Annotated in this window: 55 protein-coding genes and 1 pseudogene; 26 read left to right on the forward strand and 30 right to left on the reverse strand. The window is 60.0% G+C overall.

Going from position 1 to position 54,755, the window contains the following annotated elements:
* Positions 1-102: 102 nt before the first annotated feature.
* The 5 genes from cysG to cysC all read left to right on the forward strand — a co-directional run bounded on the left by cysG (position 103) and on the right by cysC (position 6,455).
* Positions 103-1,515 (forward strand): siroheme synthase CysG, encoded by a 1,413-nt coding sequence (gene cysG, locus PG900_RS16365; protein WP_270831834.1) that lies wholly within the window; start codon positions 103-105, stop codon positions 1,513-1,515.
* 108 nt (positions 1,516-1,623) lie between these two features.
* Complete coding sequence (cysD, locus tag PG900_RS16370) at positions 1,624-2,532, forward strand: sulfate adenylyltransferase subunit CysD (RefSeq protein WP_039214485.1); 909 nt, start codon at positions 1,624-1,626, stop codon at positions 2,530-2,532.
* A gap of 24 nt (positions 2,533-2,556) precedes the next feature.
* On the forward strand, positions 2,557-3,984 hold the full coding sequence (gene cysN / locus PG900_RS16375) for a sulfate adenylyltransferase subunit CysN (protein ID WP_011707308.1): 1,428 nt from the start codon (positions 2,557-2,559) through the stop codon (positions 3,982-3,984).
* A 4-nt stretch (positions 3,985-3,988) separates the two neighbouring features.
* A complete protein-coding gene (locus PG900_RS16380; protein WP_270831835.1) occupies positions 3,989-5,713 on the forward strand; it encodes an SLC13 family permease in 1,725 nt (574 codons plus the stop codon).
* A 148-nt stretch (positions 5,714-5,861) separates the two neighbouring features.
* Positions 5,862-6,455: an adenylyl-sulfate kinase gene (gene cysC, locus PG900_RS16385; protein ID WP_270831837.1), complete on the forward strand. Its 594-nt coding sequence runs from the start codon at positions 5,862-5,864 to the stop codon at positions 6,453-6,455.
* A 239-nt stretch (positions 6,456-6,694) separates the two neighbouring features.
* Here cysC and PG900_RS16390 read toward each other — a convergent pair whose 3' ends face one another.
* The 15 genes from PG900_RS16390 to PG900_RS16460 all read right to left on the reverse strand — a co-directional run bounded on the left by PG900_RS16390 (position 6,695) and on the right by PG900_RS16460 (position 20,458).
* Positions 6,695-7,834, reverse strand: coding sequence for a phospholipase D family protein (locus PG900_RS16390; protein ID WP_270831838.1), 1,140 nt, complete (start codon positions 7,832-7,834; stop codon positions 6,695-6,697).
* Between the two features lie 131 nt (positions 7,835-7,965).
* Entirely contained in the window at positions 7,966-9,069 is a 1,104-nt protein-coding gene (locus PG900_RS16395; protein WP_270831839.1) for a hypothetical protein, read from the reverse strand.
* An 803-nt stretch (positions 9,070-9,872) separates the two neighbouring features.
* Positions 9,873-10,490: a nucleotidyltransferase domain-containing protein gene (locus PG900_RS16400; protein ID WP_270831840.1), complete on the reverse strand. Its 618-nt coding sequence runs from the start codon at positions 10,488-10,490 to the stop codon at positions 9,873-9,875.
* Between the two features lie 25 nt (positions 10,491-10,515).
* Complete coding sequence (locus PG900_RS16405) at positions 10,516-10,941, reverse strand: nuclear transport factor 2 family protein (protein ID WP_270831841.1); 426 nt, start codon at positions 10,939-10,941, stop codon at positions 10,516-10,518.
* 147 nt (positions 10,942-11,088) lie between these two features.
* Positions 11,089-12,102 (reverse strand): alpha/beta hydrolase family protein, encoded by a 1,014-nt coding sequence (locus tag PG900_RS16410; protein WP_270831842.1) that lies wholly within the window; start codon positions 12,100-12,102, stop codon positions 11,089-11,091.
* A gap of 54 nt (positions 12,103-12,156) precedes the next feature.
* Complete coding sequence (locus PG900_RS16415; RefSeq protein WP_270798022.1) at positions 12,157-12,504, reverse strand: hypothetical protein; 348 nt, start codon at positions 12,502-12,504, stop codon at positions 12,157-12,159.
* 134 nt (positions 12,505-12,638) lie between these two features.
* On the reverse strand, positions 12,639-13,286 hold the full coding sequence (locus PG900_RS16420; RefSeq protein WP_270798023.1) for a glutathione S-transferase family protein: 648 nt from the start codon (positions 13,284-13,286) through the stop codon (positions 12,639-12,641).
* A gap of 997 nt (positions 13,287-14,283) precedes the next feature.
* Complete coding sequence (locus tag PG900_RS16425; protein ID WP_270831844.1) at positions 14,284-15,150, reverse strand: TIGR03899 family protein; 867 nt, start codon at positions 15,148-15,150, stop codon at positions 14,284-14,286.
* A 139-nt stretch (positions 15,151-15,289) separates the two neighbouring features.
* A complete protein-coding gene (locus PG900_RS16430) occupies positions 15,290-15,769 on the reverse strand; it encodes a DUF3299 domain-containing protein (protein WP_270831846.1) in 480 nt (159 codons plus the stop codon).
* 30 nt (positions 15,770-15,799) lie between these two features.
* Positions 15,800-17,047: an ABC transporter permease gene (locus PG900_RS16435; RefSeq protein WP_011707300.1), complete on the reverse strand. Its 1,248-nt coding sequence runs from the start codon at positions 17,045-17,047 to the stop codon at positions 15,800-15,802.
* 76 nt (positions 17,048-17,123) lie between these two features.
* Positions 17,124-17,813, reverse strand: a complete 690-nt coding sequence (locus PG900_RS16440; protein WP_270831847.1) for an ABC transporter ATP-binding protein — start codon at positions 17,811-17,813, stop codon at positions 17,124-17,126.
* 4 nt (positions 17,814-17,817) lie between these two features.
* Entirely contained in the window at positions 17,818-18,414 is a 597-nt protein-coding gene (locus tag PG900_RS16445) for a DUF2796 domain-containing protein (RefSeq protein WP_270831849.1), read from the reverse strand.
* A gap of 35 nt (positions 18,415-18,449) precedes the next feature.
* The gene (locus PG900_RS16450; RefSeq protein ID WP_270831850.1) at positions 18,450-18,740 is read right to left on the reverse strand and encodes a hypothetical protein; all 291 of its coding nucleotides are present in this window, start codon (positions 18,738-18,740) and stop codon (positions 18,450-18,452) included.
* Between the two features lie 44 nt (positions 18,741-18,784).
* Entirely contained in the window at positions 18,785-19,327 is a 543-nt protein-coding gene (locus PG900_RS16455) for a YtfJ family protein (protein WP_139750118.1), read from the reverse strand.
* Between the two features lie 252 nt (positions 19,328-19,579).
* A complete protein-coding gene (locus PG900_RS16460) occupies positions 19,580-20,458 on the reverse strand; it encodes a hypothetical protein (RefSeq protein WP_270831851.1) in 879 nt (292 codons plus the stop codon).
* Positions 20,459-20,582: 124 nt separating this feature from the next.
* Here PG900_RS16460 and PG900_RS16465 point away from each other — a divergent pair, with 124 nt between their 5' ends.
* On the forward strand, positions 20,583-20,945 hold the full coding sequence (locus PG900_RS16465) for a hypothetical protein (RefSeq protein WP_161785149.1): 363 nt from the start codon (positions 20,583-20,585) through the stop codon (positions 20,943-20,945).
* 25 nt (positions 20,946-20,970) lie between these two features.
* On the opposite strand, the gene ppa is transcribed toward PG900_RS16465, so the two are convergent.
* Positions 20,971-21,501 (reverse strand): inorganic diphosphatase, encoded by a 531-nt coding sequence (ppa, locus tag PG900_RS16470; RefSeq protein WP_011707292.1) that lies wholly within the window; start codon positions 21,499-21,501, stop codon positions 20,971-20,973.
* 178 nt (positions 21,502-21,679) lie between these two features.
* Between ppa and mpl the strand changes: the two genes are divergently transcribed.
* Both mpl and PG900_RS16480 read left to right on the forward strand, forming a co-directional pair.
* The gene (gene mpl / locus PG900_RS16475; protein WP_270831852.1) at positions 21,680-23,050 is read left to right on the forward strand and encodes a UDP-N-acetylmuramate:L-alanyl-gamma-D-glutamyl-meso-diaminopimelate ligase; all 1,371 of its coding nucleotides are present in this window, start codon (positions 21,680-21,682) and stop codon (positions 23,048-23,050) included.
* Positions 23,047-23,658, forward strand: coding sequence for a flavin prenyltransferase UbiX (locus PG900_RS16480; protein ID WP_270831854.1), 612 nt, complete (start codon positions 23,047-23,049; stop codon positions 23,656-23,658). Before mpl ends, PG900_RS16480 begins: the two co-directional genes overlap by 4 nt.
* Before the next feature lie 74 nt (positions 23,659-23,732).
* Here the strand turns inward: PG900_RS16480 and PG900_RS16485 are convergent, their stop codons facing one another.
* Positions 23,733-24,347 carry a TetR/AcrR family transcriptional regulator gene (locus PG900_RS16485; protein WP_011707289.1) on the reverse strand — a complete coding sequence of 205 codons (615 nt, stop codon included), beginning with the start codon at positions 24,345-24,347 and terminating at the stop codon, positions 23,733-23,735.
* Positions 24,348-24,547: 200 nt separating this feature from the next.
* Between PG900_RS16485 and hpt the strand changes: the two genes are divergently transcribed.
* From hpt to PG900_RS16525, 8 genes are all read left to right on the forward strand, one after another.
* Positions 24,548-25,078 carry a hypoxanthine phosphoribosyltransferase gene (gene hpt / locus PG900_RS16490; protein WP_024945753.1) on the forward strand — a complete coding sequence of 177 codons (531 nt, stop codon included), beginning with the start codon at positions 24,548-24,550 and terminating at the stop codon, positions 25,076-25,078.
* A 111-nt stretch (positions 25,079-25,189) separates the two neighbouring features.
* Positions 25,190-26,107, forward strand: a complete 918-nt coding sequence (locus tag PG900_RS16495) for an ABC transporter ATP-binding protein (RefSeq protein ID WP_270831855.1) — start codon at positions 25,190-25,192, stop codon at positions 26,105-26,107.
* A complete protein-coding gene (locus PG900_RS16500; RefSeq protein WP_005304632.1) occupies positions 26,104-26,877 on the forward strand; it encodes an ABC transporter permease in 774 nt (257 codons plus the stop codon). Before PG900_RS16495 ends, PG900_RS16500 begins: the two co-directional genes overlap by 4 nt.
* 232 nt (positions 26,878-27,109) lie before the next feature.
* Positions 27,110-28,261, forward strand: coding sequence for a double-cubane-cluster-containing anaerobic reductase (locus PG900_RS16505; protein ID WP_242797614.1), 1,152 nt, complete (start codon positions 27,110-27,112; stop codon positions 28,259-28,261).
* A 9-nt stretch (positions 28,262-28,270) separates the two neighbouring features.
* On the forward strand, positions 28,271-29,053 hold the full coding sequence (locus PG900_RS16510; RefSeq protein ID WP_242797616.1) for an acyl-CoA dehydratase activase: 783 nt from the start codon (positions 28,271-28,273) through the stop codon (positions 29,051-29,053).
* Positions 29,050-29,310 (forward strand): DUF3343 domain-containing protein, encoded by a 261-nt coding sequence (locus PG900_RS16515; RefSeq protein ID WP_016351890.1) that lies wholly within the window; start codon positions 29,050-29,052, stop codon positions 29,308-29,310. The genes PG900_RS16510 and PG900_RS16515 overlap by 4 nt, the downstream gene beginning before the upstream one ends.
* A gap of 44 nt (positions 29,311-29,354) precedes the next feature.
* On the forward strand, positions 29,355-29,795 hold the full coding sequence (locus PG900_RS16520; protein WP_242797618.1) for a MauE/DoxX family redox-associated membrane protein: 441 nt from the start codon (positions 29,355-29,357) through the stop codon (positions 29,793-29,795).
* Position 29,796: 1 nt separating this feature from the next.
* Positions 29,797-30,324: a rhodanese-like domain-containing protein gene (locus PG900_RS16525; protein ID WP_242797620.1), complete on the forward strand. Its 528-nt coding sequence runs from the start codon at positions 29,797-29,799 to the stop codon at positions 30,322-30,324.
* A 64-nt stretch (positions 30,325-30,388) separates the two neighbouring features.
* Here PG900_RS16525 and panC read toward each other — a convergent pair whose 3' ends face one another.
* The 8 genes from panC to thpR all read right to left on the reverse strand — a co-directional run bounded on the left by panC (position 30,389) and on the right by thpR (position 37,382).
* On the reverse strand, positions 30,389-31,246 hold the full coding sequence (panC, locus tag PG900_RS16530) for a pantoate--beta-alanine ligase (protein ID WP_242797622.1): 858 nt from the start codon (positions 31,244-31,246) through the stop codon (positions 30,389-30,391).
* Between the two features lie 187 nt (positions 31,247-31,433).
* A complete protein-coding gene (gene panB, locus PG900_RS16535) occupies positions 31,434-32,228 on the reverse strand; it encodes a 3-methyl-2-oxobutanoate hydroxymethyltransferase (protein WP_011707281.1) in 795 nt (264 codons plus the stop codon).
* On the reverse strand, positions 32,225-32,734 hold the full coding sequence (folK, locus tag PG900_RS16540; RefSeq protein ID WP_135320930.1) for a 2-amino-4-hydroxy-6-hydroxymethyldihydropteridine diphosphokinase: 510 nt from the start codon (positions 32,732-32,734) through the stop codon (positions 32,225-32,227). The genes panB and folK overlap by 4 nt, the downstream gene beginning before the upstream one ends.
* Before the next feature lie 11 nt (positions 32,735-32,745).
* Positions 32,746-34,245, reverse strand: coding sequence for a polynucleotide adenylyltransferase PcnB (gene pcnB / locus PG900_RS16545; RefSeq protein WP_242797623.1), 1,500 nt, complete (start codon positions 34,243-34,245; stop codon positions 32,746-32,748).
* Positions 34,246-34,477: 232 nt separating this feature from the next.
* Positions 34,478-35,386 (reverse strand): tRNA glutamyl-Q(34) synthetase GluQRS, encoded by a 909-nt coding sequence (gene gluQRS, locus PG900_RS16550; RefSeq protein ID WP_242797624.1) that lies wholly within the window; start codon positions 35,384-35,386, stop codon positions 34,478-34,480.
* A 113-nt stretch (positions 35,387-35,499) separates the two neighbouring features.
* The gene (gene dksA, locus PG900_RS16555; RefSeq protein WP_005304459.1) at positions 35,500-35,949 is read right to left on the reverse strand and encodes an RNA polymerase-binding protein DksA; all 450 of its coding nucleotides are present in this window, start codon (positions 35,947-35,949) and stop codon (positions 35,500-35,502) included.
* A 119-nt stretch (positions 35,950-36,068) separates the two neighbouring features.
* Entirely contained in the window at positions 36,069-36,812 is a 744-nt protein-coding gene (gene sfsA, locus PG900_RS16560; protein ID WP_042065558.1) for a DNA/RNA nuclease SfsA, read from the reverse strand.
* A 42-nt stretch (positions 36,813-36,854) separates the two neighbouring features.
* Entirely contained in the window at positions 36,855-37,382 is a 528-nt protein-coding gene (gene thpR / locus PG900_RS16565; RefSeq protein WP_270831863.1) for an RNA 2',3'-cyclic phosphodiesterase, read from the reverse strand.
* Between the two features lie 156 nt (positions 37,383-37,538).
* Between thpR and hrpB the strand changes: the two genes are divergently transcribed.
* The 3 genes from hrpB to gloA2 all read left to right on the forward strand — a co-directional run bounded on the left by hrpB (position 37,539) and on the right by gloA2 (position 42,825).
* Positions 37,539-39,986, forward strand: a complete 2,448-nt coding sequence (gene hrpB / locus PG900_RS16570; RefSeq protein WP_270831860.1) for an ATP-dependent helicase HrpB — start codon at positions 37,539-37,541, stop codon at positions 39,984-39,986.
* A gap of 73 nt (positions 39,987-40,059) precedes the next feature.
* Positions 40,060-42,381: a penicillin-binding protein 1B gene (gene mrcB, locus PG900_RS16575; protein ID WP_016351880.1), complete on the forward strand. Its 2,322-nt coding sequence runs from the start codon at positions 40,060-40,062 to the stop codon at positions 42,379-42,381.
* Between the two features lie 42 nt (positions 42,382-42,423).
* Complete coding sequence (gloA2, locus tag PG900_RS16580; protein ID WP_270798038.1) at positions 42,424-42,825, forward strand: SMU1112c/YaeR family gloxylase I-like metalloprotein; 402 nt, start codon at positions 42,424-42,426, stop codon at positions 42,823-42,825.
* A 100-nt stretch (positions 42,826-42,925) separates the two neighbouring features.
* Here the strand turns inward: gloA2 and PG900_RS16585 are convergent, their stop codons facing one another.
* Positions 42,926-43,246 (reverse strand): SMR family transporter, encoded by a 321-nt coding sequence (locus tag PG900_RS16585; protein WP_011707272.1) that lies wholly within the window; start codon positions 43,244-43,246, stop codon positions 42,926-42,928.
* A gap of 140 nt (positions 43,247-43,386) precedes the next feature.
* Positions 43,387-43,749: pseudogene (locus tag PG900_RS16590) on the reverse strand (SMR family transporter); the annotation flags it as partial.
* Between the two features lie 156 nt (positions 43,750-43,905).
* Here PG900_RS16590 and PG900_RS16595 point away from each other — a divergent pair.
* Together PG900_RS16595 and PG900_RS16600 are read left to right on the forward strand one after the other, a co-directional pair.
* Positions 43,906-44,787, forward strand: a complete 882-nt coding sequence (locus tag PG900_RS16595) for a LysR family transcriptional regulator (RefSeq protein WP_270798040.1) — start codon at positions 43,906-43,908, stop codon at positions 44,785-44,787.
* Between the two features lie 114 nt (positions 44,788-44,901).
* Positions 44,902-46,482, forward strand: a complete 1,581-nt coding sequence (locus PG900_RS16600; protein WP_270831861.1) for a response regulator — start codon at positions 44,902-44,904, stop codon at positions 46,480-46,482.
* 75 nt (positions 46,483-46,557) lie between these two features.
* Here the strand turns inward: PG900_RS16600 and PG900_RS16605 are convergent, their stop codons facing one another.
* Positions 46,558-47,085, reverse strand: a complete 528-nt coding sequence (locus PG900_RS16605) for a DUF2937 family protein (protein ID WP_270798041.1) — start codon at positions 47,083-47,085, stop codon at positions 46,558-46,560.
* A 175-nt stretch (positions 47,086-47,260) separates the two neighbouring features.
* Between PG900_RS16605 and PG900_RS16610 the strand changes: the two genes are divergently transcribed.
* A complete protein-coding gene (locus PG900_RS16610) occupies positions 47,261-47,983 on the forward strand; it encodes a phosphatase PAP2 family protein (protein ID WP_270798042.1) in 723 nt (240 codons plus the stop codon).
* Positions 47,984-48,239: 256 nt separating this feature from the next.
* Positions 48,240-49,142: a sulfite exporter TauE/SafE family protein gene (locus PG900_RS16615; protein ID WP_045789069.1), complete on the forward strand. Its 903-nt coding sequence runs from the start codon at positions 48,240-48,242 to the stop codon at positions 49,140-49,142.
* A gap of 60 nt (positions 49,143-49,202) precedes the next feature.
* On the opposite strand, the gene PG900_RS16620 is transcribed toward PG900_RS16615, so the two are convergent.
* Together PG900_RS16620 and hemL are read right to left on the reverse strand one after the other, a co-directional pair.
* Entirely contained in the window at positions 49,203-50,018 is an 816-nt protein-coding gene (locus PG900_RS16620; RefSeq protein ID WP_252376538.1) for a hypothetical protein, read from the reverse strand.
* A gap of 220 nt (positions 50,019-50,238) precedes the next feature.
* A complete protein-coding gene (gene hemL, locus PG900_RS16625; RefSeq protein ID WP_270798043.1) occupies positions 50,239-51,525 on the reverse strand; it encodes a glutamate-1-semialdehyde 2,1-aminomutase in 1,287 nt (428 codons plus the stop codon).
* Positions 51,526-51,747: 222 nt separating this feature from the next.
* On the opposite strand from hemL, the gene clcA reads away from it, so the two are divergent.
* The 3 genes from clcA (at position 51,748) to erpA (ending at position 54,365) form a co-directional block, all read left to right on the forward strand.
* Positions 51,748-53,142, forward strand: coding sequence for a H(+)/Cl(-) exchange transporter ClcA (gene clcA / locus PG900_RS16630; protein ID WP_017411006.1), 1,395 nt, complete (start codon positions 51,748-51,750; stop codon positions 53,140-53,142).
* Positions 53,143-53,228: 86 nt separating this feature from the next.
* Positions 53,229-53,924, forward strand: a complete 696-nt coding sequence (locus PG900_RS16635) for a DUF6776 family protein (protein WP_039214522.1) — start codon at positions 53,229-53,231, stop codon at positions 53,922-53,924.
* Positions 53,925-54,014: 90 nt separating this feature from the next.
* Positions 54,015-54,365 carry an iron-sulfur cluster insertion protein ErpA gene (gene erpA, locus PG900_RS16640; RefSeq protein ID WP_005304404.1) on the forward strand — a complete coding sequence of 117 codons (351 nt, stop codon included), beginning with the start codon at positions 54,015-54,017 and terminating at the stop codon, positions 54,363-54,365.
* Positions 54,366-54,755: the final 390 nt, after the last annotated feature.

Raw genomic sequence — 54,755 nt, forward strand, 5'->3', positions numbered from 1 at the left:
AATTACTAAAACGCATTAAAAAGCATTTTTTATTATTTTGAGGGATAAGCAGCCCTGCCTATAGTCGCCCCATATTAGTCGTGTTCCGAGGGATGGGCCGAAATGGATTATTTGCCGATGTTTGCCAAATTGGACGGTCGCCCGGTGCTGCTGGTGGGAGGGGGCGAAGTGGCCCTGCGCAAGGCGCGCCTGCTGCTGGCGGCCGGTGCCAGGCTGACCCTGGTCTCCCCCGAGCTGGAACCCGAATTCACTGAATTTTCCGGTCGCTTCACCCATCTGGCGGAGCGCTTCACCCCGGCCCACCTGGCCGGCCAGATCCTGGTGGTGGCCGCTACCGACGATCTCGAGGTCAATGCCCTGGTCTATCAGAGCGCCAACCAGCTCGGTCTGTTCGTCAACGTGGTGGACGACCCCAAGCGCTCCAGCTTCATCTTCCCTTCCATCATCGATCGCAGCCCCATCATGGTGGCCGTCTCCAGCGGCGGCAAGGCGCCGGTGCTGGTGCGTCTGCTGCGCGAGCGGCTGGAGAGCCTGCTGCCCCGCCATCTCGGCGCTCTGGCCGAGCTCTCCGGCCGGGTGCGCGACCAGGCCAAGCGGGTGCTCTCCTCGATTTCCGATCGTCGCCGCTTCTGGGAGCGCGCCTTTGCCTCCAACACCCTGGCCGGCCTGATTGAGAAAGAGGATTGGCAGGGGGCCGAGCAGTGGCTGAACGATGGCCTCGACCAGGCGAAAAGCGAAGTGGGGGAAGTGGTGCTGGTGGGGGCGGGCCCCGGCGATCCGGGCCTGTTGACCCTCAAGGCGCTGCAACAAATTCAACAGGCCGAAGTGGTGCTCTATGACCAGCTGGTCTCGCCCGAGATCCTGGATCTGGTGCGTCGCGATGCCACTCTGGTGTCGGTCGGCAAGAAGGCCGGCGCCCACAGCGTGCCGCAGGAGGAGACCAATCGCCTGCTGGTGGACTACGCCAAGGCGGGCAACCGGGTGGTGCGGCTCAAGGGGGGCGACCCCTTCATGTTCGGCCGGGGCGGCGAGGAGCTGGAAGTGCTGGCCGACGAAGGCATCCCCTTCTCGGTGGTGCCCGGCATCACGGCCGCTGCCGGTGCCACTGCCTATGCCGGCATTCCGCTTACTCACCGCAACCATGCCCAGAGCGCCGTCTTTATCACTGGCCACTGTCAGATCGATGGCAAGGAGCCCGACTGGCAGCAGCTCGCCGCTACCAGCCAGACCCTGGTCATCTACATGGGGCTGATGCGCTCCGAGCATATCCAGCAGCAGCTGGTGAGCCATGGCCGCAGCAGCGCTACTCCCATCGCCATCATCGAGCGCGGCACCACCGCCCGTCAGCGGGTGCTGACCGGCACCTTGGCGGATCTGGCCGAACTGGCCCAGCAGGCAGTGAGCCCGTCGCTCATCGTCATCGGCGAAGTGGTGGCCCTGCGCGAGCGGCTCGCCTGGTTTGGCGAGGGGCAGCAGCAGGGGGCCTGCGACCTCAAGCTGGTGAGTCTGGCCTGAGTGCCGGCGGCGACATCCATCGATTTGACGGTGCGGCCATGGCGGCACCGACCTGAACCAACACCGCGCCCTGACCAGGCGCGTTAGCAATGAACCGAGGACCCAGACATGGACCGTGAAAGACTGACCCACTTGCAGCAGCTGGAAGCCGAGAGCATCCACATCATCCGCGAGGTGGCTGCCGAATTTGAAAACCCGGTGATGATGTACTCCATCGGCAAGGACTCCTCCGTCATGCTGCACCTGGCTCGCAAGGCCTTCTATCCGGGCAAGATCCCGTTCCCCTTGCTGCACGTCGACACCGACTGGAAGTTCAAGGAGATGATCAAGTTTCGCGATGAGACCGCCAAGAAGTACGGGCTGGATCTCATCGTCCACAAGAACCCGGACGGCCTCGCCATGGGCATCAACCCCTTCGTGCACGGCAGCGGCAAGCACACCGACATCATGAAGACCGAGGGGCTCAAGCAGGCGCTCAACAAATACGGCTTCGACGCCGCCTTCGGGGGCGCGCGCCGGGACGAAGAGAAATCCCGTGCCAAGGAGCGGGTCTACTCCTTCCGCGACAAGTCCCATCGCTGGGATCCGAAGAACCAGCGCCCCGAGCTGTGGCGCGTCTACAACAGCCAGGTCAACAAGGGGGAGAGCATCCGGGTGTTCCCGCTCTCCAACTGGACCGAGCTCGACATCTGGCAATACATCTACCTCGAGAACATCGACATAGTGCCGCTCTACTTTGCTGCCCATCGCCCTGTGGTGGAGCGCAACGGCATCAAGATCATGGTGGATGACGAGCGCATGCCCATCGGCCCGGAAGACGAAGTGAAGCAGGAGCTGGTGCGCTTCCGCACCCTCGGCTGCTACCCGCTGACCGGTGCCATCGAATCCGCTGCCACCACCCTGCCGGAGATCATCGAAGAGATGCTGCTCACCACCTCGAGCGAGCGGCAAGGGCGGCTCATCGACCACGATCAGGCCGGCTCCATGGAGCAGAAGAAGCGTCAGGGCTATTTCTAAAAAAATGTTCTAAGGAATCGCAACATGAACAACCACATTCAGACCGCCATCAGCGAACAGGGCATTGAAGCCTACCTGCACGCCCAGCAACACAAGAGCCTGCTGCGCTTTCTCACCTGCGGCAGCGTGGACGACGGCAAGAGCACCCTCATCGGCCGCCTGCTGCACGACTCCCAGCAGATCTATGAAGATCAGCTCAAAGCGCTGGAGTCCGACAGCCAGAAACTCGGCACCACCGGCGAGAAGCTGGATCTGGCGCTGTTGGTCGATGGCCTGCAGGCGGAGCGCGAGCAGGGCATCACCATCGACGTGGCCTACCGCTATTTCTCCACCGCCAAGCGCAAATTTATCATCTCGGATACCCCGGGCCACGAGCAGTACACCCGCAACATGGCCACCGGCGCCTCCACCTGCGATCTGGCCATTATCCTGATCGACGCCCGCAAGGGGGTGCTGGATCAGACCCGCCGCCACAGCTTTATCGCGAGCCTCCTTGGTATCAAGCAGTTCGTGGTGGCGGTCAACAAGATGGATCTGGTGGAGTTCAGCCAGGAGGTGTTCGAGCGCATCAGTGCCGAATATCGCGAGTTTGCCAAGAAGCTCAGCGTCGACACCATCCACATCGTGCCGGTCTCGGCACTGGACGGTGACAACGTGGTCAACCCAAGCGACAAGCTGGCCTGGTACCAGGGCGAGACCCTGCTCTCATTGCTGGAGTCTGCCGAAGTGGAGCGCGAGCTGGAGCGTCACCCGGTGCGCCTGCCGGTGCAGTACGTGAACCGCCCCAACCTCGATTTTCGCGGCTTCGCGGGCACCCTGGCCTCCGGCATCCTGCGGGTCGGCGACAAGCTGGCGGTGCTGCCGTCCGGCAAAGAGAGCACGGTGACCCGCATCGTCACCTTCGACGGCGATCTCGACTACGCCCTGCCGGGTCAGGCCATCACGGTCACCTTCGCCGATGAAATCGACATCAGCCGTGGCGACCTGCTGGTGGATGCCGCCAGAAAGCCGCTGGTGACCCAGAACCTGCTGGCCCACATCGTCTGGATGGGGGAAGAGTCTCTGCAACCGGGCCGGGTCTACGACGTCAAGCTGGCCACCAAGAAGAGCCGAGGTCAGGTGGAGGCCATCCGTCACCGCATCGAGATCAACAAGCTCGATGAGCTGGATGCGAGCGAACTCAAGCTCAACGAAATAGGCCTGTGCGAGCTGAGCCTGACCGACCCGGTGGCGTTCGACCCGTATCAGGAGATCCGCGATACCGGCAGCTTCATCCTGATCGACCGGCTGACCAACGTTACCGTCGGCGCCGGCATGATAGTGGAGGGTTTGGCCGCTAAAGTGGCAACTGGGCACTACAGCGAGTTCGAAGTGGAGCTCAACGCCCTGGTGCGCAAGCACTTCCCCCACTGGCAGGCGCTGACCATCAGCAACGACGCAAGCAAGGAATAAGCCCATGACCTGGCAACAATCCCTGGTGCTGGGTCTGCTGGCTGCCCTCGTCGCCCTGCTGATCCAGGGCAAACTCCGGCCGGCGCTGCTCTTCTCGGGCGCCGTGCTCATCACCTACCTGAGCGGCCTGGCGGACATCAACGCCGTGGTGGCGGGCTACACCAACAGCGCCCTGCTGACTCTGGTGCTGTTGCTGCTGGTTTCCTTGGCGGTGGAGAAGACCCGGGTCATGAGCTGGTTCGCCAACCTGGTGGGCACCGGCTCGTTCAACAAGGTGCTGGTGAAGGTGTGGTTCTCCACCGCCTTCCTGTCGGCCTTCGTCAACAACACCGCCGTGGTGGCCTCCATGCTGGGTGCGGTCAAACGCAATCCCAACCATGCGCCGTCCCGGCTGCTACTGCCCATGTGCTTCGCGGCGACCTTTGGCGGCGTGCTGACCCTGATCGGCACCTCCACCAACCTCATCGTCAACAGCTTCCTTATCAAGATGGGGGTCAAGCCGCTCGGCATGTTCGACTTCTTTATGGTGGGGGTGGGGACTCTGCTGACCGGCCTGGTCGCCGTGCTGCTGTTTGCCCGCCACCTGCCGGAGCAGGACACCGAGATGAGCCGCGAATCCGGCTACTTTCTCGAGGCCAAGGTGGGCCCCGGCTCCCCCATGGCCGGGCGCAGCGTCAAAGAGAACGGCCTGCGCAGTTTGAAAAGCCTCTATCTCGCCGAGATCATCCGTGGCAACCAGGTGATCTGCCCGGTGCAGCCGGAACACGAGTTACACGAGGGGGACATGCTGCTGTTTTGCGGCGATGTGGAGAGCGTCGGCGTGCTGCAGGAGCTCAAGGGGCTGGATCTCTACGGCCAGCACCGGCTCAACGGCCAGCACCTGGTGGAGGTGATCGTCAGCCACAGCTCGCGGCTGGTGGGTCAGACCATCAAGGATGCGGAGTTTCGCACCCACTTCGATGCGGTGGTGCTGGCGGTGCGCCGGGGCGAGACCCAGCTCACCGGCGGCCTCGGCCAGATTGAACTGCACGCAGGGGACACCTTGCTGCTGGCGCCCGGCCCCAAGTTTGCGGGCAACAAGTCCCTCTCCCGCGAGTTCGTGGTGGTGAGCGGGCTGGAGGCCTCTACCCGGCTCGATGCCACGCGCAGCGCCGCCGTGGTGGGCGGTTTTCTCGGGGTGCTGGCGCTGTCGGTGTTTGATCTGGTGCCGCTGTTCAAGGGGCTGCTGGTGATGCTGGTGGTGCTGCTCTTTTCCCGCATCCTGACCTTGGACGAGATCCGCCGCCGTTTTCCGCTGGATATCTGGCTGGTGGTGGGCGGGGCGCTCGCCATCGCCGATCAGCTGGAAAAAAGCGGGCTGGCCCGGGTCATCGCCGACTGGCTGATGGGGGAGTTCAACGGCGCCAGCCCCTTGATCGCCTTTATCGGCATCTACCTGTTTACCCTGGTGCTGACCGAGCTGATGAGCAACAACGCCGCCGCGGCGCTGGCCTTCCCCATGGGTTATCAGCTGGCGCTCAGCATGGATGTCTCCACCATGCCGTTCATTCTGGCGGTGCTGTTCGGGGCCAGCTCCAGCTTTATCCTGCCCTACGGCTACCAGACCAACCTGATGGTCTATGCGGCGGGCAACTACAAGATGCCGGATTACCTTAAATTAGCCCTGCCGGTCTCCCTGGCCTACAGCCTCGGGGTGATCGTCATGGTGCCCCTGCTGTTTCCGTTTTAAGGCGGCGCAACTGGGGGCCTGGTGCCTTGCCGGGAATATAAATACACGACGACCATGGCCCCCGTCAGTGGCGAGTGGCCAGAGGCTGAGCTCCCGTGAGCCAGACCGTTTCAGCATTGAGGCGCGAGCGCCAAGCAAGGAGTTTTGGATGAGCAATATCGTGTGGCATGCCCATGCCGTCGACAAACAGAGCCGGGCCGAGCAGAAGGGGCAGAAGCCGCTGGTGATCTGGTTCACCGGCCTGTCGGGGGCGGGCAAGTCCACCCTGGCGGGGGCACTGGAGCAGGCGCTGGCGGCCTCGGGCAAGCACACCTATCTGCTGGATGGGGACAATGTGCGCCACGGCCTCTGCGGCGATTTGGGCTTTGATGATGCCGCCCGTCAGGAGAATATCCGCCGGGTCGGCGAGGTGGCAAAACTCATGGTGGATGCGGGCCTGATCGTCCTCACCGCCTTTATCTCGCCGTTCCGTGCCGAGCGGGAGCTGGTGCGCAATCTCGTGGGTGAAGGGGAGTTTGTCGAGGTGTTTGTCGATGCGCCGCTCGCCGTCTGTGAAGAGCGCGACCCCAAGGGGCTCTACAAAAAGGCTAGGGCGGGGGAGCTCACGAATTTTACCGGTATCGATTCGGCCTATGAGGCGCCGGAGCAGCCGGAGATACATCTGCTGAACGCCGGCAAGCCGGTGGCGGTCTTGGTGGATGAGTTGCTGACTGCGTTAAGGCAGCGGGGGTTAATCGATTGAGGTTGCTTGTCTAGACTGAATAAACAAGGAGGCGTTTGCCACTCCTTGTTTATTCAGTCTAGAGGTTTCTCTTAGTGCCTGCGGTTAAATATGATGTTCAAGAGGCGAGGTTTCATCTGACTGACGCCGCATTAAGGTGCGAACAACATGATAACCGAACCTGAACCATACCATCGTAAACACGAAACCCAACGATGGAATGAAAAACGCCAAACGTTGGGAATTATTTTTATATTTATTTACCAGTAACCTAATATTTCCAAAGCTTTATCTGCTTTTTCATTTCTAATTGGGTATTTTTCTGGGTAACACCAACCATTAAACTCTCGTATTGCAGAAGTGCCAAAGTGTTTCAGACTATATGGTGTGTTTGATAAGTCTTCAGTTCTCTTATCCAGCTCAACATTTTCATCTACAAGGTGTCGCATGGATTTTATTATTTTATCTCTTGGATTTTCATTAAGGAATTTAATATCATGTGCAAATCGTTGCGACCGACTGTGTGTGGAATGAAGAGTTTTAAATATTGTTAGAATGTCTGAGTCACTCAAGTTTTTCTTCACTAATAAGAGATCTCGAAATCTCATAGCGCGTCGAAAAATTGCTTTGGTTGGTTCACCATTACCTGAATCCCAATCAACAAAGCGCTTAAACAACCCAATCAAATACTTTTCATGAGATGTTTTCCTCATGTTTTTGGATATTGTCTCGTGTTCATTTTCGTTGACTTTAACGATGAAGTGCCAAAAATGATCAATTACAAGGTATTTTGGGATGTCTGGGAAGTATTCAGATAATTCATCTGATACAAGAACGGAAATCATATCAATGGCTAACCACAACTTATTATAGTCATTATCTGTTGAAATTTTTGGTGGTTTAACTGAATTAAATTCAGGCTCTTTAAATGACTGATAAATAGACTTATATTCATCTAGGATACTAGCTGTCAAAGGATAACTTTGATTAATAATTCTATCCATATGAATATAACATTTTTCAGCATCTGTGTTTTTAATAATAACATTGGTTTCGATATTGTCATAAAGACCACCAAATGTGAGATTGGAAGACCCAATAGAACATTTGAATTCAGTCCCCCTTTTAAACGCATAGATTTTTGAATGTAGTTCTTTGCCTAAGAAACGAACATCTACATTTTTAAGTGCGCTAACTCTTAAAAGTGCATCATAGGAAGTCGGTGGTCTAAGCGAAACAACTAAAGTTACAATTTTACTGTTGTTGTTCATAATTCTGATAAGTGAGTCATCAGTAAAAAATGCAGTTACAATTTTAGCTTCTTCACACCACTCACTGTAGTCAGTGATTGTTCTTGAGAATTGCGCATCCCCAAAAATTGAATTTGTAATTATTTCCATGATACCTCTATAAATGTAACCTTCTGCTAAGGGGTACAATGCATTGAAACTAGGCTAAAACTCAACAACGTAACCACCGGTTAATAGGGCTAGAAACGCGACGCGTTGAATAGTCCCTGTTGAGATATTTGTTAAGCGTTTTTTTGTGAAAAGTGCTCAACAATCTTCATACCTACAACTGTATTTTTATGGTCAAAGAAACCCAAATATTTCCTCAGGTCTGATGTACCACTGCGACTAAGAATTAACTTATTAACCATGGATCGAATACCAAATTGGTTTGCGAGTGTGTTAAGTGGTTGACCTTTTATCGCTACCTTTAGTACACCAATGCCAGCCGTGAATGTAGGGGCATTGGAGTCTACGGAACCTATTGTTGAGTCAACATATAAAGAGATAGATTTAAGTATTTTTGAAAATTTAATCATGTCTTTGTAACTACCATCACTTAAGGCTTGTTGATAGCAATTTAACCAATCTCTTAGCTCTTGGTACTCACTTCTTAATTGAAGTGCAACCTTAATAATATCATTCGCAGAATTTGACTCTTGTATAACTCTGATAGGTAAAGGAAGCATGTTTACATTTAATGCATATAGCTCACTACCTGAACTATGTAATGACGCTATAGAAGCTCTTTTCTCTGAAACTAGGTGATTTAACTTTAACACGGAGTCTTCGTTTGACATCATTATTCCAGCATCAGTAAAAAAGCGTTTTCTAACCGGATGTGGTGTATATCCTTTTTCATAGACAAAACCTCTAGCTAACATACCAGCACCACCCCATAGAGTTTGAGATAAATACCCATGAGGAGTATGTCTATGTTGACGAAAACCTATTCTATTCTCTTCATGATCTCTCTTTAAATCTGATGTTAGAATCAAACGATTAATAAATTCGTCCCGTGACCCTTGAAGTTTCTTGTAATCAACTAAAAAAGGATATGGACGTATGACTCCTTGAGAAACCGCATCTTGAAATGGATTGTTTTTATGGTTCCATGCATGAATAAATTTCTCTTCAACTAAAATTTGATCACGCAAAATTATATCGGTTAGAAAGTCAAACAGTGCCTCAGTATTAATGATGGCACTCAAGCTATCTTCGTAAGAATAGTGGTCCTTGTCTTTATTTATTACTATGTAATGTGATTTATTTTCGTCAATACCACCGGTTAGTAACTCACCAATATTTTGTAATGACCAGTTATCTGAAATTATACTGTGACTCATTTATAGTCCTCTAAATATCTACTGACGCTGAGGGGAATTTAAATACTGAATTCACTGACTTGCCCGATGCCACGCTTTGTTGTGCCTTTTCCTTTTCCACAATTTATGTTGCTGACTTTTTAATTATATTTATCTCGTATGTTGGGCTAAAAATCGTAGTTGGTGCTGAAAGCAGTGAAGCCTAACGTTTACCGCGAAAGTATCTGCACATTTGTTTTACCGTTAGACCCAACCCATGTATATCTCGCTCAGGTTGGCGTAATAATGATCGTTTGTTGGGCTTCACTACGCTCTGCGCCAATCTGCAAAAACCACGCTACCGCCCCTGAATTTCAGCCTCCAGTCTGCTGCTTGTTACCTGCGTTTTGGCACTGGTTTGGCTCATGGCTGACCCCTGCGAGAGGTTGCCAAGCGGCTATGTTACCGAACGGGGCTGGGGTGAGAAGTACAAGCGGGCGGTTTTCTGAGCAAGGTCAACAAATTAATCATTAACGGACGGCGATATGGCCGTTCAACAGCGGCGGCCATCAGAGCAGAGGGAAATCGGACGGTGAAAGCGGGAGTGTCGCCATCTTGTTGCTGGGCATTAAAAAACCTATGGGCCTGCTGGCCCATAAGTTTTTTCTGCAGAGGTTGCTTGTGTGTGGTGGTTATCTGGCTTGGCGCACCGGTACGGCGTTTGCAAGCGGTACTTTGTGGTGAGGCAGAGGGTGATTTCTTAATCTGGCTCACCAGCCGGCGGTAATCGAGTTTAAAAACTCATAGTGAAAATCTTACGCGCTATGTATTGCTCTCGGACATTGCTATATACGAGCAACCTGCTTGGCCAAGGCTACCAACAGATCAATATTTAACGGTTCTTTATACATTTTTTCGAATAGATTGAAAGTGGGCTGGTCATGCTGCTGTAAATAATGGAAACTTTTCTTCGATCCTAGATACCATAAGTCGCGAATGTCAAAATATATCTCTAGAAGGTCATGTTGAAGCCAGGTACGACGATAATGGCTATCTATGTCTTTATCATGCACACGCTCCAACATTTTCATCACCCACTGTTGAAGGTGTGACTTATCCATTTCCGATGTTGCCGGTTTGCCATCTGCGAGCTTCTGTTTAACGCGATCCAGGTAGCTGCTTCCTAAACCTTGCGTATCATAAATGACTTTTCCGTCCCCGAAGCGAAGGGCCTCTTCGGGAATTGAGCTTAGATAATCGGTTGAGTAAATCCATACATCAAGATAAATGTCGTGAAATAACCTTGCATCCCTTTGTTCGTTCGGGTTATCGCAAAAACAGGCTATGTCGATATCACTGGTTTCGGTTGCCTCATTGCGGGCATAAGAACCATAAAGAATGACTGTATGAGGTGCGTATTTTCCTTTGAGATCTTCCATAGCCAAATCTAGAATCTTTTCCATTTCTACTCTAGGCATATAACACCTGTCAATTTGTCCCTGACAACACAGCAATCCTTGCCGCATCTCTACTCGGAAAGTCAGGGTCGACATACACGTACATGCGGCTTATCTGCTTGCCTGCAAATTCGAATACACTACAAAAACGACCCATGGAGATATTATTGTCCGGCCAAGAGGTACCATCACTCATTACTCCCCCTTCTTGTCCCTCAACAATCACGGTGTTGCCAGCAGTCGTTATCTTAAAGCCATCTATGTCGTGCCAGATGCTGGTGAGCGAGCTACCAATTCTATTGCCAAACTCAACCAACGCATCCTTTCCTTTAGCCTGACCAAATTTGGGGAAGAAAAAATCAACATTATCCGAGAAAAGATCAAGATAACTGGGGTCACCTGCATCTACTTTCTTGAAATACTCAATCGCTATCTCGACTAGACTTTCCTGTTCCATCACCATTCCTATGTCTATATTGGGCTTCAGAATAACTGTGATTGGAAGGAGGGAGCTCACTGGTGAGTGATGCCACTTTATGAATCCACTCCATCCTGGTCGTCGTTATAAAAAGCGTTAAAACAATGCATCGCCTGCAAGTCTAAATCAGTGGGGATTGAACTTCTTCGGGTCGCCTAGCTTGGACTGTAACCATAAATTCATATCGCTGACGACCTCTTTGCGCTGACTTTGTCCGTCACTGTTTTTCAATCCATGATCGAGATCTTCGTAACGCCGATACTCGATATTGCTTTTTCCGAGATCTTTAAGGTGCTGCATCATTTCATCTGTTTTCTGTGGTGATACCGAGGTATCTATTCCACCCTGAATGATCAGCAAAGGAGACTTTACTTTTTTAAGGGTATCAAGCTGATCGATGGAGAGCATCTTCTGCCACCAATGATAGCCATGCCTGCTTACGTCAAGTTCAAATGGTTTGCTGTTAAGAACATGCTCGGCAAATCCTTTAAAACCGTCGATCTCTTTTCTCGCCGCTTCGATATTTTTATGCTCTGCAGCGATGCTGTATGAGACGTCATCGATAAACCAGCGGCCACCACCATTAAAGGAAATAGTTGCATCGATATAGTCAACTTCTGTTGTCACCAGGTTGGCGATAACGGCCCCTTCACTGCCACCCAGGAGGATAATTTTCTTGTATTGCCCATCCTTTTGAACGATATCGAGCACAAGTTTGATATCTGCTACCCGCTGCGCAGGGCTGTCCTTTTCAAGGTACTGAGTAGGGCAATCCTTGCGTGCCGGGTCGGTACTGTATTTCAATTTGCGATTGATGCCGTATTTTTCGATTAGCAACAGGTCAGCTTCTGGCCAAACATTTTTATAGTCGGAAAGTATCGAGTCTATGTTAAGCACGCTGTTGCAATCAGAGCCTTGCAGAATCAAAAGCAAGGTGTCTGTATCATGGGGATATTGGACCAAATAATAGGAGATAGGCGAGCCATCCCCCCTGCTGGCAGTGCGAGTGGTGATATCTTCAGCATTACTAGTGAATGTCAACAAGAGCAAAATAAAAGACACTACCCGGATTTGCATTGTATCCCCTAAGGGTGATGAGAAAAGATAGGCTTCCCAATGGCTGCTGAAGCCTTTATTCATTGGTAAATCACCCCAGCCTGGCTGGGGTCGACAACGGCACCTTGTTATAAGCCATCAACCACCAAACTCTCGGCTGATAATTTTTGTGGGGATAACATTTTCTGGTAAGTCACTAGACGCCTTTTGAACAAAATCACCAGCCAAACCAAATGCTTTATCAACGGGTTCTACTTTTACTCCACTTTCGACAGCTAAATCCAAAATCTTCTTGCCAATATCATTGCAAACATCGACCCAGTTTTTTGGCAATTCCCCTATGGTGAGCTTGGGTTGACAGGTTAGTTGAAAAGTTTCTTTACCTTCTTGTACTTGAATCGAAACATCAACACATTCACTTTTATATGGATTGGCTAAGACACTTGAACTAAGTAAAAATATGGCTCCAACATATGATTTTATCATGACACGTCCTTGTGATTTTTAATGCGCACCAAGGGGCCGGTAACGCACGACAGCTAAACGCAGTAGCAACAACGATAGCCGCTGTGGTCATGGTTGGAATCGTCACGCGTTGACAGTTCCTCTTGAGGCGTTGGTTATGAGTGTGACTCAAAGGGAGTCAGGTTTACTTCTTCAAGCTCACAAACTGCTTTTACCGTTGGATTGTCGCTGAGACGCTGTAAGTACAGCGCTAAGTGATTAAAGGTCATTGGTGACCGTTTGATTGGCAGGGACCATCCTGCAAGCATAAATAGAAAGTAATCACATGCTGAAAATTTATCACCCAACAAATACTCATTGTTTTCTAGCTGGTCATTGATGATAGATAAAGCTTCCGCTATACGCTCATCCTGTGCAGCTATCACGCAAGGTATTGAAACTTCATCAGTTGTATGTTTATGCGGATAGTAGCGAACCATCAATTCGGCTTGGAGTGTATTATTTAGGAATGACAGCCATTGAAAAAACAATGGCCTTTTCGGATCGCCAATAAGAGGGATTAATTCGTATTCAGGATGCAATTCACAAATGTGGATACAAATTGCAGGGCTTTCGAAAATGGCCTGTCCGTCAACGACCAATGTTGGAATACGACCTGCTGGATTTAACTTCAAATAATTAGCTAATTTCTGAGCATTAGACTTTTTATCGACTAACAACAACTCATAATCTGCTTGCACATGATGAAGTAAAAAATGGGGAGCTAAACTCGCATTGTTCGGATAATAGTAAAGTTTTAACAAAATTGGTTCCTGTCCGTGAAATATAAATGCTCATAATGGTGGTGAGATGTAAGACGGTACTAACACGTTATAACCGCCTTACATATAATACTACCCGGCCTTAATGCCAAGAATGAAAATGATGTTTTGAATAAATAGCTTAACCTTACATCTTTGAGGCTTAATGCCTTCACTTTACGTCCTCTTTTAGCACCTCAATTACCACCGAATAAAGAAACAGTAAGAGAGTCGGCCGTGGAAATCATAGGCAAGGCTACCGCCCCTGAATTTCAGCCTCCAGTCTGCTGCTCCTTTCCCTGTGGTGTGGCTCTGGTCTGGTACATGGCTGACTCCGACAAGAGGGGATCTGCTGGCCATGTTACCGAACGGAGCCTTTTAGGGAAGGGGGAGTGGGTGATTTCTCGGGCAAGATCAATAAATTGAGCGGCCATGGGGCGGTGGTCGGGCGATGTAAGGACCTCCGCGACCTTGTTTGCTCAGTGCTCGCTGCACATTTGGGCGGGGGAATGAACTGCGGGGCTGTCACGCTGTTGAGCGAGGCGCAGCACAGATACTAGGGCGAGGGCATCAAGGCTGGGTCTGTGATGGTATGGGCGTTTCCATTCGGTCAACTCTGCATGCCCCACCCGAGATAAATGAGCCCGCTGTCGGTGACGACGGCGGGCCCATCTTTTTTGTTGTTAGCGCACGTTCTGCAAGTCCAGCTGGCAGGCACCGTCCGGTGACTGGATCCGGCGGGCGAGCGGGGGAGCTTGGTTGACCATTGCCGCTCATTGCCTGCCTGCAAATAGACGATAGCAAGGGGCGGGCCAGATCCTCGGTGAGCTTGTCACACGCTTCTTGTCACGGCATTGACCTGGGGCAGCCTGTGGCATGAGGTGTCAGAGCTGACGGTATTTGCATTTCAGGAACTGTTTTGGCAACGGCAGGCCACTATTTCGCAAGATGCTGTGGCGGTGTGCGAAACGACGGAGCCCGGGGGACGGGCTCCAGGGGATCAGGGGGCTGGGTCGGCCGGGGCAGGCTCAGGCCCGGCGGACGGGGTCAGCATCATGGTCTCTATCTGCAGTCCCTGCACCAGCACGGTTTTCAGGTCCTGCAGGTACTCCTCCAGCGGCGGCTCCTGCAGCAACTGGGCGAGCTCGTTGCCGACCGGGGTCAGCCGGTAGTAGAGCAGGGTGATGTTGGCCTGCTTGCGCTGCAGCCGCCAGCGCTGATCGCCGAACTCCAGCTCTACCCCGTCGGCGGGCAGCGGGCCGGACTCCAGCTCGCCCCGGTGCAGCAGGCCGAGTTCGAACAGCTGCAGCAGGGCGTTGTAGGGGATGCGGTACTTGCCAAGGCCGAGCCGGGTCACCCGGGCCCGGCTGAGCAGGCTGGCCCCCTTGTGCAGCCCCAGCAGCAGCCGCTGCTCGTCGCTGCCCACGTAGTGGCAGGAGAGGGAGCAGATGCGCTGGAACAGCTGGGCCTCGCGCTGGGTCATCTCCTTGAGGGTGGAGAGCGCGCGGATGGAGAAGCGGCCCGGGGTGGCGATCTCGATGGCGAAGATGCGGCCCCACAGCTGCTGCATCGGCACCATGCTGATGTCTTCCGCCAGTTGCAGGAAGCGGGTCAGCCAGTCGCTGTCCATCTCGCCGCCGGCGGCCGTCTCCTCGCAGTGGCGGGAGGCCATCACCATGATGGCTTCCAGGTTGCGCTGGCGGGCGGCCTGATCCGCCAGTTTGCGAAAGGTGGCGCGCTGCTCGAAGGTGCTGTCGCTGTTGCGGGTGAGCATGCCGTCGATACCGCGGCTGCGGGCCAGGCGCAGGGTCTGCTCCTGGCTGCTCAGGATGGAACTCTCTTTCTTGGGCGGGGGCAGGTCAGCCATGCTGGCTCCGTGATCGCAAGGTCTAGCCTTGAATGTTACTCCAACCGGGATGGCGGGCAATCCCTCAGGCAGGGGCTGGTCGGGATCCGGTCGTCGCGGATAACAAAACGGCCTCCCGCGGGAGGCCGTGTGTGCCTGGTTACTGCTCTTCGTAGACGCTCACCTCGACCGCCTCCATGGAGTAGGAGGCGGTGGCCATCTCGTGGCTGGAGCTGACCGTGCGCATCTTGCCCTTCACCCAGATGGCATCCCACAGGTCGTCCACCGGCGCCCCCTTGGGGTAGCTCACGTAGACCACCTGGTTGGTGGGCGGAGGCGGCACATGGATGCAGGCGCCGAAGTAGGGCACCAGCAGGAAGGCGGTGATCTTCTTGGCATCCCCCTCCAGCGGCACCACGAAGCCCGGGATGCGCACCTCTTGGTTGTCCAGCTTCTGGTTGACCCCGCCCACCGGCTGCGGCACCGAGGCAAGGTTGCCGTCGTGGCTCACCTGGGGGGGCGGCAGCAGTTTTTCACCGGCGGGAATGAGCACATCCCAGTCGATGGTCTTGTACTCCACGGCCATGGCCGGCAGCGCCAGCAGGGCGACCAGCAGCGCCACAATTTTCCACTTCATCATCTGTCCTTCTCGTTTTTTATGGGCGTCAGGTTAGACGCGAATGCTCATGCCATCGCTCAGGCTGTAGCGATAGGCGCGGGCCGCGGGCAACAGGCCGATCACCATGCCGGCCAGCCAGACCAGCCCCAGCAGCAGCCACTCGTGGGCGCTCGGCAGCCCCAGGCTCAATTGCAGGCCATAGTGGCTGAGCAGCCAGGGGGTAGCAAGCCCCTGCCCCAGGTAGAGCACCGCCACCCCGAGCGCGATGCCGGCAGTGGTGAGGGCCATCGCCTCCAGCGCCAGCAGCAGGAACAGGTGAGCGGGGCCGGCGCCGAGGGATCGCAAGATGGCGAGTTCCCGGCGCCGCTCGTTGAGGCCGGCCAGCAGGGTGGTCAGCATGCCGATGAGGCCCGCCACCACCACAAAACCGGCGATCACCGACAGCGCCGTTTCCGCCACGCTCATCAGGCTCCACAACTCCTGCAGGGCGGCCCCCGGCAGGATCGCCATCAGCGGCTCGCCCCGGTAGGTGTTGACGCTGCGCTGCAGCTGGAACGCCAATATCCGGTTGCTGAGCCCCACCATGAAGGCGGTGATGGTCTTGGGGGTGAGATCCTGGGCCAGCGCCTGCTCGGCGGTCACGTTCTTGCTGTGACGGCCGGTGTCCCAGCCCAGGTGGATCGCCTCGATGCCGGCCAGCGGCACGTGGATGGTGCGATCGATGGGGGTACCGGTCGGTGCCAGGATCCCCACCACCTTGAACGGCAGGTTGTCGTGCTGGCTGAATGAAGTGTTGCCGGCGCCGTGGGCGATGACGATGGACTGCCCCAGGTGATAACCGAGCTTCTCGGCCACCTGGGCGCCGAGCACCGCCTCGAATGGCGTGTCGAATGCTCGCCCTTCACGCAGCTCCAGCGCCTGCTGCTGGCCGTACTTCAGGTGGGTGAAGTAGTCGCCATTGGTGCCGAGCACGCGAAACCCCTTGTGGGAGTCGCCAAGGGAAAGCGGGATGGTCCAGGCGATGCCGCGCTGGTTCTTGATGGCCTGATAGGCATCCCAGCCCACGTTGTTGGTGGGATTGCCGATGCGAAACACCGAGTAGAGCAGCAGATTCACCTGGCCGGAGCGGGCGCCGACGATGAGATCCGTGCCCGACACCGTATTGGCGAAGCTTTCGCGCGCCTGGTTGCGCACTCGCTCCACCCCGAGCAGCAGGGTGACGCTGATGGCGACGGCCAGCAGGGTGAGCCCGGCGGTGAGGCGGCGGGCCCAGAGACTTTGCAGGGCGAGTTTTAGCACGTGACCCTCCGGTTTTGTGGTCGTACCGCGTGGGTGCGAATGGCATTCATCAGGGAGATGCAGTGTTGAACGGTGCTCAGCATGATGCCCTCCTGTTCAGTTGTTGCAGGTTCTCCACCCGCGGGAAGAGCGGTTCGAGGTAGGGGTCGTGGCTGACGAAGACCAGGGTCGAGCCCTGCTTGTCGCACTCCTCGAACAACAGCTTGATGAAGGCGGCCCGGTTGTCGGTATCGAGGGCCGAGGTGGGCTCGTCGGCGATCACCAGCGGCGGTGAGCCAATCAGCGCGCGGGCGGCGGCCACCCGTTGCTGCTGGCCGATGCTGAGGGCATGGACGGGCCTGTGCAGCGCCTCCTCGGGCAGTTGCAATTCCCGCAGCAGGCGGCGTGCCTCGGCGGCCGGGCTGCCCTGCAGCCGGGCCCGCTTCTCGGGGGAGAAGGTGAGGGCACTGGTGACATTGTCCTGCACGGATAAAAACGGCAGCAGATTGAACTGCTGGAAGATGTAACCCAGATTGGCCGCCCGGAAGTGGTCGCGGGCACGGCCAGAGAGCCGGGCCAGCGGCTGGCCCAGCACCTCCAGGGTGCCGTGGTTGGCGGTCTGGATCCCGGCCAGCAGGCCGAGCAGGGTCGACTTGCCGGAGCCCGACGGTCCCTTGATGAACACCCGTTCCTCCTCGCTGATGGTGAGGGCGGGCAGATCGAGTACAACCTCGTGACCCGGCCAGGCAAAGGCCAGATCGCGGATCTCAACCACGGCGTTTTTCATGGCGTTACCAGCTCAGTTTGTTGGCGGAGGGGGTCAGCTCGGCTGCAGTCTGGCCGCTGGGCAGGATGCCCTGCACGCTCAGCTTCTCCAGGCTCGGATAGACGCTGAACAGGGTGGCCTCCAGCCCGGTCAGCTTGGCCGGGGTAGCGCAGGTGTAGGTGTACATGGCGCCCATGTCGGCGTGACCGGCGTCGTCGTGATGGTGTTCGTCGTGCTTGCCGTCAGACTTCTGGTGGTCATGGTCATGGTCATGGTCATGGTCATGATCGTGGTCGTGATCTTCCTTGGCGGCCTGCAGCTCCTGCTGGGTCAGCTTGCAGCCAGCGGCCGAGTCGAAGCGAAACAGGGCGTCGGGTTGCTTGAGTTGAGCCATGGCCTTGGCGTATTGCGCCTTTTCCTCGTCGCTCTTGGCGGCGTGCTCGAAGCCCACCAGATCGGCGGCGGGGGCCTGCAGCTCGATCATCAGCTGGTTGCCATCGAGCACCAGGTTGAGGTGACCGTGGCCGTGCTCGTGGGCGCCGTGGCCGTGACTGTCGTGTTCATCGTGGTTTGCCTGCACGCCAAATGCGGCGGCCGCCAGTAACAGGGTGACTGCTTTCATCGTTAATCCTTTGAAAAATTTATTGAAAAATGGATTTAGTTAGATAGGCGATGAAGCGATGGCGGCGCACGAATGCGGCACTGGCCTGACGGGGTGGCATGAGGTTTGGGCAAGGTGGCATCAACGAGCTTGCCGATGACCACTTGTGAAGACGGGATGACCAGGGTTGGGGTGAGTGCCAGCTTGCCATCCAGATGCAGGGCGCAGAGGACGCAGGCGTGGTTGTGGCCGGGCAGGTCGGCTTCCAGCGGATGTTGTGCCAGCACCGGTTGCAACCACAACCAGCCCAGCAGCAGCAACCAGATTTTCAGCTTGGTACGACCCATAGACCCCTATCAAAGGGGCGCCATCAGCGCCCCTTCTCTCTGACTTAGAGATGGGACTTGATGAGCCCCATCACGGTAGCGATATTGTTGGCATCGAGCTGGCCATCTTTGGCAAACAGCACCTTGCCCTCTTTGTCCAGCAGGATGATGGCCGAGCTTTCCGGCGCCAGATCCCAGGCGTTGCGGGCCATGCCCTTGGCATCCAGCACCATGGCGGACCAGGGGAATTCCTTCTTGCTGTCCTCGGCACTGCTCTTCACAAAACCGGAGGTGCCCCAGATGGCGTCATTGCTGTTGATGATGGTGACGGTCTGGTACTTGTCGTGGGGCAGCTTGGCCGCCTTGATCGCTTCGATCATGGGGGCGTTGAGCTCCTTGGCGCTGGAACGACCGGCGATGTGCTGGATCAGAAAGACCTTGCCGGCCAGCACCTTGCTTTGCCAGGGCTGATAGCTGATCTCTTTTTCTTTCAGAACCAGTTCACCCTTGTCGCTGATGTTGACCAGTGGTACCTGGGTCGACTCCTTGATGTTGTGAGCCAGGGCCAAGGTTGGCAGCAGCGCCAGAGTAAGTACGAGATGTTTCATCCTGATGACACTCCTTTTGTTATGTTATAACAATTTTTGCATTGAGGGAATGGGGCAGTACTCATCCTAAACTGATCGGATCTGTTTAAGAAGTGTTAAATAAACGTGTGATTGGCCCGCTTGCCTGCCCGCCAGCGCGAGATCTGGCTGGCAAAGGCGGCTAGAATGGCACGCAGTCGATAAAAATCAATTGCTTATCAACTGGTTTGAGGAGTCTGACTGCGGCCTGCAGCCAGACTGGAGGGGGAGGGCTCAGTAGAGCGGTTCGCTTACCAGCGGGATCTTGGCCATGGTCATCTGTTGGGCCAGCAGGGGCGAGCCGGTCAGCAGCACGTGGCGCTGATTGCCGATCACCACGGTATCCCCTTTCAGGCCGCTGTCGGCGGTAATGGCAAGCCAGGCCGGCGAGACGCTGCCGATGCTGATGTTCGGGTAGATGATGCTGAGCATGTACTGGGGGGCCAGCTCAGCCAGCAGGCTGGCCATCAGCAGCGCCTTCTCGTCGCTGTCAGCCTTGTTGTTCTGCAAGGCTTGCAGCGGCGGTGCGAAGTGGTCCATCTGCTCGGGTGGGGTAGGAATGCCGCTCAGCCACTCCTGCAGCAGGCCGACGCTGGTGGCCAGATCCTTGGCCAGGAACTGTTTTGCCAAGGGCCTCAGGTCGCCCTTGAACTGGTAGAACAGCTGCGAATAGTTGGGACGCACGCAGGGCAGCTTGCGATTGGCGGGATGCACGCAGGGCACCACCCGCATCTGATAGAAGGCATCGTCCTGATATTGCTGGTAGGCCTGCCAGAACAGGGTCGACTCCATGCTGTCGTCGTGCAGGGTGAAGGCCTGCTCCAGATTGCGAAACTTGGTGGCGGTCTCGGGGCTGGTCTGATTGATCAGGTTGATGCTGTTGTAGAGCCGCGGGCTGATGTAGGAGTAGAGGGTCTCCAGCGGATAGTTGAGGGAGGCATCGAGCAGGCTCATCTCGTGGCGGCTGGCGGAGATGACCCGCTCATCCGTGTTCAGTAGCAGATGCTTCTGCTGGCCGTCGGCCGATTGCCACTGCCAGCTCAGGGTGACCTCGTTGGCCCCGGCCATGGACGCGAACACTAGACTCAACAACAGACCTTGTGCCAGTTTCATGATGTGCATCCTGCTCGGGGTGATAATAAACAACTAGGTGAGCTGGCCGATTTTGGATGAGTCTGGCATTTGTGATTTTGATAACAGATTGATCGGGCTTTTAATTTAATTCTGGAAATAAGTCATGCAGGAAACCGTCATGAAGCGAATCACACCGTTGTTGCTGCTGTTGGCCACCTTGCCGGCTGCGGCGGGGCCGGTCATCGTCAATCAGGGGATGTCCAGCGCGGATACTTTTGCCCTGCGGGACAAGCTGGCGCGGGAACATGAGTGGCAGGAGTGGTTGCGTTTTCAGCAGGCCATCAAGTGGCTGGAGGTGCTGCCGGTGAACTGCGAGCTGATGAGCGAGCAGGATGGCAGCTATCGGTGCGGAGGAGATTACTATCGGTCCTATCGACAGGATGGGCGCGACATCTATATCCAGGGGGATCCTGCCGATGTGACGCCGGGTCAGCGCCCGCAACAGCCCATAAAAAAGGCGCCCTGAGGCGCCTTTTTCACGAGAGATACGCTTACTTGGCAGCGTAACGCTCGGCAGAGCTGATGATCTCGGCTTCGGCAGCGGCCTTGTCGCCCCAGCCTTCAACCTTGACCCACTTGCCTGCTTCCAGCTCTTTGTAGCGCTCGAAGAAGTGCTGGATCTGGGCGCGCAGCAGCTCGGGCAGATCGTTCACATCCTTGATGTGATCGTACTGTTTGGTCAGCTTGGAGTGCGGAACGGCCACGATCTTGGCATCTTCACCAGATTCGTCGGTCATCTTCAGCACGCCAACCGGGCGGCAGCGAATGACGGAGCCGGCCAGCAGCGGGTAGGGAGTCGGCACCAGCACGTCGACCGGATCACCATCCAGAGACAGGGTGGCGTTCACGTAACCGTAGTTGCACGGGTAGAACATCGGGGTAGACATGAAGCGATCGACGAAGATGGCACCGCTGTCCTTGTCGACTTCGTATTTGATCGGGTCGGCATTCTGCGGGATTTCGATGATGACGTAGATGTCGTCGGGCAGGCTCTTGCCAGCCGGGACCAGGTTCAGGCTCATGACGTTTCCTTTGAGTGTTGGAGTCAAGTTTGCAGGCCGATATTATAGCGATGTCGCGTCAAATGACCATATTTCAGGGCCACTGCGACAGAGTTGGTGGATACCGCACAGCTTGGGTCTGCCAAATTGCCGTCACCTTGCTAGAATGCGCACTCCCTTTACTGGAAAAGGCAGCGGTATGCACATTCACATCCTCGGGATCTGCGGCACCTTCATGGGTGGTCTGGCGGTGTTGGCAAAACAGCTTGGTTACCGGGTGACCGGTTCGGATGCCAACGTCTATCCCCCCATGAGTACTCAGCTCGAGCAACAGGGCATCGAACTGACCGAAGGCTATGACCCTTCCCAGCTCGATCCGGCGCCGGATCTGGTGGTGGTCGGCAATGCCATGAGCCGCGGCAACCCCTGTGTGGAGTATGTGCTGGACCGCAATCTGCCCTACATCTCCGGCCCCCAGTGGCTGCTGGAGCACGTGCTGCAGGATCGCTGGGTGCTGGCCGTTGCCGGTACCCACGGCAAGACCACCACCGCCAGCATGCTGGCCTGGGTCCTCGAATACGCCAAGCTGGAGCCCGGCTTTCTCATCGGCGGCGTGCCCGGCAACTTCCCGGTCTCCGCCCGTCTCGGCGCCGCCCCCTTCTTCGTCATCGAGGCGGACGAGTATGACTGCGCCTTCTTCGACAAGCGCTCCAAGTTCGTCCACTACCACCCGCGAACCCTGGTGATGAACAACCTGGAGTTCGACCACGCGGATATCTTCCCGGATCTGGCCGCCATCCAGCGCCAGTTCCACCACCTGATGCGCACCGTGCCGAGCAACGGCCGGGTGCTCTTCCCCAAGGGTGACGAGAATCTCGCCGCCGTGCGCAAGATGGGCTGCTGGAGCGAAGTGGAGCTGGTGGGTCAGGACGACGCCCAGTGGAAGGCGGTCAAGCTGGCCGACGACGGCTCCGCCTTCGAGGTGTGGCTGGACGGCGCGAAGCAGGGCGAAGTGCACTGGGAGTGCATCGGCGAGCACAACGTCAACAACGGCCTGATGGCCATTGCCGCCGCCCGCCATGCCGGCGTGATGGTGGAGCACGGCATTGCGGCCCTCTGCCAGTTCAAGTCCCCCAAGCGGCGGATGGAGCTGAAAGGGGAAGTGGCCGGCATCAGCGTCTATGACGACTTCGCCCACCACCCCACCGCCATCGAGACCACCCTCGGCGGCCTGCGCGCCAAGGTGGGCAAGGCCCGTATCCTGGCGGTGCTGGAACCCCGCTCCAACACCATGAAGCTGGGAGTGCACAAGGAAGAGCTGGCCGGCTGCTTCGACGGCGCCGACGAGGTGTTCTTCTTCCAGCCGCCCAACATCGGCTGGGATCTTGGCGAGGTGACCACCCACATGACCCGACCGGCCAAGGTGTTCAACGATCTGGAGACTCTGATCAACCGGCTGGTGGCCGAGTGCCGCGATGGCGACCATATTCTGATCATGAGCAACGGTGGCTTCGGCGGCATTCATGACAAGCTGATCGCCCGCCTCAAGGACTATCACGGCCAGCTATGAACAAAGCGATCACCCTGGCGCTGACCGGCGCCTCCGGCGCCCCTTATGCCCTGCGCCTGCTGGAATGCCTGGTGCAGGCGGATTATCGGGTCTACCTGCTCGCCTCCTCGGCGGCTCGTGTGGTGCTCAAGACCGAGCAGCAGCAGGAGTGGCCCAGTTCGCCCAAAGAGCTCTCTGCCTATCTCTGCCGTCAATATGGCGCCCGCGAGGGGCAGATAGTGGCCTGTGGCAAGGAGGAGTGGTTCTCGCCGGTCGCCTCCGGTTCGGCAGCGCCCAGGCAGATGGTGGTCTGTCCCTGCTCCATGGGCACCGTCTCGGCCATTGCCAACGGCACTTCCGACAATCTGCTGGAGCGGGCGGCGGACGTGGTGATCAAGGAGCGCGGCCAGCTCATTCTGGTACCTCGCGAGAGCCCCTTCTCGGCGATCCACCTGGAGAACATGCTGAAACTGGCACGGCTCGGGGTGACCATCATGCCGGCGGCGCCGGGCTTCTATCATGAGCCAAAGAGCATCGCGGATCTGGTGGACTTCATGGTGGCGAGGATCCTCGACCATCTGGGGATCGAGCACGATCTGACCCGCCGCTGGGGCTACGCCAAAGGGTGAGATGGGAGATTGCGGACAAACAAAAGCGGCGCCGACCTGAACAGTTCGGCGCCGCTTTATTTTGACGGAGCGGGTTAGGCTGCCTGGATCGGGGCCGTCACGTACTTGAACAGAAAATCGGTCACTTCTTCCCGGTCAGGGCGTTGTGGCTGATTGATCATCTGCATCATGACGTAACCAAAACCGGTCAGGGAGCGGGCCAAGTCCTGGGCGGACAGCACGCTCTGGATCTCGCCGGCATCCATGGCGCGTTGCAGGTGGGGTGCAATGCGCTCCAGTGCCTTGTCCAGCAGCTTGGCGTAACGGGGCCAGACCTCTTCCCGCACCGATGAGCTCCACTCCAGCCAGATGCTGGCGTGGTCAGGCTGATCGTAGGCGGCGTCGACAAACAGCTTCACGTGGCGGCGAATACTGTCGCTGACCGGGCCCTGGCCGGTGTAGGCCTGTTCCAGCATCTGATGCACGAAACGTTCGATCTCGGCCAACACTTCATCCACCAGCTCTTCACGGGTGTTGAAATAGTTGAACACGGTAGCAACCGAGACCTTGGCCTGTTCTGCGATTTCGGCGTGACCCGCACGGCCAATGCCGCGACGGGAGAACACCTCGATGGCACATTCCATCAATTGATTGCGTCGGGCCTCCGGCGAAAGCCGGGTTCGACGTCTTATTTCTGCGCGTGGTTCCATAGTTTTTTCATCTAATAGTTATTGATTATGGTGTTTATAGTATTGTCACCGATAATGCCCGAGGGCCTGCTAACTCTATCAATTAAAATAAGCCGATAAAAGCATCACGTATGCCTGACGCCCTTCGGCTTGAATGGTAGAATCATCGGTTTTGACGTTAATGAACGGCCAAATTCGCTTTGGCCATTATGGAGTAAGTGATGAAACACACTGTCGAGGTGATGATCTCCGAGGCTGAAGTTGCCGCCCGGATCGCCAAATTGGGTGAAGAGATCACCGCCCGTTATCAGGGCTCTGACGAAGTGGTCATGATCGGCCTGCTGCGTGGTTCCTGCATCTTCCTGGCCGACCTGTGCCGCCAGTCCCAGCTGCCCATCACCCTGGATTTTATGACCGCCTCCAGCTATGGCTCCGGCATGCACAGCACCCGTGACGTGCGCATCCTCAAAGATCTGGATGACGACATCAAAGGGAAGGACGTGGTGATCGTCGAAGACATCATCGATACCGGCTACACCCTCAACAAGGTGCGCGAGATCCTCTCTCTGCGCGAGCCTAAATCCCTGGCCATCTGCACCCTGCTGGACAAGCCGTCCCGCCGCGAAGTGCAGGTGCCGGTAGACTGGATCGGTTTCTCCATTCCCGATGAATTCGTGGTGGGCTGTGGCATCGACTATGCCCAGAAGTACCGCAATCTGAAGTTCATCGGCAAGGTAGTACCGCAAGAGTAAGCAAGGTTCAGGAATATCACGGGCGAGGTGGCAGAGCGCCATTTTCTGTCTGCAGGCGGCCTTGGCCGCCTTTTCTGTCTCGAGATGGGATGCGCCATCACAGGGGTTGCAATGAACGCACTGGAAATCAGCGGCCTGAAAAAGACCTATCAGGGGGGCGTCGAAGCCCTTAAAGGCATCGATCTTACCGTCAAGCAGGGGGATTTCTTCGCGCTGCTCGGTCCCAACGGGGCGGGCAAGTCCACCACCATCGGCATCATCAGCTCGCTGGTGAACAAGAGCGCTGGCAAGGTGAAGGTGTTCGGCCATGACATCGACACTCACCTGGAAGAGGCCAAGGCCCAGCTCGGGCTGGTGCCGCAGGAGTTCAACTTCAGCCAGTTCGAGAAGGTGATCCAGATAGTCACCCATCAGGCCGGCTTCTATGGCGTGCCGCGGGCCGAGGCCAAGATCCGCGCCGAGAAGTACCTGCGCCAGCTCGACCTGTGGGACAAGCGCGACATGCCGGCCCGCACTCTCTCCGGTGGCATGAAGCGCCGGCTGATGATCGCCCGCGCCCTGATGCACGAGCCCAGGCTGTTGATCCTCGACGAACCGACCGCCGGGGTGGACATCGAGATCCGTCGTTCCATGTGGAGTTTCCTCAAGGATCTCAACGAGCAGGGCGTCACCATCATCCTCACCACCCACTATCTGGAAGAGGCCGAGATGCTGTGCCGCAACATCGGCATCATCGACAAGGGCCGCCTGATCGAGAACACCAGCATGAAGAATCTGCTGGGCAAGCTGGGCCGCGAGACCTTCATGCTGGATCTGGCGCCGGGCTCCGCCCTGCCGAACGTGCCCGAGTTCAACGGCCGCATGCAGGACGAGCGCACCCTGGAGGTGGATCTGGACAAGAGCCAGTCCCTCAACAGCCTGTTCGAGCAGCTGTCGAGCCAGCAGGTGCAGGTATTGAGCATGCGCAACAAGGCCAACCGGCTGGAAGAGCTGTTCGTCACCCTGGTCGAGGAGGGGAGAAAAGCATGAACCTGACCACTTACTACATCGCCTTCAAGAGCATTCTGGCCAAGGAGATCAGCCGTTTCACCCGGATCTGGATCCAGACCCTGGTGCCGCCCGCCATCACCATGAGCCTCTACTTCGTCATCTTCGGCAACCTCATCGGCGGCCGCATCGGTGACATGGGGGGCTTCAGCTACATGGAGTTCATCGTGCCCGGCCTCATCATGATGTCGGTGATCACCAACTCCTACTCCAACGTCGCCTCCTCCTTCTTCAGCGCCAAGTTCCAGCGCAACGTGGAGGAGCTGCTGGTGGCGCCGGTGCCCAACTACGTCATCATCGCCGGCTACGTCGGCGGTGGCGTGGCGCGCGGCCTCTGTGTCGGCCTCATCGTCACCCTGGTGTCGCTGTTCTTCGTGCCGCTGCAGATCCACCACCTGTTCAGTGTCTGCTTCACCGTGCTGCTGACCGCCATCCTCTTCTCGCTGGGCGGCCTCATCAACGCGGTGTTTGCCAAGACCTTCGACGACATCAGCATCATCCCCACCTTCGTGCTGACGCCGCTCACCTATCTCGGCGGGGTGTTCTACTCCATCAGCCTGCTGCCACCCTTCTGGCAGGGGGTCTCCCAGGTGAACCCGATCATCTACATGGTGAACGCGTTCCGTTACGGCTTCCTCGGGATCTCCGACGTGCCGCTCGGCACCGCCTACCTCATCATCATCGGCTTCATCGTGGCTCTCTACGGTCTGGCCTGGTGGCTCATCTCCCGCGGCACCGGGCTGCGCCACTGATGCAATGCAACGGGCACCCCAGGGTGCCCGTTTCTTTGTCGCCGCTTTTACTTCTCCTGCGCTGGCCCATCTCGTACAGGGCCAATAACCATCCTCTTATCAAGGTTTATCCGGCACCTTGTGATCCACCGCAATTTTCAGATTACCCCCAAAGGTATAATTCCCGCGGTTGGAAGGTCTGCACAATGGAGGCCCTCCGTCTCTTCTTTTTCTCACCAGGGCAGGATCGCCTATGTCACTGATCACCGAGTTGCCAGCCATTTTCGACAGTTTTTCAGATGCCCGCCGTCAGGGCTTTCTGGCCGTGATGGCACTCAAGGAGCGACAGATCCCCCTGGTCGGCACCTACTGCACCTTCATGCCGCAGGAGGTGGCGATGGCCGCCGGTGCCGTGGTGGTATCGCTCTGCTCCACCAGCGACGAGACCATCGAGGAGGCCGAGAAAGATCTGCCCCGCAACCTCTGCCCGCTGATCAAAAGCAGCTACGGTTTCGGCAAGACCGACAAGTGCCCCTACTTCTACTTCTCCGATCTGGTGGTGGGGGAAACCACCTGCGACGGTAAGAAGAAGATGTACGAGTACATGGCCGAGTTCAAACCGGTGCACGTGATGCAACTGCCCAACCGCGCCGATGACGAGGCCTCCCGCACCCTGTGGCGCAGCGAAATCGTCCGCTTCAAGGCGTTGCTGGAGCAGCAGTTCGGCCAGCCCATCAGCGAGCAGGCGCTGCGCGACGCCATCGTGCTGAAAAACCGCGAGCGCCGCGCGCTGGCCGACTTCTACCGGCTGGGCCAGCTCAACCCGCCGGCGCTGAGCGGCACCGACATCCTCAAGGTGGTCTATGGCGCCACCTTCCGCTTCGACAAGGAGCAGCTCATCAGCGAGCTGCAGGAGATGACCCGCCGCATCAAGGCCGAGTACGCCGACGGCAAGCGGCTCGATGCCCGCCCGCGCATCCTCATCACCGGCTGCCCCATCGGCGGCGCCGCTGACAAGGTGGTGCGCCTTATCGAGGAGCACGGCGGCTGGGTGGTGGGTTACGAGAACTGCACCGGCGCCAAGGCGACCGAGCAGTGCGTCAGCGAGGAGGGCGACCTGTTCGATGCCCTGACCGACAAGTATCTGGCCATTGGCTGCTCCTGCATCTCCCCCAACCACCAGCGCATGAATCTGCTGAGCCAGATGGTGGAGGAGTATCAGGCGGACGGGGTGATCGACGTGATCCTGCAGGCCTGTCACACCTATGCGGTGGAGTCGCTCGCCATCAAGCGCCACGTGCGCGATCGCCACGGCATCCCCTACATGGCGGTGGAGACCGACTACTCCAGCGCCGACAAGGGACAACTGGCCACCCGGCTGGCTGCCTTTATCGAAATGCTGTGAGGAGGCGCAGTGTCACTCTCCATCGGGATTGACTCGGGCTCCACCGCGACCAAGGGGATCCTGTTCGACCACAGGGATGGCGGGTGTATCGTCCGCCGTTTTCTGGTGCCGACCCCCTTTCGTCCACTGGCCGCCATCGAGCAAGGCTGGGAGACGCTTTCGGCCGCGCTGCCAGAGCGCCCCCATCTGACCCTGACCGGTTATGGCCGCGATCTGGCGTCGTTCGCCGATCGGCGGGTCACCGAGATCTCCTGCCATGGGCTGGGGGCTCGCCTGCTCTGCCCGTCGGTACACACCGTCATCGACATCGGCGGCCAGGACAGCAAGGTGATCCAGCTCGATGGTGAGGGCAACCTCACCGACTTTCTGATGAACGACAAGTGCGCCGCCGGCACCGGCCGCTTTCTCGAGGTGATCACCCGCACCCTGGGGGCGCGGGTCGAGCAGCTTGACGAGCTGCTGCAAGGAGCCGATCCCCACGACATCAGCAGCATGTGCACCGTGTTTGCCGAGTCGGAGGCGATCAGCCTGCGCTCGGCGGGCATTCCCGCCGAGTCGATCCTGGCCGGCATCGTCCGCTCTATGGCCCGGCGCAGTGCCAACTTCATCGGCCGCCTCGGTGCCAGACCGACCGTGCTCTTTACCGGTGGCGTCAGCCACTGCGCCACCTTCCGCCACTATCTGGCGCAAGGATTGGGCTGCGACGTGGCCACCCACCCGGACGCCCAGTTTGCCGGTGCGCTGGGGGCGGCCCTGTTCGGTGCGCGTGCCCGCTCGGGAGGCAAATCATGAATGCAGAGTTCCTCTACCTGTTCCACTCCACCCTCGGCACGCTCAGGCTGCGCAAGCGGCTGGAGCAGCAGCCCCACGCCTTTCGGGTCTGTGACGTACCGCGCCGGCTCAGTGCCGGCTGCGGCCTCGCCATCCGCCTGCACTGCCCGCCCGAGGAGTGGCAGCAGTGGTGCCAGCGCGGCGAAACTGCTGCCGTTTTTCGTTGTGACGAAGACGGTGAGTATTGCGAACTGGCCCGCTATCCGGCCGCCGACTAGGGCATGATGACGCTTGGTCGGGGAGTTGGCAGTGGGGGGCATGGATGATAAATAGCTATCCCATGGCCGTGTATCTGCGGGTGCTGGCCAGGTTGGCGCTGGGGGGATTCTTCGTCGCCTCCGCCGGGTTCAAGCTGGTGGCGCCGGAGCTGTTCGCCGAGCAGATCGGCGCCTTCGGCCTGCTCTGGTCGCCGTTCATTCCCCTTGCCGTCTGGGGGCTTATCGGGCTGGAGCTCTGCGCCGGACTCGCGGTGATCAGCAACCGGCGCTGGGGACTCTGGCTGGTGATCGGGCTGCTTGCCCTGTTTATTCCGGTGTTGGGCTATGGCATCGCCATCGGGCTCGACATCTCTTGCGGCTGTCTTGGCAGGGCTGATCTCAGCTCGCTGCCACAAGCCCTCGTGCGGGATCTGCTGCTGTTGACGCTTGCGGGCGCCTTGCTGCGCCACTCCCGCCCCGTTTTTACCGTTCCAAAGGAGCAGTGACATGATGAGATTGCAATCCCGCACCCTTCTGGCCTCGCTGATTGCGGCCAGCTTTGCCCTCGGTGGCTGTGGCGACAACCAGTTCGAGCAGGAGACCAAGCTGGAGCAGGCGGCGGTACAGCTCTCCCAGGAGACCCAGCAGGGTGGCTATCAGCTGCTGACCGTGGCGGAGCTGAAAACCCGGATGGATAAAGGCGAGGCGCTGGTGATCATCGACACCATGCCGTTCGAGGACTCCTACAAGAAGGAGCACATCCAGGGGGCCAAGAATTTTGCCTTCGTGAAGGAGGCCAAGTCCGGCGATGACTGGAGCCAGATCGTCGAGGGGAGCGGCACGCCCGAGCAGCTGCTGGCCCTGCTGGGGGACGACAAGACCCGTCCGGTGGTGTTCTACTGCGGCTTCGTCAAGTGCGGCCGCAGCCACAACGGGGCCGCCTGGGCAGTCACTCAGGGCTATCAGCAGGTCTATCGGGTGCCGGGCGGCATCTTCGCCTGGAAAGGGGCGGGTTACCCGGTCACCGCCGAGTAGGCAGGAAACGCTCAGAAACAACAAAGCCCGCACATGCGGGCTTTGTTGTCAGTGGCGCTGCGGCTCAGGGGCGGGCCAATGTCACCACCCGGTTGTCGATGAGGCGGGCCTTGCCGAGATACGCCGCCATCAGGATCACCAGCTGCTCGCTCTCGTCGGTAGCCGCTTCCAGGGTGGCGGCATCGACGATGTCGATGGCGTCGGTCCGAAAACCGGCCTTGTCGAGGCGCTGGCTGGCCTGGGCCACCAGGGAGGGCAGGTGGTGGTCACCCGCTTCAATCTGCTCGGCGATCCAGTTCATGGTGCGCGCCAGCTCAGGGGCCAGGGCCCGCTCGGCCGCGGTCAGGTAGCCGTTGCGCGAGGAGAGCGCCAGCCCGTCCTCGGCCCGCACGGTGGGTACGCCGACGATCTGGATGGGCATCGCCATGTCGGCCACCATCTTGCGAATGAGCGCCAACTGTTGGAAATCCTTCTGGCCGAAGCAGGCCACATCCGGCTGCACCAGATTGAACAGCTTGGTCACCACTGTGCTGACGCCGCGGAAGTGCCCCGGACGCAGCGCCCCTTCCAGCAGACCGGAGAGGCCCGGCACCTCGACGAAGGTGTGGCTGGCGAGCCCCTGCGGATACATGATCTCCGGCGTCGGCGTGAACACCATGTCCACCCCGGCCGTTTCCAGCGCGGCGCAGTCCTGCTCCAGGGTGCGTGGGTAGTTGGCGAGATCCTCGGCCTTGTCGAACTGCATCGGGTTGACGAAGATGCTGGCCACCACCTTATCGGCGTGGTGGTGCGCCTCTTTCACCAGGGTCAGATGGCCCTGATGCAGGTTGCCCATGGTGGGCACGAATGCGATTGTGAGCCCTTCACGGCGCCATTGGCCGATCTGTTCACGCAGAGCGGCGGGATTGTTAACGACCAACATCAGCAGTTCACCTTCGAAAAGATCAAAGAGAGGCGGGCGGTATGGGCCCGCATGGGTAAGAGAGGAGTGTCAACGGGCAGCATCATCGACAGGACACCTTGGGATGAATCATCAAGAGACGGGTTGCTCAGTCAGCACCAGAGGGCGAAGCGGGGGCGCAGGCCCCCGCTCTCGTCACACTATCGGATCAGTTGAAGCAGTGTTCCGGGCCCGGGAAGGTTCCCTCGCTCACCTGCTTCACATAGAGCCGGATGGCGGCACGCATGTCGCCGGTCTCGGCCAGGAAGTTCTTGGTGAACTTGGGCACATAGCCGGAGGTGATGCCGAAGGCATCGTGCATCACCAGGATCTGGCCGTCGGTAGCGGGGCCGGCACCGATGCCGATCACCGGAATGCGCAGCGCCTTGCTGATGCGCTCGGCCAGCGAAGTGGGCACGCACTCGAGCACCAGCAACTGGATGCCGGCAGCCTGCAGTTCGAGGGCCTGACGGTAGATCTCCTGGGCCTGGAACTCGTCGCGCCCCTGCACCTTGAAGCCGCCGAATACGTGCACGGATTGCGGGGTGAGGCCGAGGTGGCCGCACACCGGCACGCCGTTGCGGGTCAGGTGGCGAATGGAGTCGCACAGCCAGTCGCCCCCTTCCATCTTCACCATGCGGGCACCGGCCGCCATCAGCCGGGCGGCGTTCTGATAGGTCTGCTCCGGAGTGGCATAGCTCATGAACGGCATGTCGGTCACCACCAGTGCATTGGTGGTGCCGCGCACCACGCAACGAGTGTGATAGACCATCTCATCCATGCTGACGCCCAGGGTATCCTGACCCCCCTGCAGCACCATGCCCAGCGAGTCGCCGATGAGCAGCACGTGGGCGCCCTCGTCGTCGAACAGCTTGGCAAAGGTGGCATCATAGGCGGTGATGGCGGTGATTCGTTGGCCTTCCTGCTTCATCTTCAGCAGGTTGGTGGTGGTGATCTTGCTCATAGAGGCTCCTGTTCGTCTGCACCGGGGGCAATGATGGCAAGATCATTGTGCGGGCAGCGGGCAACCAGTTCTGCGAGTGGGGTGCCGCAAGGCAGTACCAGAGCGGGTGCAATCTCGGCCAGGGGCAGCAGCACGAACTCCCGCTCCTTCATGCCGTAATGGGGAACGATGAGGCGTTCATGCCTGATGATCTGATCGCCAAACAGCAGCAGATCGAGATCCAGGGTTCTTGGCCCCCATCGCTCATCCTTGCGCACACGTCCTTGTTCCAGCTCGATGCTTTGTAGTTGATCCAGCAGCGCCAGCGGCGTCAGCCGGGTGTTGAGTCGGGCCACGGCATTGACGTAGTCCGGCTGGTCAGCAGGGCCCATGGGGCGGCTGCTGTAAAACGACGAGGCCTGCACCAGCACGGATTCCGGCAAGGTCGCCAGAGCGGCGACGGCGCGACGAGCCTGACCGAGCGGGTCAGACAGGTTGGAACCAATGGCGATGAAGACCTCGGTCATCACGTCAGTTGTCACTCGGCCGCTTTCGGTTTGCGGCGACGGGGGCGACGACGGTTGCGGCTGTTGCTGCTGCGCTTCTCGCCATCGTTGCTGCGGGCCTCACCGGCCTGACCGCGCTCACCGCTTGCCGGGCGGCGGGTCGCCTCCCGTTGCAGCTGCGGGCGCACGTCCGGATTGGATTCCACGTAGCGCTCCCACCAGCTGGCCAGCTCGCCCAGACCGCGCTCGACCCGGTTGCGCAGCAACAGGAAATCAAACGCCGCGCGGAACTTGGGATGCTCCATGGCTCGCTCGGGGTGGCGGCCCTGACGGCGGGTCAGCCGCTGCTGTAGGGCCCAGATGTCGCGCACATCAGTGGTGAAGCGGCGCGGGACGGCGATGATCCGTACCTGGTTGTCCAGCACCTCGTTGATCGCCAGCATGAAGGCGTCATACCAGGGCAGGCCGCTCTCGTTCTCCAGCACCCGGCCGCGGGCCTCGACACAGCCCCACAACAGGGTGGCGTAGAGGAAGGCGGGGGTGACGCGCTTGTCTTCCCGGACCCGGGTGTCGGTATCGATCAGCGCCTGCTCGATGAACTGCTCGTAGGGCGAGTTGCCGTGCGGGGTAAACAGCGCCGCCACCTGCGGGAACAGCTGTTGGAACAGGCCGTATTCGCGCAGCAGTTTGTAGGTGGCCAGGCCATCGCCAGCCAGGAACAGCTTGAGGGTTTCCTCGAACAGGCGGGCCGCCGGAATATCCTGCAGCAGCGGCGCCAGCTCCTTGATGGGGGCGGCGGTGCGCGGGCTGATGGTCATGTCCAGCTTGGCGGCGAAGCGCACGGCGCGCAGCATCCGCACCGGATCTTCGCGGTAGCGGGTCTCGGGATCGCCAATGAGCTCCAGCTTGCGCTCGGCCAGGTCTTCCAGCCCGCCCTCGAAATCGTGCAGGGTGAAATCCTTGGCGCTGTAGTAGAGGGCGTTGACGGTAAAGTCGCGACGCTCGGCATCCTCTTCGATGGTGCCGTAGACGTTGTCGCGCAGCAGCATGCCTTCATCGGATTGGGCCGACACATGTTTGCTGGTATTGACCTGATGGTGGTGACCGCGGAAGGTGGCCACTTCGATCACGTCACGACCAAAGACGATGTGGGCCAGCCGGAAACGGCGGCCGATCAGGCGGCAGTTGCTGAACAGTGACTTGATCTGCTCCGGCGTCGCATCGGTAGCGATGTCGAAATCCTTGGGCGTCTTCCCGAGCAGCAGATCCCGGACTCCGCCGCCGACCAGGTAGGCTTCGTAGCCGCCCTTGTTCAGGCGATAGAGCACCTTGAGTGCATTCTCGCTGATCTCTTTGCGCGAAATCGGGTGCTGGTCACGGCTCAAGGTACGACGTTGCCCGGCGACACGGGCCGGAATGGGGGACTCCACCGACTGCTCGCCGTCTTCCTTGCCGAGCACTTTGCGGCAAAAGTTTGCGATCTGGGAAAAAATGGTACACCTCGTTATGACTTCAAATTGACGGGAGGCCAAAAAAATAGCGGCCTATCATAGCTCACGCCTAACCAAATGAAAAACCGTGCTGGCAATTGATCTCGTTTGAGAGGGCGCGGCCGGGAAAAATAGCGGTCTATTCCCATCGCTCACGCTTAACCAAATGAAAAACCGTGCTGGCAATTGATCTCGTTTGACTCGGATTATCCCGATAAAATCACGGCCAACCGCGGCGATTTACGTTCAATCAAACCAAAATTGCCTGCGCGGCTCAGTAATCAGCCAGCTGGATCTTCTCGCTGGCAGGCACCCGGGCCAACTGCCAGTGGGCGATGCCCCAGTCGATGATCTCGTCCACCCGGCTCGCCATCAGCTCGGGGGGCGGGCACTGGCCGAGAAAGTGCAGCGCCTGCCACAGGGCCGGGCGCACCTCGTCCTGTGCCAGCGCCGGTGCGTGATTCTGCTTGGAGAGCTTGTTGCCGTCGGCCTGCACCGCCAGCGGCAGATGCACCCAGGCGGGCACGGGGGCGTCCAGCGTCTGGTAGAGGGCGATCTGGCGCACCGTCGGCTCCAATAGATCGGCGCCGCGCACTATCTCGGTGATGCCGCAGTCCATGTCATCGACCACCACCGCCAGGTTGTAGGCATAGAGCCCATCGCGCCGGCGCACGATGAAATCTTCCTCGGCCAGCGCCGCCGGCACCGCAATGCGGCCCTGCAGCCCGTCCACAAAATCGTACACCGGGTGGTGTTGGCGCACGCGGGCGGCAGAGCCCTCTGCGGTCAGCCCAAGCGTGCGGCAGTGCCCGTTGTAAAAGCCGCCGCTCGCCATGATTTCGCGCCGGGTGCAGCGACACCAGTAGAGATCGCCGGCCCGGTAGAGCTGGTCGATGATCTCGTCATAGCGGCTGTGACGCCGGCTCTGGTACATCACCTCGCCATCCCACTGCAGACCATGTGCCTCCAGGGTCTGCAGTATGAGCGGGGCAGCCCCCGCCATCTCCCGCGGCGGATCGATATCTTCGATGCGCACCAGCCAGCGCCCCTGCCGTGCCCTGGCCTGCAGGAAACTGCCGAGCGCCGCGATCAGGGAGCCGAAGTGAAGCGGGCCTGAGGGGGAGGGGGCAAAGCGGCCGATATAAGGGCGGGTCTGGGACGAGGGGATGGTATTCACGGGCATGCGGATTCGGGCAAACGGGACATTGAGGCTGCATTCTGGGACGGCCCGGCCAAAAGCTCAATAAAAAAGGGAGCCCGCGAGCTCCCTTTTTTCTGTTATGCCAGAGGTCGGTATCAACCGGCCATCTGTTTTTCCTTGATTTCAGCCAGGGTCTTGCAGTCGACACAGAGGTCGGCGGTGGGTCTGGCTTCCAGACGGCGGATACCGATCTCGATACCGCAGTGTTCGCAGTAACCGAAGTCATCGTCTTCGAGCAGCAGCAAGGTTTTCTCGATCTTCTTGATCAGCTTGCGCTCACGGTCGCGGGTACGCAGTTCAAGAGCGAACTCTTCTTCTTGCGCGGCGCGATCCACGGGATCCGGAAAGTTGGCAGCCTCATCCTTCATATGGTCAACGGTGCGGTCAACTTCCTGCATCAGTTGGTTGCGCCAGGCTCCCAGGATCTTGCGAAAATGTGCCTTTTGTTGGTCATTCATGTACTCCTCACCCGGTTTTTCCTGGTAAGGCGCCACACCCGCAATGGCCAGGGGGCCCAGAGATTTCCTGTTTTCGCCTGTTGGCATGCCCTGTCTCCTAATTCAGCACGCTACCCGTGCCATCCATAAATTGAGGGCGACATCTATAGCAGAAGGGTAACTTGGAGGCAAACAAGCCGTACCAATAATGTTACCCACTCCAACATTTATTCGCTGCCCTCGGGTAGCAGGTGACAAGATTCAAACGGGATAAAATCTTGGGCCACCATGCTCTGCACCCCAACATGGGGTCGATAGCATAAAATTTCAACCCCTGCCGTAATTGCTTGCTCAATAAGCAGACTATAGTGCGGATCTATATGCGCTGCCGGGCGCATTCTCACGATTCCGGAGTGCAAAACCATAAATAACAGCACGGCTCTGTGGCCTGCCGCCTTCATGGCCATTAATTCACGCAAGTGCTTGGCGCCACGGGTGGTGACCGCATCGGGGAAGTAGCCCATGCCGGCTTGCTCCCGCTCGTCGAGCAGGGTCACCGATTTCACCTCGATATAACAGGCCGGCCGGTGGTCATCTTCCAGCAGCAGATCGATGCGACTGTTCTCTTCGCCGTATTTCACCTCGGTGCGCAGCCTGGCATAGCCGCGCAGCGGGGCGAGGGCATCCTGCTCGATCAGCTCCCGGGCCAGCTGGTTGGCGCGCGCCGTGTTGACGCAGATGAAGTGACCGGCCGGGCTCTCGGCGATCTCCCAGCTGTGGGGCAGCTTGCGCTTGGGGTTGCTTGATGTGGAGTACCAGACCCGGGTGCCCGGTTCGGCGCAGCCGGTCATGGCGCCGGTATTGGCGCAGTGGATGGTGATCACCTCGCCGTTGTCGAGCTGCACGTCGGTCAGGAAGCGCTTGTAACGGGAGATCAGCTGCCCGGATTGCAGGGGGGGATCGAAGATCATGGTATGGCTCTCTTAATCGATGAGTCTGGGCATGGCCGCCAGTCAGGATGCCATTTTCTCTCTGGCCCGCAGCGGCCAGCAGGCGAGGGGCTCGTAGCGCACCCCGTCCGGGGTCGAGAGGGATTGATAGAGGCAGAAGCGGTCGGCCTGCAGCACGAAATCGGGGGCGGGCAAGGCGGCCGGCGGTTCGCTCGCCTTGCGCGACAGGGTGACGTGGGGGCGATAGCCCTGCTCGCCGTTGCCAAGCCCCAGCTTCTCGCCATGGCGACGCAGCGCCCTGGCCAGCACGGTGAGCTCGTTGGGCCACTCCGTCGGGCCGACCCAGGCAGCCTTGGCGCGGCCGAACCAGCCGGTTTCATTGAGCGCTATGGTGAGCGGCGGGCAGTGCTGGCGCTCGACGGCGGCCATCAGGCGGGTGGTGGTGAGCTGATCTGCTTCGCCGAGGAAGGCCAGCGTCAGGTGGAGATTGGCGGCGGGCACCGGTTGACCCGGCCAGGGCAGCTGGTCGCACCAGGCGACGAGATCGGGTGCCAGCGCCTCGGCGGGCAGGGCAAAGAAGAGTTTGGCCATTCGGGTGAGCATGCCTCTTTCATGCAGACAGGGTGGCCCATTCTAGGGCAGCCACTGCATCCTGTCTCGCCGGCCGACATCCGCTCACGGTGCCCGGCCAGGCTGTGGCAGAATAGGCGCCGTTTTACGACTTGCAACAAGAAGGTGCAGATCCCTTTGTCTTCCCTCCCCATAGTGTCGGTGCTGCCCGCACTCTTTGCCGCCATCGACAACCATGCCAGCGTGATCCTGCAGGCGCCTCCCGGCGCGGGCAAATCGACCCTGCTGCCGCTGGAGCTGGTGCGCCAGCATCGGCTGCCCGGTCGCATCATCATGCTGGAACCGAGACGTCTCGCGGCGCGCAACATCGCAGCCTTTCTGGCGCGCCAGCTCGGGGAGAAGGTGGGCGAGCGCATCGGCCTGCGGGTACGTGGCGAGAGCCGCACCAGCAGCCAGACCCGGCTCGAGATCGTCACCGAAGGGGTGCTGACCCGGATGCTGCAGCAGGATCCTGAGCTTACCGGCGTCTCCCTGGTCATCTTCGATGAGTTCCACGAGCGCAGCCTGCACGCCGATACCGCGCTGGCCTTCGCCATCGAGAGCCAGCAGGGATTGCGCGATGACCTCAAGCTGCTGGTGATGTCTGCCACCCTGGATGGCATGGCACTGGAGCGGCTTTTGCCGGAGGCCCCGGTGGTTCGCTCGGAGGGGCGCGGTTTTCCCATCGACTACCACTATCGCCCCGCCAATCGCCAGCAGTGGCTGGAACCCCAGGTCGGCGCCGTGGTGCTGGAGGCGCTGGCTGCCCATGCTGGCAGCCTGCTGGTGTTCCTGCCGGGCCAGGGAGAGATCGAGCGGCTGGCGCAGTGGCTGGAAGGGCGGCTGCCGGACGAGGTGACCCTCGCCCCTCTCTACGGCCGCCTCGACATGGCGGCCCAGCAGGCGGCCATCGAGCCGGCACCTGCGGGGCGCCGTAAGCTGGTGCTCACCACCAATGTGGCGGAGACCTCGCTCACCATCGAGGGGAGCTCCGTGGTGGTCGACAGCGGGCTGGAGCGGCGCGCCTCATTCGACATCAAGAGCGGCGTCACCCGGCTGGAGACCCGCCCCATCGCCAAAGCCTCCGCCACCCAGCGGGCGGGTCGCGCCGGTCGTCTCGGCCCCGGTGTCTGCTACCGGCTCTGGAGCAGCGAGGTGCAGGAGCGCCTCGCCGAGCAGAGCCCGCCCGACATCCTCACCCAGGAGCTGACCAGCCTGCTGCTGGACGCCGCCCAGTGGGGGGCCAAGGTCGAAGAGCTGCCGCTGCTGGACATGCCGCCGGCCACCGCCGTGGCCAGCGCCCAGCGGCTGCTGGTGGCCCTCGGTGCCATGAAGCCGGAGGGTGAGCAACAACTTACCCCGGCCGGCCGCGCCATGGCGGCCTTCGGTACCCATCCCCGGCTTGCCCGCATGCTGCTGCGCGCGCGCGAGCTGGAGGCCGAAGGTCTGACAGGGATTGTCGCCGATGCGGCTTTCCTGGTGGCGCTGCTGGAAGAAGATCTGCGAGGATCGGAGCGCCTCTCCGTGCTGTTCCACCGCCGTCAGGGGGCCCTGCGCCAGAGTGCGGCGCGCTGGTTCGAGCGGCTCGGCGCCCGCCCCGCCAGTGCGCAGGGGCAATGGCTGGGGCTGCTGTGTGCCCTCGCCTGGCCCGATCGCATCGGCAAGCTGCGCAGCGGCAGCCGCTATCAGCTCAGTGGCGGGGTGAGCTGCGATCTGGTAGAAGGTCACCCCTGTCAGGGGCAGGGGGCGCTCATTGCCATCGAGATGGGCCAGAACGAGCGCGGCAGCCGCATCTTCATCGCCGAACCGATAGAGCTTGATGAACTGGTGCGCCAGCTGCCTGAGTTGGTGAGCGAGCGCCAATGGTTCGACTGGGACGAGCGCGAGGAGCGGGTGCGGGCCGAACGCCAGCAGGTGCTCGGCGAGCTGGTGCTGAGCCAGCGGCCGCTGACGGATCTCTCCGATGAACAGAAGGGGCGCTGCCTGCTGCAGGGCATCCGGAGCAAGGGGCTGCATGTGCTGCCCTGGGATGACGCCAGCGAGGGGCTGCTGGCCCGATTGCGCTGTGCCCGCGACTGGTTGCCCGACGAAGGGTGGCCGGCCATGGACGAGGGGTGCCTGCTGGCTGACCTGGAGCAGTGGCTGCTGCCGGCGGTGAGCGGCATGACCCGGCTGGAACAGTTGAAAAAACTCGATATGAGCGACATCCTGCGCCAGTCGCTGCCCTGGCCATTGCCCAAGCGGCTGGACGAGGCGCTGCCCGGCCACTTTAGCGCGCCGACCGGCAGCCGGGTGCGGATCCGCTATCAGCCGGGTCAGGCGCCGGTGATCCCGGTGCGCATTCAGGAGATGTTCGGGCAGGCTGCGACCCCGTGCGTGGCCGATGGCCGGGTGGCGCTGGTGGTGGAGCTGCTCTCCCCGGCCCAGCGGCCGCTGCAGATCACCGCCGATCTGGCCGCCTTCTGGGCCGGCTCCTACGAGCTGGTGAAGAAAGAGATGAAGGGACGCTACCCCCGCCACTACTGGCCGGACAATCCGCTGGAGGCGATGCCGACCAGGGTCACCAAGAAGAAGATGGGATTGTAGGTTCGATTGGCCAAGTCTGATCGGACGTTCGCGAACGCGACATAACAAGTAGAAAGGAAAGCAAAGAGGATTTATGGCAACGCAACGACGCAAGCGCACCCCCAAGAAGGCGGCGCCCAAACGCACCATCTGGCGCACGCTGTTCTGGCTGGGCTTCAAGCTCTCCCTGGTGGGAGCGGCCTTCATGGTGGTGTTTGGCATCTACCTCGATACCAAGGTGCGTGAACGCTTCGACGGCGAGAAGTGGCAGTTGCCGGTGATGGTCTACAGCCGGCCGCTGGAACTCTATCCCAGCCAGCGCCTCTCCCAGGCCCAGATGCTGCGCGAGCTCAACATGCTGAGCTACAAGCAGGTGCGTCAGCCCCACACTCCGGGCGAGTATGCAGTGAGCGGCAACCGCATCGAGCTTATCCGTCGGCCGTTCGAATTCCATGACGGAGCCGATGCCGCCCGCGGCCTGCGCCTCACCTTCAACGGCGCGCGGCTGGAGGGGATCCAGTCGCTGGAGAATCAGCGTCAGCTCGGCTACGCCCAGATGGACCCGGTGCTGCTCGATCGCCTCAACACCGAGGATCGGGAAGACCGCCTGCTGGTGCGCATCGCCGAGGTGCCGGACAGCCTGCTGATCACCCTGCTCACCACCGAGGATCGCGACTTCTACCAGCACGGCGGCGTCTCGCCGGTGGCCATCATGCGGGCCATGGCGGCCAACCTGCTGGCGGGTCGCACCGTGCAGGGGGGCAGTACCCTGACCCAGCAGCTGGCCAAGAACTTCTTCCTGACCCGGGAACGCAGCCTGTGGCGCAAGGCGCAGGAAGCCTACATGGCGGTGCTGATCGACTATCGCTACAGCAAGGACGAGATCCTGGAGGCCTACCTCAACGAGGTCTATCTGGGGCAGAACTTCTCCCAGGGGGTCTATGGTTTCGGGCTCGCCTCCTACTTCTACTTTGGCATTCCGGTCAACGAGCTGGACATCGATCAGGTGGCCCTGCTGGTGGGCATGGTGAAGGGCCCCTCCTATTACGATCCCTGGCGCTTCCCGGAGCGGGCCAAGGCGCGTCGTGATCTGGTGCTCAAGCTGCTGATGGATCACGGCAGCCTGCAACCGGCCGAGTATGAACTCGCCAGCAAGCAGCCGCTCGGCATCATCACCCGCGGCCAGATGAGCTATGGCCGCACCCCGGCCTTTATGGGCCTGCTCAAGCGGGAGATCCAGAGTCGCTTCGGCCCGGATCTGCTCAAGCAGTCCGGCCTCAAGATCTTCACCAGTCTGGATCCCATCGCCCAGCATGCCGCCGAGCAGGCGGTGGAGTCGGGTCTGGCCCAGATCGAGAAGCTGCGCGGCAAGAAGAAGCTGGAGGCGGCCATGGTGGTCTCCGACTGGCACAAGGGCGAGGTGGTGGCCATGGTGGGCGGCCGGGATCCGCGCTATGCCGGCTTCAACCGGGCGCTGGATGCCCGTCGCCAGATAGGCTCGCTGGTCAAGCCGGCAGTCTACCTGACCGGTCTCTCCAACGGCCTGACCCTGGGCACGCCGCTCAAGGACCAGCCGATCCGCATTCGTGGCAAGGATGGCCAGATCTGGACCCCGCAAAACTACGACCGCAAGTTCCGCCAGAGCGTGCCGCTGATGGATGCGCTGGCCAGCTCCCTCAACGTGCCGACCGTCAATCTGGGGCTGCAGGTGGGGCTGGACAAGGTGGTGGACACCCTGCACAAGCTGGGGGTGGAGCAGGAGATCCAGCCCTATCCCTCGCTGGTGCTGGGGGCGGTGGCGCTCTCGCCGATGGAGGTGAACCAGATGTATCTGCCCATCGCCAACCAGGGGCTGACCCAGCCGCTGTCGGCGATCCGGGCGGTGGTCAACAGCGACGGCAGCAAGCTCTATCAGCATGATGAAGCGGCCAAGCGGGTGACCGACGAGCAGGCCAGCTGGCTGACCCTGTTCGCCATGACCAAGACGGTGAGCCAGGGCACGGCGCGCGCGCTCGGTGCCAAGTTCCCCGGCGCCACCATGGCGGCCAAGACGGGCACCACCAACGAGCTGCGCGACTCCTGGTTCACCGGGCTCGACAACAACGAGCTGGTCAGTATCTGGGTCGGTCGCGACGACAACACCCCGGCCGGCCTGACCGGTGCCAGCGGTGCCCTGCAGCTGTTCAGCGGCTACATGAGCCAGCGCGGGGTCAACAGCCTGGCCATGAACATGCCGCAAGGGGTGAGCTGGGCCAGCTTCTCCCGCGCCAGCGGCACCCGGGTCACCAGCGACTGCCCCGGCAGTCTGCAGGTGCCGGCCAAGCTGGCCGGGCTGGCCGAGCCCATGGGCTGCGCCAGCCCGGTGTCCAGCCCGGCCAATGCGCTGGACAACTGGTTCAACGGTTTCTTCAACTGACCGCGGCGGGCAGCCCAGGCTGCCCGCTTGCCCGGAGTGTTCATGTCACATCCTCTGTTTGATGCCATCCACCACGTGGCCATCATCGCCAGCGACTATGCGCGCTCGCGCCACTTCTACCATCAGGTGCTGGGGCTGCCCATCATCGCCGAGACGCTGCGCGAGGAGCGCCAGTCGTGGAAGCTGGATCTGGCGCTGCCGGACGGCAGCCAGCTGGAGTTGTTCAGCTTCCCGGCGCCGCCGCCGCGCTCCTCCCGGCCGGAGGCGTGCGGCTTGCGCCATCTGGCCTTTCGGGTCGCTGAGCTCGACCGGGTCATCGCCCATCTGCAGGGTCATGGTATCGAGGTGGAGCCGGTGCGGGTGGATGAGCTGACCAGCAAGCGCTTTACCTTCTTCGCCGACCCCGACGGCCTGCCGCTGGAGCTCTACGAAGCGGGCCGCTGAGGCAGACCTGTCGCGAGCCTGCATTGCCTCATAAAGAGCAGAAGCCGCCCGGTTAGCCGGGCGGCTTCTTTTCATGGTGTGCGGTGCGTGACGGGGGCGATCAGGCGGTGGTGAGCAGGGTTACCGCAACGGCCATCACCAGCATGCCGACCCAGCCGATGGGCTTGAGCCGCTCGCCAAACAGCAGCAAGCCACCGAGGGCGGTGCCCAGAATGCCGATGGCACCCCAGGTGGCATAGGCCACGGCCAGATCGATCTTGCCGGTGCTCACCGCTTCCGACAGCAGGGTGAAGGCACACAGCACCAGCAGGATGCCGAGAAACCCCCAGCCTTTGTGACGAAAACCAACCGAGCGGTTGATCGCCATGTTGGCACCGATATCCAGCAGGGCCGCCCCCAGTACGATGATCAACGGGTGCATACGGCCTCCTTGGCAGCGCCAAGGCAGCGAGTACAGCCAGTACCTGCGGCCGGTTTGTCATGGGCAGCGCCAAGACGGCGGGTGCTGCCGGTGCCTGCGGCCGGTTTGTCATGGGCAGCGCCAAGGCGGCGGATGCTGCCGGTGTCCGCGGTCGGTTCGTCATGGGTTTCACCCATTGTCACCAGAACAATACCCACTATGGCCAGCGCTAGTCCGATCAACTCCTGAGCATTCAGGTGGTAGTCGAGGAACAGCACGGAGACGACGGTGATCAGCGCGATCCCCAGCCCCTCCCAGAGCGCGAAGGCAATACCAATGGAGATTGTTTTGGCGGCTTTGGCCAACAACAGATAAGAGAAGGAGATGAGCAGCCACATTGGCAGATAGTTGAGCCAGCCGGCCTCGTTCTCCGGGATCATGGCCATGCTGGAGGTCCCGGCGACCTCGGTCAGAATGGCGCCCGTCAGGAAGATGCGGGCCAGGAGCATGCGATTGAATAACATAAAATGTCCTTTTGTTGCTGCGACGGGGCCATGATAGCCGCAGCTTGCTCAGGCGACAGAATCGCTGAGCGTCGACAATTCAGACGCTGATGGTTTGCCTTGCGAGAAGGGGGCAAGGTAAGGTGAATATCGGATACCCTGCTCACGACCCAGATCATGAAGCTCTATCAGATACAACTCTTTGTGGAATCAGCCAGCAGTGGCTCCATTGCCAATACGGCGCGCCGGCTTGGCAAGAGTCGCAGCGCCGTCAGCACGGCGATAGCGGCGCTTGAGGTTGAGCTTGGCGTCGAACTTTTTGAACGAGGTGCCAACCAGAGCCGCTTGACCGAGATCGGCGAGCAGGTGCTGGACGACTGCAAACGGCTGCTGCAGGCCGCCAACAGCCTCAAACTCAAGTGCGAACACTACGCCTCCGGCGCCGAGGTGGCGCTGCGGGTGGCGCGGGATGACGCCATTCCCGAGGCGGTGTGGCGGGAGATGCTGGGGGCGCTGCGCCACCAGTTTCCCGGCACCAGCATCTCGCTGGTGCTGGCCTCGCCGCCGGAGCTGCCCGCGCTGGTGGAGGAGGGGTTTGTCGACGCCGCCTTCGGCCTCATCACCGAGGAGCAGGAGCGCAGCGGCCTCAACATCGAGGTGCTCAACCCGATCCGCACCCTGATGGTGGTGGCCCCGAGCCACCCGCTGGCCAGCCTGAAGCGGGTATTGCAGCAGGATCTGACCGGTCATACCCAGGTCACCCTCTCCTATGTGGACGAATTTTCGGTCAAGAGCCTGCTGCCCATCGGCGGCCACCACATCGGGCTGTCGAGCTTCGAGCTGATGCGCGATGCGGTGCTCGACGGCCTCGGCTGGGCCGTGCTGCCGTCGCCGCTGATCCAGAGCCAGCTGCGGCAAGGGGAGCTGTTGACCTTGAAGCACAAGTTCAGCCTGCAGTGGCGCGACTACGGCGTCTATCTGTCGCAAAATGCCTATCACGGCAAGGTGTTGGCCTGGCTGAGGAAGGCAATCCAGGCCTATCTCGAACCGTTCGAATAAACCGGCCGGCGCTGGGCGGACACGAGGGGGGCAAGTGCAGGGGCTTGTGATCCATCACTGCCTGATGGTACATACTGTCAGTACCCTCATGCAGCGCCTGGAGGCGTGAACGATATGAGCAGTGCCCAAGACAAGGACGAGCTCTGGCTGGATGACGACATCATCGAGCTGGATGACGATGAGGCCGTGGTGACCAAGGCGATCAACCCCTGGCAGGTGTTGATCGTCGATGATGAGCCGGACATTCATCATGCCACCCGGCTGGCACTTTCCAACATTCAGTACAAATCCCGCCCGCTTGAACTGCTCAACGCCTACAGCGGCGCTGAAGCGGCCCGCATGCTGCTGGCCAATCCGCGCATCGCCCTGATCCTGCTCGACGTGGTGATGGAGACCGAGGATGCCGGCCTGCGGCTGGTGCACCAGATCCGTAACGAGATGCACAACAGTCTGGTGCGTATCGTGCTGCGCACTGGCCAACCGGGGCAGGCCCCGGAGCAGCGGGTGATCCTCGATTACGACATCAACGACTACAAGACCAAGACCGAGCTGACGGTGCAGAAGCTCTATACCACCGTTATCGCCTCCCTGCGCTCCTACGAGACCCTCTGCGCCATCGACAAGAGTCGGCAGGGGCTCGGCAAGATACTGGAGGGGGCGGGGGATCTCTATCATCTGCATTCGCTGCGGGAGTTTGCCTCCGGCGTGCTCAAACAGATCAGCGCCATTCTCGACGTGGGCACCGAAGGCGCCATCTGCGCCGAACGCCGGCCCGGCTCGCAGGAGCTGGAGATCCTGGCGGCCACCGGCGACTATGAATCCTTGCTGAGCGATGTGCCGCTCAGCGCCTTCCCGGCCCTGCACGATTCGGTGATGAGTGCGCTGGCCAACCGCTGCAACCGCTTCGAGCATCCCCAGGATGCGCTCTATATCGCCGCCCAGAACGGGCGTGAGTTCGTGCTCAATTTTACCCCCACCCAGCCGCTCGATCCGCTCGAGTGCGATCTGCTGGACGTGTTCTGCCAGCGGATCTCGGCGGCGTACGACAACCTCTATCTCTACAACCAGCTGCTGCGCGCCCAGGAGGCGACCGTGGTGGCGCTGGCGGCGCTGGCGGAGTTCCGCGATTCGGATACAGGTGATCACGTGCTGCGGGTGCAGAAGCTCTCCGATGCCATCGTGGCCGAGCTGCAGCAGGCGGGGGCCTATCCCGATGAGCTGACACCGGGCTTCGTCGACATGATCGGCATGGCCAGCATACTGCACGACGTGGGCAAGGTGGGCACGCCGGACCACATCCTGCACAAGCCGGGCCGGTTCGAACCGGATGAGTGGGTCATCATGGAGCAGCACGCGGACATCGGCGCCAGCATATTGCACAAGGCGGGGGAGATGGTGGAGGGCACCAGCTATCTGTCGCTGGGGGCCGAGATTGCTCGCGGCCATCATGAACACTTCGATGGCAAGGGTTACCCGGAGCAGCTGGCCGGCCAGCAGATCCCGCTGTCGGCCCGCATCGTGGCCGTGGTCGACGTGTTCGATGCCCTGCTCAGCAAGCGGCCCTACAAGGAGCCCTGGTCACTGGCCCAGACCATGGAATATATCCTGTCACGCTCCGGCAGCCAGTTCGATCCCCTGGTGGTGCAGGCGCTCCAGCGTTTGGTCAGCCAGTCGCGGCTGCCATACGAGCTGTGACACCGGACGGAAACAACAAAGGGGCCACTGGCCCCTTTGTTGTTTCCGGCTGCCTGCGCCACCGCATCGATCTCGTCAGCGCGGCGCGTAGCGTGTGCGGGGCTGCTGCCGGCGAAACGGCAACAGCACCAGGCTGAGCAACAGATCGCCAAGCAGGGCTGCGAGCAGGCCTGCCGCCATGCCGCAGACGATGGCGGCCTGCTTGAGCGGCACCACGTAGCTGTAGTTTTGCAGGGTATCCTGCCAGAGCTGGGGCTCGGCGCGCAGCAGCAGGTGGGAGAGTTGCCGGTACCAGGGATGGTGCTTGTAGACGCTCTCCTGCTGCAGGGTCTGGCGCTGGCTGACCAGCAGCTGCAGGCTGGCAGCATCTTTGGCGAATACCGGATCCGGGTTGGTGCGGTAGTGGTTGACCAGGGCCGTCAGATCGCCGTCGAAATGCTGGTCCGCCGTCTCCTGAAAAGGGGCCAGGCTGAGGCTGGCCTGTTGCAGGCGGGCATCCAACCGCTGGTAGTAGAGGTCGATCAGACCCGGGATCTGCACGCCGGCCAGCAGGCCCAGGGCAAACAGCATCATCCGAAGGTAGCTGCGCATAGCACTCGTCATCTCGCGAAATAGAGGGACTCCATACTAGCCGCAAGGCTGCAACAGGCCAAGCCGGCAGGGGACGCGCCGGCTTTCCGGATAGGAGGCATGACCCTTTCCTCCCTCGTTTGTGTGATTCACGTCACGCTTTTTATGCTTTAAAATACGGCCCCATTTTTCGGGGAGGAGAGTCCGTATGCGCAAATTTATACCCTGTTATCTGTTGGGTGGTCTCATCGCCATCAGTTGGGCCGCTTTGCCCGATCACGGCCCCTGGGATCAGTGGGATCTCGCCGTCTTCCATCTGGTCAATGGCTGGCTGGGTCAGGCTCAGTGGTGGGCCGATCTGGTGGCCGTGACCAACAACCGGCTGTTCGATCTGGCGGTACTCTCCTGCATGGGGCTGATCCTCTCTCACTGCTTCTGGTGTGCGGACGAGCAGGGACGCCGCCGGCTGGTGGCCATGGGGATCGTCATGCTGCTGGGGGCCCTGGTGATCAACCAGTTCGGTCATCTGCTGCCGGTCAGCCGGCCGAGCCCGACCCTGACGGTGACGGACGCGCTACGGGTGACCCAGCTCAGCGAGATCCCGACCAAGGATTCGTCCAGCGACAGCTTCCCCGGCGATCACGCCCTGTTCCTGATGATCTTCGCCGGTTTTGCCCTGCGCTATCTGCCACGCTGGGCCGGGGTGACGGCGCTGCTGATGGTGCCGTTGTTCTCGGCGCCCCGCATCCTCTCCGGCGCCCACTGGCTGACGGATGTCTATGTGGGGGCCCTGTCGCTGACCCTGCTCTGTCTGCCGCTGCTGCTGTTGACCGGGCTGTCGGATGCGCTGATCGGCTGGATCGCCCAGCGACTGCCGCGTCTGCCGGGCTGGCAGTGGCTGGCGGGCAAAACGCCGGCGAGTCAGCAATAAAAAAGAAGGTCGGTGCATACCGGCCTTCTTTTTGGCTACTTCCCGCCGGTGACTGTGGTCGTCGCGAAATGACCATGACTACCACCGGTGGCCCCAGGCCTGCTGGCCCTCATAGACAAGTATTAGCAGATTCGTTCGGGCGTGCTCATCATGACTTTCTCCAGATAATCGTTTGCATGGGCTGAATGCTTGATCCTGACCAAGATTTTTTATTTTTGCTGCCTTAGAATCGCCGCCCGTTGCTGGAGAATTCTGTATGTTAATTAATCTTTTGCGCCTGATATTCATCATCTGCGCCCTGGTGTTCATCTTCATGCTAGTACGGGCCTGGTGGCACAAACGGCAACAGGGGGAGCTGGAATCGACCCCCTTCTGGCCGGTGGCGGCCATCGGTTTTGTCGCCAATTTTCTCGATACCCTGGGGGTCGGCAGTTTTGCGGTGAAGACCGCCTGCTACAAGCAGTTCAAGCTGATCGACGATCGGCTGTTGCCGGGCACCCTCAACGGCCAGTGCGTGTTGCCGACGGTCACCCAGTCGCTGATCTTCATCGGCGCCGTGCAGGTGGATCCGCTCACCCTCATCGGCATGATGGTGGCCGCCGCTGCCGGGGCGGCCTGGGGGGCGCGCCACGTCGCCTCGTTCGATCGCCAGACCATCCGGCTGGTGATGGCGGTCTCCCTGCTGGTGGTGGCCGGCCTCATCTTTGCGGGCCTGCTTGGGCTGTTCCCCCTCGGTGGCGATGCCATGGGGCTGACCGGTTACAAGCTCGGGATCGCGCTGCTCGGCAACTTCATCTTCGGCGTACTGATGAACGTGGGCATCGGCCTGTTCGCCCCCTGCATGACCCTGGTCTATCTGCTCGGCATGAATCCGCTGGCGGCGTTTCCCATCATGATGGGCTCCACCGCCGTGCTTAGCGTCTTCTCGGCGGGCACCTTCATCCGCAAAGGGGCCTTCGACGCCAAGGCGGTGCTGGCGGTGGCCATCTTCGGCCCTGTCGGCGTGGTGCTGGCGGCCATGCTGGTCAAATCCATGGACATGGCGATGCTCAAATGGCTGGTGGCCTTCATCGTCATCTATACCTCCTGGACCATGTACGCCTCCTGGCGGGCGGCGCGGCGGGCGCCACAACCCCGGCTGGCAGGCGTCACTGGTTAGCCAGTACGGCGCGAGTCGGTGCTGGCCGTGGAGTATTGAAGTGATTGCAGATCTTCAGCGTTATCTATACCTCCTGGACCATGCCCGCTTCTTGGCGGGCGGCGCGGCGGGCACTGCAACTCCGGCTGGCAGAGGTCGCAGGCTGGCCTGCACCAGAGCCGCTTCGGCCCTGGCCCCCAAAAACACATAGAGCCCGAGGGCCAGCAGCAGCCCCACGGCGCACCCCATCACACCCACCGCCGGCCAGAGCAGTTCGCTCTGGCCGAGCGAGCCCTTGAACAGCAGCAACAGCCCCTCGATGGAGACCGCGATCAAGATGGCGGCGATGAAGCGGGTAATGGTGCGGCGAATCGCGCTGTGGCGAAAGATGTCCTTATGCAGCAGCACCTCCTCTTCCAGAATGGTTTTGCCCAAGTCGAATACCGCCAGCGCCAGGGTCAGGAAGATGATGGCACTGAAGGCCCCCAGCCGGTTCTGCTGCGCCCCGCACAGCAGCAGATAGAGCTGCTCCAGCCCGTGCCAGATGAGCGTCGCGACGATCAGAAACAGCGCCAGACTCAGCACCACATAAACCCCCTTGAACCAGGGCATGGCCCGGCGTCGTTCCCTGTCCCCCATCAGCCAGGCGATGAGCTGGTTCAGGCAGAGGGTCAGCTCACGGCCCTGGCCTCTCACGATCAGGTGCAAACGGGCTTGCGGCGCCGGCACCGGTGGCAGGATCCCGAGCGGTTCCCGACTGGGTGCCTGGTTCAGGATGAAGGGATAACTGCGGAGTGAATCGGGTGATGCCGTGAGCAGTCCCAGCAGCAGAGGAGCCAGTTCGGCTTCGTACTCCTGATAGCGTCGCAGCACATCGATGGGGCTCATTTCCGCCATATACACCTCGCTCAAACGGGCTTGCATCCAACTTGCAGGGTGCAAATTGTGGGCCCGTTTTATGACGGGCAGAGGGGCGGGATATGCACCGTTTGGTGACAGAGCAGCACCGCTTGCGTAAATGCTGCACCAACATCGGGCGTACCGGGGGAGGCCGAAGGACGCCGAAGCGGCAATGAAAAAAGGGCCCGTGAAGGGCCCTTTTGCGAGAAGCGGCGGCTTAGCCGGCCAGTTTGGCGAAGCTGCGCTCGGCGGCGGCCAGGGTGTGTTCAATCTCCTTGTCGCCGTGCGCCAGCGACAGGAAGCCCGCCTCGTAGGCACTCGGCGCCAGGTAGACACCCTCTTCCAGCATCAGGTGATAGAAGCGCTTGAAGCGTTCCATGTCACAGCGGGTCACCTGCTCGTAGCGGGTGATCTCGGGCTCGTCGGTGAAGAAGAAGCCGAACATGCCGCCCACGTAGTTGATGGCAAGCGGGATGCCGTGCTTGGCGGCAGCGGCTTTCAGCCCTTCGGCAACCCGGGCTGTCTTGGCGCTCAGCTGCTCATAGAGGCCCGGCTCCAGCAGCAGATCCAGCATGGTAAGGCCGGCAGCCATGGCCACCGGGTTGCCGGAGAGGGTGCCGGCCTGATAGACGGGGCCGGTTGGGGCGATGTGCTGCATCACCTTCTTCTTGCCGCCGAAGGCGCCGACCGGCATGCCGGCACCGATGATCTTGCCGAGGGTGGTGAGATCCGGGTCGATATTGTAGTGGCCCTGGGCGCCGCGCAGGGAGACGCGAAAGCCAGTCATTACCTCGTCCAGGATCAGCAGGGCGCCGGCCTCGTCACAGATGGCGCGCAGCCCTTCCAGGAAGCCGGGTACCGGCGGGATGCAGTTCATGTTGCCGGCCACCGGCTCGACGATGATGCAGGCGATCTCGCTGCCGTACTGGCTGAAGGCTTCGCGCACCGACGCCAGATCGTTGAACACGCAGGTGAGGGTGTGCTTGGCAAAGTCGGCCGGGACGCCCGGGCTGTTGGGCTGACCCAGGGTCAGCGCGCCGGAGCCGGCCTTGACCAGCAGGGAGTCGGCGTGGCCGTGGTAGCAGCCTTCGAATTTGACGATCTTGTCGCGACCGGTGTAGCCGCGGGCCAGCCGGATGGCGCTCATGGTCGCCTCGGTGCCGGAGTTGACCATCCGGACCTGTTCCATGGAGGGGACGATCTGGCGCACCTTCTCGGCCATCAGCACTTCGATCTCGGTCGGCGCGCCGTAGCTCAGTCCCTTCTCCACCGCCTTGATGACGGCGGCCTTGATGGCCGGGTGGTTGTGACCCAGCAACATGGGGCCCCAGGAACCGATGTAATCCACATAGGCCTGGCCATCCACGTCATAGAGGTAGGCGCCATCGGCGTGATCGATGAAGCGGGGTGTGCCGCCGACCCCATTGAAGGCGCGGACCGGTGAGTTGACGCCGCCCGGAATGGTCTGGCGGGCCTGTTCAAACAGCTGATCTGATTTTGACATGGATCATCCTTAATGGGATTTTGGTCGTCACACAGGCGCAGGTGGCCGATTGCGGCTCGGCAGTCAGGGGGCGCTGGAGTATGCTTGCGCTCTTGACCCCGGCCAAGGACTGCCCCGTGTTAAATGAAACGGGCCGACTATAGCAGAAAGGCCCGGTGCTGGGCAGCCGGACAGCAGGCCGGATGATCGTCACCTCCGTCAGCAAACGAATGTGGTTTTTTCATGTCGCAACAAGCTCTCTCCTCCTCCGAACCGCTCTCGCCTCCCCGCGGCCCTGTCCTGCGGCGGATCATTCATCAAGACAAGATGCCCCTGCTGGTGCTGCTGTTGGCGGCGCTGGTCGGCACCCTGGCCGGGTTGGTCTGCGGACTGTTCGAGTCCGGCGTGCACTGGCTGGCACAGCAGCGTGTCGACCTGCTGGCCGATCGCCCCTGGTGGCAGCTCGGCCTGCTCGGCTTTGGTTTCAGCGCCTTGCTGGGTTGTATTGGTTATTTCCTGACCCATACCTTTGCGCCGGAGGCGGGTGGCTCCGGCATTCCCGAGATTGAGGGGGCCATGGACGAGCTGCGTCCGGTACGCTGGTGGCGGGTGTTGCCGGTCAAGTTCTTCGGTGGCATCTGCACCCTGAGCTCCGGCATGGTGCTGGGGCGGGAAGGCCCGTCGGTGCAGATCGGCGGCAACCTCGGCAAGATGGTGGCGGATATCTTCCGGCTACCGAAGGAGCATGGCCACGCCCTGCTGGCAGCCGGGGCTGCGGGCGGTCTGGCCGCGGCCTTCAATGCGCCGCTGGCGGGGATCCTGTTCGTGATGGAGGAGATGCGCCCGCAGTTTCGCTACTCCTTTCTGGCCATCAAGGCGGTGGGCATCTCCGCCATCATGGCGACCCTGATGCTGCAGAACATGAAGGGGCAGGGGGCGGTGATCAGCTTGCCTCACTACGATGCGCCGGCTCTCAGGGCGCTCTGGCTGTTCCTCTTCATGGGGGCCGCTTTTGGCGTGCTGGGTTTTGTCTTCAACAAGCTGGTGCTGGCCTGTCAGGATGGTTATCTGGCGCTGCATCAAAACAAGCGCCATCGCTTCGTGGCCATCGGGACGCTGGTGGCAGGAACCTTCGGCGTGCTGTCGCTGGTTGCCCCGGCGGTGACCGGCGGCGGTACCGAGCTCATCCCCCATCTGATGGGCGGGGAGTATGCGATGGCCACCTTGTTCCTCATCTTCTCCATCCGGCTGGTGGCTACCCTGGTCTGTTTCTGCTCAGGCGCGCCGGGCGGGGTGTTTGCCCCGACTCTGGCGCTGGGCACCCTGTTCGGGGTGGTGTTCGGGCATCTGTTCCATGCGGCCTTCCCGGAGCTGGGCATCGAACCCGGTGCCTTTGCCATTGCCGGAATGGGCGCGTTGTTTGCCGCCACCGTACGTGCCCCCATCACGGGGATCGTGCTGGTCACCGAGATGACCGACAACTATCAGCTGATCCTGCCCATGATGATCACCACGGTCGGTGCGACCCTGGTGGCGCAGTGGTTGGGGGGGCGCCCGATTTATTCCCAGATCCTCGAGCGAACTTTACGGCTCGCTGCGCGTCAAAAGCGGGGAGAAAGCGGCGTCACCGCCGGTTAACCCTTTGTCTGCCGGCCTGAATCTGCTTGAGTCGCGTATAGTGAAGGGAGCGTGGCCGCAGTATGCGCAGTAACAAAAGAGGCCTTATGTCCCAGATAGTGAAGTGGTTGGCAGTGCTGATGGTGGGGGCGCTCATCGGCTATTTCGTCGGTAATCGCCAGGAGCTGGCCCAGAGCAGCTTGCTGACGGTGCAGCAGGAGACGCTGGAGCGCCAAGGCAAGGCCATCGGCCAGCTCAAGAGCGAGCTCGGCATCAAGGAGACTCTGCTGGCTACCCAGAAGGCGGCGTTCGAGCAGTTGCAGCAGGCGCTCAAGGATCAGGAGGCCCAGGTACAGGAGCAGAAGCGCCAGCTGGCCTTCTTCGAGCGGATCATGCGCCCCACCGGCGAGCAGGTGGGGGTGGTGATCGACAACCTCACCCTGCAGGAGACCAGTATCCCTGGCCGTTATCACTATCGGCTGGCGCTGACCCAGCCCGCCAAGAAGCGCGAGCTGTTTCGTGGTCAGGTACAGATAAAGGTGGAAGGCAGTCAGGGCGACAAGCCCAGAACCCTCGGCAGCCGTGAGCTGGGTATGAAGGTAGGAGAGGGGCGCTATGCACTGCGTTACTTCCAGCTGCTGGAAGGCAACTGGCAGTTGCCGGAAGGCTTTGTACCGGATCGGGTACGGGTCACCATCAGCAAGGATGGTCGGCAACCAGCCCAGGAGCTGCTGGCTGAATGGGGCGAGGTAATCAAGCCGCTGGTGGTCGCTCCACCGGCACCCGTACCGGCCGCACAGTAAGAAGCTTGGTGAATACTTGAACTGAATGGTCGGGTATTGGATAATTTCGCGGTTTCCATGTTTGTGGATTTAACGGTTGTGAGGTCAGTAATGAGTGCAGTAGCAGAAGCCCCGTTGCCCATCCAGATGACGGATGCGGCAGCCAACAAGGTGAAGACCCTGATCACCGAAGAAGAAAATCCCGAGCTCAAGCTGCGGGTGTACATCACGGGCGGTGGCTGCTCCGGTTTCCAGTATGGTTTCACCTTCGATGAGAAGATCAATGAAGGGGATACCGTGGTCGAGAAGAGCGGGGTCACCATGGTGATCGATCCCATGAGCCTGCAGTATCTGGTTGGCGGCAGCGTGGATTACACCGAAGGTCTGGAAGGTTCTCGCTTCACCGTGACCAACCCCAACGCCACTACCACCTGTGGCTGTGGTTCCAGCTTCTCTATCTGATATAGAGATACTGCGTGACATCGAAGGGCCCCAAGGGGCCCTTTTCGTTTTCCCCTCATACCTATAGTCTGACGCCCTTGACCAGTCAGTAATGCTAAAGGGCCCTTGGTGGGCTTACTTTGGGTTGTTGTTGGGGCGCTTTTCATCCTGATTGATGGTTAGTTAAACACTTGAACGTCTTTTTCAAAAAAACACGGAGTTTTCGCTTGTCAGCGAGAATCATATCCCTATAATGCGCCTCCATCAGCACGGCGCAGTGCGCGTCTGGTCTGGTTTGCAAAACAAACCAGTAAGGGTTATAGTTGTCGACCCTGCTCTTTAACAATTTGAATCAAGCAATCTGTGTGGGCACTCACAGCATCGAGCATCAAAAACAATTTTTGATATCAA

Origin of the sequence: Aeromonas sp. QDB03, from assembly GCF_027707985.1 — a bacterium.
GTDB lineage: Bacteria > Pseudomonadota > Gammaproteobacteria > Enterobacterales > Aeromonadaceae > Aeromonas > Aeromonas hydrophila.

What these genes read in the sequence shown, in the direction of transcription:
- folK (WP_135320930.1), bottom strand. Translation starts at nt 32,734, where the DNA reads ATGACCGAGGTCTTCATCGCCATTGGTTCCAACCTGTCTGACCCGCTC.
- PG900_RS16445 (WP_270831849.1), bottom strand. Translation starts at nt 18,414, where the DNA reads ATGAAAGCAGTCACCCTGTTACTGGCGGCCGCCGCATTTGGCGTGCAG.
- PG900_RS16595 (WP_270798040.1), top strand. Translation starts at nt 43,906, where the DNA reads ATGAAGCTCTATCAGATACAACTCTTTGTGGAATCAGCCAGCAGTGGC.
- PG900_RS16390 (WP_270831838.1), bottom strand. Translation starts at nt 7,834, where the DNA reads ATGGAAATAATTACAAATTCAATTTTTGGGGATGCGCAATTCTCAAGA.
- hpt (WP_024945753.1), top strand. Translation starts at nt 24,548, where the DNA reads ATGAAACACACTGTCGAGGTGATGATCTCCGAGGCTGAAGTTGCCGCC.
- PG900_RS16485 (WP_011707289.1), bottom strand. Translation starts at nt 24,347, where the DNA reads ATGGAACCACGCGCAGAAATAAGACGTCGAACCCGGCTTTCGCCGGAG.
- cysG (WP_270831834.1), top strand. Translation starts at nt 103, where the DNA reads ATGGATTATTTGCCGATGTTTGCCAAATTGGACGGTCGCCCGGTGCTG.
- PG900_RS16605 (WP_270798041.1), bottom strand. Translation starts at nt 47,085, where the DNA reads ATGACGAGTGCTATGCGCAGCTACCTTCGGATGATGCTGTTTGCCCTG.
- cysC (WP_270831837.1), top strand. Translation starts at nt 5,862, where the DNA reads ATGAGCAATATCGTGTGGCATGCCCATGCCGTCGACAAACAGAGCCGG.
- mrcB (WP_016351880.1), top strand. Translation starts at nt 40,060, where the DNA reads ATGGCAACGCAACGACGCAAGCGCACCCCCAAGAAGGCGGCGCCCAAA.
- cysN (WP_011707308.1), top strand. Translation starts at nt 2,557, where the DNA reads ATGAACAACCACATTCAGACCGCCATCAGCGAACAGGGCATTGAAGCC.
- PG900_RS16520 (WP_242797618.1), top strand. Translation starts at nt 29,355, where the DNA reads ATGATAAATAGCTATCCCATGGCCGTGTATCTGCGGGTGCTGGCCAGG.
- gluQRS (WP_242797624.1), bottom strand. Translation starts at nt 35,386, where the DNA reads ATGCCCGTGAATACCATCCCCTCGTCCCAGACCCGCCCTTATATCGGC.
- PG900_RS16410 (WP_270831842.1), bottom strand. Translation starts at nt 12,102, where the DNA reads ATGAATAAAGGCTTCAGCAGCCATTGGGAAGCCTATCTTTTCTCATCA.
- PG900_RS16515 (WP_016351890.1), top strand. Translation starts at nt 29,050, where the DNA reads ATGAATGCAGAGTTCCTCTACCTGTTCCACTCCACCCTCGGCACGCTC.
- PG900_RS16615 (WP_045789069.1), top strand. Translation starts at nt 48,240, where the DNA reads ATGTTAATTAATCTTTTGCGCCTGATATTCATCATCTGCGCCCTGGTG.
- PG900_RS16460 (WP_270831851.1), bottom strand. Translation starts at nt 20,458, where the DNA reads ATGAAACTGGCACAAGGTCTGTTGTTGAGTCTAGTGTTCGCGTCCATG.
- PG900_RS16450 (WP_270831850.1), bottom strand. Translation starts at nt 18,740, where the DNA reads ATGGGTCGTACCAAGCTGAAAATCTGGTTGCTGCTGCTGGGCTGGTTG.
- PG900_RS16405 (WP_270831841.1), bottom strand. Translation starts at nt 10,941, where the DNA reads ATGGAACAGGAAAGTCTAGTCGAGATAGCGATTGAGTATTTCAAGAAA.
- PG900_RS16610 (WP_270798042.1), top strand. Translation starts at nt 47,261, where the DNA reads ATGCGCAAATTTATACCCTGTTATCTGTTGGGTGGTCTCATCGCCATC.
- ppa (WP_011707292.1), bottom strand. Translation starts at nt 21,501, where the DNA reads ATGAGCCTGAACCTGGTCCCGGCTGGCAAGAGCCTGCCCGACGACATC.
- PG900_RS16395 (WP_270831839.1), bottom strand. Translation starts at nt 9,069, where the DNA reads ATGAGTCACAGTATAATTTCAGATAACTGGTCATTACAAAATATTGGT.
- PG900_RS16430 (WP_270831846.1), bottom strand. Translation starts at nt 15,769, where the DNA reads ATGATGAAGTGGAAAATTGTGGCGCTGCTGGTCGCCCTGCTGGCGCTG.
- panB (WP_011707281.1), bottom strand. Translation starts at nt 32,228, where the DNA reads ATGAGCAAGATCACCACCACCAACCTGCTGAAGATGAAGCAGGAAGGC.
- PG900_RS16635 (WP_039214522.1), top strand. Translation starts at nt 53,229, where the DNA reads ATGTCCCAGATAGTGAAGTGGTTGGCAGTGCTGATGGTGGGGGCGCTC.
- panC (WP_242797622.1), bottom strand. Translation starts at nt 31,246, where the DNA reads ATGTTGGTCGTTAACAATCCCGCCGCTCTGCGTGAACAGATCGGCCAA.
- PG900_RS16400 (WP_270831840.1), bottom strand. Translation starts at nt 10,490, where the DNA reads ATGGAAAAGATTCTAGATTTGGCTATGGAAGATCTCAAAGGAAAATAC.
- cysD (WP_039214485.1), top strand. Translation starts at nt 1,624, where the DNA reads ATGGACCGTGAAAGACTGACCCACTTGCAGCAGCTGGAAGCCGAGAGC.
- PG900_RS16425 (WP_270831844.1), bottom strand. Translation starts at nt 15,150, where the DNA reads ATGGCTGACCTGCCCCCGCCCAAGAAAGAGAGTTCCATCCTGAGCAGC.
- PG900_RS16500 (WP_005304632.1), top strand. Translation starts at nt 26,104, where the DNA reads ATGAACCTGACCACTTACTACATCGCCTTCAAGAGCATTCTGGCCAAG.
- sfsA (WP_042065558.1), bottom strand. Translation starts at nt 36,812, where the DNA reads ATGATCTTCGATCCCCCCCTGCAATCCGGGCAGCTGATCTCCCGTTAC.
- mpl (WP_270831852.1), top strand. Translation starts at nt 21,680, where the DNA reads ATGCACATTCACATCCTCGGGATCTGCGGCACCTTCATGGGTGGTCTG.
- PG900_RS16585 (WP_011707272.1), bottom strand. Translation starts at nt 43,246, where the DNA reads ATGCACCCGTTGATCATCGTACTGGGGGCGGCCCTGCTGGATATCGGT.
- thpR (WP_270831863.1), bottom strand. Translation starts at nt 37,382, where the DNA reads ATGGCCAAACTCTTCTTTGCCCTGCCCGCCGAGGCGCTGGCACCCGAT.
- PG900_RS16380 (WP_270831835.1), top strand. Translation starts at nt 3,989, where the DNA reads ATGACCTGGCAACAATCCCTGGTGCTGGGTCTGCTGGCTGCCCTCGTC.
- PG900_RS16525 (WP_242797620.1), top strand. Translation starts at nt 29,797, where the DNA reads ATGATGAGATTGCAATCCCGCACCCTTCTGGCCTCGCTGATTGCGGCC.
- clcA (WP_017411006.1), top strand. Translation starts at nt 51,748, where the DNA reads ATGTCGCAACAAGCTCTCTCCTCCTCCGAACCGCTCTCGCCTCCCCGC.
- PG900_RS16415 (WP_270798022.1), bottom strand. Translation starts at nt 12,504, where the DNA reads ATGATAAAATCATATGTTGGAGCCATATTTTTACTTAGTTCAAGTGTC.
- PG900_RS16455 (WP_139750118.1), bottom strand. Translation starts at nt 19,327, where the DNA reads ATGAAACATCTCGTACTTACTCTGGCGCTGCTGCCAACCTTGGCCCTG.
- erpA (WP_005304404.1), top strand. Translation starts at nt 54,015, where the DNA reads ATGAGTGCAGTAGCAGAAGCCCCGTTGCCCATCCAGATGACGGATGCG.
- hemL (WP_270798043.1), bottom strand. Translation starts at nt 51,525, where the DNA reads ATGTCAAAATCAGATCAGCTGTTTGAACAGGCCCGCCAGACCATTCCG.
- PG900_RS16620 (WP_252376538.1), bottom strand. Translation starts at nt 50,018, where the DNA reads ATGGCGGAAATGAGCCCCATCGATGTGCTGCGACGCTATCAGGAGTAC.
- PG900_RS16505 (WP_242797614.1), top strand. Translation starts at nt 27,110, where the DNA reads ATGTCACTGATCACCGAGTTGCCAGCCATTTTCGACAGTTTTTCAGAT.
- PG900_RS16440 (WP_270831847.1), bottom strand. Translation starts at nt 17,813, where the DNA reads ATGAAAAACGCCGTGGTTGAGATCCGCGATCTGGCCTTTGCCTGGCCG.
- PG900_RS16600 (WP_270831861.1), top strand. Translation starts at nt 44,902, where the DNA reads ATGAGCAGTGCCCAAGACAAGGACGAGCTCTGGCTGGATGACGACATC.
- PG900_RS16480 (WP_270831854.1), top strand. Translation starts at nt 23,047, where the DNA reads ATGAACAAAGCGATCACCCTGGCGCTGACCGGCGCCTCCGGCGCCCCT.
- gloA2 (WP_270798038.1), top strand. Translation starts at nt 42,424, where the DNA reads ATGTCACATCCTCTGTTTGATGCCATCCACCACGTGGCCATCATCGCC.
- PG900_RS16495 (WP_270831855.1), top strand. Translation starts at nt 25,190, where the DNA reads ATGAACGCACTGGAAATCAGCGGCCTGAAAAAGACCTATCAGGGGGGC.
- dksA (WP_005304459.1), bottom strand. Translation starts at nt 35,949, where the DNA reads ATGCCAACAGGCGAAAACAGGAAATCTCTGGGCCCCCTGGCCATTGCG.
- PG900_RS16465 (WP_161785149.1), top strand. Translation starts at nt 20,583, where the DNA reads ATGCAGGAAACCGTCATGAAGCGAATCACACCGTTGTTGCTGCTGTTG.